Annotated in this window: 68 protein-coding genes, 3 tRNA genes, 1 rRNA gene and 1 riboswitch (1 of these 73 only partly in view); of the genes, 11 read left to right on the top strand and 61 right to left on the bottom strand. The window is 60.5% G+C overall.

Features of this window, described 5'->3' with window-relative positions; genetic code table 11:
• The 7 genes from BLS60_RS18630 to BLS60_RS18600 form a co-directional block, all read right to left on the bottom strand.
• Positions 1 to 1,349, bottom strand: the 5' portion of a protein-coding gene (locus BLS60_RS18630) for a TonB-dependent receptor domain-containing protein (RefSeq protein ID WP_092371019.1). It extends 607 nt beyond the left edge of the window; 1,349 of the gene's 1,956 nt are visible here — the first part of the coding sequence; its start codon is at positions 1,347 to 1,349; its stop codon lies beyond the left edge, outside the window.
• Positions 1,350 to 1,439: 90 nt separating this feature from the next.
• A complete protein-coding gene (locus BLS60_RS18625; RefSeq protein ID WP_092371016.1) occupies positions 1,440 to 2,780 on the bottom strand; it encodes a sensor histidine kinase in 1,341 nt (446 codons plus the stop codon).
• Positions 2,777 to 3,475, bottom strand: a complete 699-nt coding sequence (locus tag BLS60_RS18620; protein WP_092371013.1) for a response regulator transcription factor — start codon at positions 3,473 to 3,475, stop codon at positions 2,777 to 2,779. Before BLS60_RS18620 ends, BLS60_RS18625 begins: the two co-directional genes overlap by 4 nt.
• Before the next feature lie 427 nt (positions 3,476 to 3,902).
• On the bottom strand, positions 3,903 to 5,057 hold the full coding sequence (locus tag BLS60_RS18615) for an ABC transporter ATP-binding protein (protein WP_092371010.1): 1,155 nt from the start codon (positions 5,055 to 5,057) through the stop codon (positions 3,903 to 3,905).
• Between the two features lie 10 nt (positions 5,058 to 5,067).
• Positions 5,068 to 5,727, bottom strand: a complete 660-nt coding sequence (locus BLS60_RS18610) for an ABC transporter permease (protein ID WP_070882651.1) — start codon at positions 5,725 to 5,727, stop codon at positions 5,068 to 5,070.
• 1 nt (position 5,728) lies between these two features.
• The gene (locus BLS60_RS18605; protein ID WP_092371007.1) at positions 5,729 to 6,619 is read right to left on the bottom strand and encodes a glycine betaine ABC transporter substrate-binding protein; all 891 of its coding nucleotides are present in this window, start codon (positions 6,617 to 6,619) and stop codon (positions 5,729 to 5,731) included.
• A gap of 11 nt (positions 6,620 to 6,630) precedes the next feature.
• Positions 6,631 to 7,344 carry an ABC transporter permease gene (locus tag BLS60_RS18600; protein ID WP_092371004.1) on the bottom strand — a complete coding sequence of 238 codons (714 nt, stop codon included), beginning with the start codon at positions 7,342 to 7,344 and terminating at the stop codon, positions 6,631 to 6,633.
• Between the two features lie 305 nt (positions 7,345 to 7,649).
• Between BLS60_RS18600 and BLS60_RS18595 the strand changes: the two genes are divergently transcribed.
• Positions 7,650 to 8,924, top strand: a complete 1,275-nt coding sequence (locus BLS60_RS18595) for a cation:proton antiporter (protein ID WP_070882648.1) — start codon at positions 7,650 to 7,652, stop codon at positions 8,922 to 8,924.
• Between the two features lie 36 nt (positions 8,925 to 8,960).
• On the opposite strand, the gene BLS60_RS18590 is transcribed toward BLS60_RS18595, so the two are convergent.
• From BLS60_RS18590 to nrdR, 11 genes are all read right to left on the bottom strand, one after another.
• Positions 8,961 to 9,605: a retropepsin-like aspartic protease family protein gene (locus tag BLS60_RS18590; protein ID WP_070882647.1), complete on the bottom strand. Its 645-nt coding sequence runs from the start codon at positions 9,603 to 9,605 to the stop codon at positions 8,961 to 8,963.
• 14 nt (positions 9,606 to 9,619) lie between these two features.
• Positions 9,620 to 10,345 carry a type 2 periplasmic-binding domain-containing protein gene (locus tag BLS60_RS18585; protein ID WP_092371001.1) on the bottom strand — a complete coding sequence of 242 codons (726 nt, stop codon included), beginning with the start codon at positions 10,343 to 10,345 and terminating at the stop codon, positions 9,620 to 9,622.
• Between the two features lie 12 nt (positions 10,346 to 10,357).
• Complete coding sequence (locus BLS60_RS18580; RefSeq protein WP_070882645.1) at positions 10,358 to 10,891, bottom strand: phosphatidylglycerophosphatase A family protein; 534 nt, start codon at positions 10,889 to 10,891, stop codon at positions 10,358 to 10,360.
• Positions 10,884 to 11,849, bottom strand: coding sequence for a thiamine-phosphate kinase (thiL, locus tag BLS60_RS18575; RefSeq protein WP_092370998.1), 966 nt, complete (start codon positions 11,847 to 11,849; stop codon positions 10,884 to 10,886). Before thiL ends, BLS60_RS18580 begins: the two co-directional genes overlap by 8 nt.
• A 5-nt stretch (positions 11,850 to 11,854) precedes the next feature.
• Positions 11,855 to 12,337 (bottom strand): transcription antitermination factor NusB, encoded by a 483-nt coding sequence (gene nusB / locus BLS60_RS18570; RefSeq protein WP_070882643.1) that lies wholly within the window; start codon positions 12,335 to 12,337, stop codon positions 11,855 to 11,857.
• A complete protein-coding gene (gene ribH / locus BLS60_RS18565; protein ID WP_070882642.1) occupies positions 12,334 to 12,810 on the bottom strand; it encodes a 6,7-dimethyl-8-ribityllumazine synthase in 477 nt (158 codons plus the stop codon). Before ribH ends, nusB begins: the two co-directional genes overlap by 4 nt.
• Before the next feature lie 101 nt (positions 12,811 to 12,911).
• Entirely contained in the window at positions 12,912 to 14,003 is a 1,092-nt protein-coding gene (gene ribBA / locus BLS60_RS18560; RefSeq protein WP_092370995.1) for a bifunctional 3,4-dihydroxy-2-butanone-4-phosphate synthase/GTP cyclohydrolase II, read from the bottom strand.
• Between the two features lie 13 nt (positions 14,004 to 14,016).
• On the bottom strand, positions 14,017 to 14,679 hold the full coding sequence (locus tag BLS60_RS18555) for a riboflavin synthase (protein WP_070882640.1): 663 nt from the start codon (positions 14,677 to 14,679) through the stop codon (positions 14,017 to 14,019).
• Positions 14,680 to 14,690: 11 nt separating this feature from the next.
• A complete protein-coding gene (locus BLS60_RS18550; RefSeq protein ID WP_070882639.1) occupies positions 14,691 to 15,152 on the bottom strand; it encodes a 6,7-dimethyl-8-ribityllumazine synthase in 462 nt (153 codons plus the stop codon).
• A 90-nt stretch (positions 15,153 to 15,242) separates the two neighbouring features.
• Positions 15,243 to 15,399: riboswitch (FMN riboswitch) on the bottom strand.
• A gap of 79 nt (positions 15,400 to 15,478) precedes the next feature.
• Positions 15,479 to 16,597, bottom strand: a complete 1,119-nt coding sequence (gene ribD / locus BLS60_RS18545; protein WP_092370992.1) for a bifunctional diaminohydroxyphosphoribosylaminopyrimidine deaminase/5-amino-6-(5-phosphoribosylamino)uracil reductase RibD — start codon at positions 16,595 to 16,597, stop codon at positions 15,479 to 15,481.
• 1 nt (position 16,598) lies between these two features.
• Entirely contained in the window at positions 16,599 to 17,063 is a 465-nt protein-coding gene (gene nrdR, locus BLS60_RS18540; RefSeq protein WP_070882637.1) for a transcriptional regulator NrdR, read from the bottom strand.
• A 136-nt stretch (positions 17,064 to 17,199) separates the two neighbouring features.
• On the opposite strand from nrdR, the gene BLS60_RS18535 reads away from it, so the two are divergent.
• The 3 genes from BLS60_RS18535 to trxA are packed head-to-tail and all read left to right on the top strand — an operon-like array spanning position 17,200 to position 19,228.
• On the top strand, positions 17,200 to 17,637 hold the full coding sequence (locus tag BLS60_RS18535) for a YbaY family lipoprotein (RefSeq protein WP_070882636.1): 438 nt from the start codon (positions 17,200 to 17,202) through the stop codon (positions 17,635 to 17,637).
• Positions 17,634 to 18,296 carry a class I SAM-dependent methyltransferase gene (locus BLS60_RS18530; protein WP_092370989.1) on the top strand — a complete coding sequence of 221 codons (663 nt, stop codon included), beginning with the start codon at positions 17,634 to 17,636 and terminating at the stop codon, positions 18,294 to 18,296. The genes BLS60_RS18535 and BLS60_RS18530 overlap by 4 nt, the downstream gene beginning before the upstream one ends.
• Before the next feature lie 59 nt (positions 18,297 to 18,355).
• A complete protein-coding gene (gene trxA / locus BLS60_RS18525) occupies positions 18,356 to 19,228 on the top strand; it encodes a thioredoxin (RefSeq protein ID WP_092370987.1) in 873 nt (290 codons plus the stop codon).
• Between the two features lie 304 nt (positions 19,229 to 19,532).
• Here the strand turns inward: trxA and BLS60_RS18520 are convergent, their stop codons facing one another.
• Positions 19,533 to 19,886, bottom strand: coding sequence for a hypothetical protein (locus BLS60_RS18520; RefSeq protein ID WP_092370984.1), 354 nt, complete (start codon positions 19,884 to 19,886; stop codon positions 19,533 to 19,535).
• Between the two features lie 128 nt (positions 19,887 to 20,014).
• Between BLS60_RS18520 and BLS60_RS18515 the strand changes: the two genes are divergently transcribed.
• From BLS60_RS18515 to BLS60_RS18495, 5 genes are all read left to right on the top strand, one after another.
• Complete coding sequence (locus tag BLS60_RS18515) at positions 20,015 to 20,614, top strand: DUF2796 domain-containing protein (RefSeq protein ID WP_092370981.1); 600 nt, start codon at positions 20,015 to 20,017, stop codon at positions 20,612 to 20,614.
• Between the two features lie 126 nt (positions 20,615 to 20,740).
• Positions 20,741 to 21,448 carry an ABC transporter ATP-binding protein gene (locus BLS60_RS18510; RefSeq protein ID WP_092370978.1) on the top strand — a complete coding sequence of 236 codons (708 nt, stop codon included), beginning with the start codon at positions 20,741 to 20,743 and terminating at the stop codon, positions 21,446 to 21,448.
• A gap of 1 nt (position 21,449) precedes the next feature.
• Positions 21,450 to 22,712, top strand: coding sequence for an ABC transporter permease (locus BLS60_RS18505; RefSeq protein WP_070882630.1), 1,263 nt, complete (start codon positions 21,450 to 21,452; stop codon positions 22,710 to 22,712).
• Positions 22,713 to 22,769: 57 nt separating this feature from the next.
• On the top strand, positions 22,770 to 23,291 hold the full coding sequence (locus tag BLS60_RS18500) for a DUF3299 domain-containing protein (RefSeq protein ID WP_070882629.1): 522 nt from the start codon (positions 22,770 to 22,772) through the stop codon (positions 23,289 to 23,291).
• A gap of 122 nt (positions 23,292 to 23,413) precedes the next feature.
• Positions 23,414 to 24,106, top strand: coding sequence for an OmpW/AlkL family protein (locus BLS60_RS18495; protein ID WP_092370975.1), 693 nt, complete (start codon positions 23,414 to 23,416; stop codon positions 24,104 to 24,106).
• 201 nt (positions 24,107 to 24,307) lie between these two features.
• Here BLS60_RS18495 and BLS60_RS18490 read toward each other — a convergent pair whose 3' ends face one another.
• A complete protein-coding gene (locus tag BLS60_RS18490; RefSeq protein ID WP_092370972.1) occupies positions 24,308 to 25,237 on the bottom strand; it encodes an NAD-dependent epimerase/dehydratase family protein in 930 nt (309 codons plus the stop codon).
• On the bottom strand, positions 25,230 to 26,114 hold the full coding sequence (locus tag BLS60_RS18485) for a sugar nucleotide-binding protein (RefSeq protein WP_070882626.1): 885 nt from the start codon (positions 26,112 to 26,114) through the stop codon (positions 25,230 to 25,232). The genes BLS60_RS18490 and BLS60_RS18485 overlap by 8 nt, the downstream gene beginning before the upstream one ends.
• 262 nt (positions 26,115 to 26,376) lie before the next feature.
• Here BLS60_RS18485 and BLS60_RS18480 point away from each other — a divergent pair, with 262 nt between their 5' ends.
• On the top strand, positions 26,377 to 26,724 hold the full coding sequence (locus BLS60_RS18480) for a VanZ family protein (RefSeq protein ID WP_143024626.1): 348 nt from the start codon (positions 26,377 to 26,379) through the stop codon (positions 26,722 to 26,724).
• 64 nt (positions 26,725 to 26,788) lie between these two features.
• Here BLS60_RS18480 and BLS60_RS18475 read toward each other — a convergent pair whose 3' ends face one another.
• Entirely contained in the window at positions 26,789 to 27,292 is a 504-nt protein-coding gene (locus BLS60_RS18475; protein ID WP_070882624.1) for a single-stranded DNA-binding protein, read from the bottom strand.
• Positions 27,293 to 27,307: 15 nt separating this feature from the next.
• Entirely contained in the window at positions 27,308 to 28,696 is a 1,389-nt protein-coding gene (locus BLS60_RS18470) for an MFS transporter (protein ID WP_092370966.1), read from the bottom strand.
• Positions 28,697 to 28,828: 132 nt separating this feature from the next.
• Here BLS60_RS18470 and uvrA point away from each other — a divergent pair, with 132 nt between their 5' ends.
• Positions 28,829 to 31,663, top strand: coding sequence for an excinuclease ABC subunit UvrA (uvrA, locus tag BLS60_RS18465; protein WP_070882622.1), 2,835 nt, complete (start codon positions 28,829 to 28,831; stop codon positions 31,661 to 31,663).
• Positions 31,664 to 31,721: 58 nt separating this feature from the next.
• Here uvrA and bfr read toward each other — a convergent pair whose 3' ends face one another.
• The 38 genes from bfr to rrf all read right to left on the bottom strand — a co-directional run bounded on the left by bfr (position 31,722) and on the right by rrf (position 53,366).
• Positions 31,722 to 32,186 (bottom strand): bacterioferritin, encoded by a 465-nt coding sequence (gene bfr / locus BLS60_RS18460; protein WP_092370963.1) that lies wholly within the window; start codon positions 32,184 to 32,186, stop codon positions 31,722 to 31,724.
• Between the two features lie 145 nt (positions 32,187 to 32,331).
• Complete coding sequence (gene katG / locus BLS60_RS18455) at positions 32,332 to 34,623, bottom strand: catalase/peroxidase HPI (RefSeq protein ID WP_092370960.1); 2,292 nt, start codon at positions 34,621 to 34,623, stop codon at positions 32,332 to 32,334.
• Between the two features lie 171 nt (positions 34,624 to 34,794).
• The gene (gene rplQ / locus BLS60_RS18450) at positions 34,795 to 35,181 is read right to left on the bottom strand and encodes a 50S ribosomal protein L17 (RefSeq protein WP_042552930.1); all 387 of its coding nucleotides are present in this window, start codon (positions 35,179 to 35,181) and stop codon (positions 34,795 to 34,797) included.
• Between the two features lie 43 nt (positions 35,182 to 35,224).
• Positions 35,225 to 36,226, bottom strand: a complete 1,002-nt coding sequence (locus BLS60_RS18445; RefSeq protein WP_092370957.1) for a DNA-directed RNA polymerase subunit alpha — start codon at positions 36,224 to 36,226, stop codon at positions 35,225 to 35,227.
• Positions 36,227 to 36,248: 22 nt separating this feature from the next.
• A complete protein-coding gene (gene rpsD, locus BLS60_RS18440; protein ID WP_070882618.1) occupies positions 36,249 to 36,869 on the bottom strand; it encodes a 30S ribosomal protein S4 in 621 nt (206 codons plus the stop codon).
• A 17-nt stretch (positions 36,870 to 36,886) separates the two neighbouring features.
• A complete protein-coding gene (gene rpsK / locus BLS60_RS18435; RefSeq protein ID WP_013789773.1) occupies positions 36,887 to 37,276 on the bottom strand; it encodes a 30S ribosomal protein S11 in 390 nt (129 codons plus the stop codon).
• Positions 37,277 to 37,306: 30 nt separating this feature from the next.
• A complete protein-coding gene (rpsM, locus tag BLS60_RS18430) occupies positions 37,307 to 37,663 on the bottom strand; it encodes a 30S ribosomal protein S13 (protein ID WP_010487012.1) in 357 nt (118 codons plus the stop codon).
• 131 nt (positions 37,664 to 37,794) lie between these two features.
• On the bottom strand, positions 37,795 to 37,911 hold the full coding sequence (gene rpmJ / locus BLS60_RS18425; protein WP_002555468.1) for a 50S ribosomal protein L36: 117 nt from the start codon (positions 37,909 to 37,911) through the stop codon (positions 37,795 to 37,797).
• Positions 37,912 to 37,939: 28 nt separating this feature from the next.
• Positions 37,940 to 39,268 carry a preprotein translocase subunit SecY gene (secY, locus tag BLS60_RS18420; RefSeq protein WP_013789771.1) on the bottom strand — a complete coding sequence of 443 codons (1,329 nt, stop codon included), beginning with the start codon at positions 39,266 to 39,268 and terminating at the stop codon, positions 37,940 to 37,942.
• Complete coding sequence (gene rplO / locus BLS60_RS18415) at positions 39,269 to 39,703, bottom strand: 50S ribosomal protein L15 (RefSeq protein ID WP_013789770.1); 435 nt, start codon at positions 39,701 to 39,703, stop codon at positions 39,269 to 39,271. It lies immediately after the preceding gene.
• 3 nt (positions 39,704 to 39,706) lie between these two features.
• Positions 39,707 to 39,886 carry a 50S ribosomal protein L30 gene (rpmD, locus tag BLS60_RS18410; RefSeq protein WP_013789769.1) on the bottom strand — a complete coding sequence of 60 codons (180 nt, stop codon included), beginning with the start codon at positions 39,884 to 39,886 and terminating at the stop codon, positions 39,707 to 39,709.
• A gap of 2 nt (positions 39,887 to 39,888) precedes the next feature.
• Complete coding sequence (gene rpsE, locus BLS60_RS18405; protein WP_013789768.1) at positions 39,889 to 40,389, bottom strand: 30S ribosomal protein S5; 501 nt, start codon at positions 40,387 to 40,389, stop codon at positions 39,889 to 39,891.
• 3 nt (positions 40,390 to 40,392) lie between these two features.
• Positions 40,393 to 40,743 carry a 50S ribosomal protein L18 gene (rplR, locus tag BLS60_RS18400; RefSeq protein WP_070882617.1) on the bottom strand — a complete coding sequence of 117 codons (351 nt, stop codon included), beginning with the start codon at positions 40,741 to 40,743 and terminating at the stop codon, positions 40,393 to 40,395.
• 11 nt (positions 40,744 to 40,754) lie between these two features.
• Positions 40,755 to 41,288: a 50S ribosomal protein L6 gene (gene rplF / locus BLS60_RS18395; RefSeq protein WP_070882616.1), complete on the bottom strand. Its 534-nt coding sequence runs from the start codon at positions 41,286 to 41,288 to the stop codon at positions 40,755 to 40,757.
• A 13-nt stretch (positions 41,289 to 41,301) separates the two neighbouring features.
• Positions 41,302 to 41,694, bottom strand: coding sequence for a 30S ribosomal protein S8 (gene rpsH, locus BLS60_RS18390; protein ID WP_070882615.1), 393 nt, complete (start codon positions 41,692 to 41,694; stop codon positions 41,302 to 41,304).
• Positions 41,695 to 41,878: 184 nt separating this feature from the next.
• Positions 41,879 to 42,184, bottom strand: coding sequence for a 30S ribosomal protein S14 (gene rpsN / locus BLS60_RS18385; RefSeq protein WP_042552936.1), 306 nt, complete (start codon positions 42,182 to 42,184; stop codon positions 41,879 to 41,881).
• Positions 42,185 to 42,196: 12 nt separating this feature from the next.
• A complete protein-coding gene (gene rplE / locus BLS60_RS18380) occupies positions 42,197 to 42,736 on the bottom strand; it encodes a 50S ribosomal protein L5 (protein WP_070882614.1) in 540 nt (179 codons plus the stop codon).
• Positions 42,737 to 42,755: 19 nt separating this feature from the next.
• On the bottom strand, positions 42,756 to 43,070 hold the full coding sequence (rplX, locus tag BLS60_RS18375; RefSeq protein WP_042552938.1) for a 50S ribosomal protein L24: 315 nt from the start codon (positions 43,068 to 43,070) through the stop codon (positions 42,756 to 42,758).
• Positions 43,071 to 43,081: 11 nt separating this feature from the next.
• On the bottom strand, positions 43,082 to 43,450 hold the full coding sequence (gene rplN / locus BLS60_RS18370) for a 50S ribosomal protein L14 (RefSeq protein WP_002555479.1): 369 nt from the start codon (positions 43,448 to 43,450) through the stop codon (positions 43,082 to 43,084).
• 23 nt (positions 43,451 to 43,473) lie between these two features.
• On the bottom strand, positions 43,474 to 43,740 hold the full coding sequence (rpsQ, locus tag BLS60_RS18365; RefSeq protein WP_023534981.1) for a 30S ribosomal protein S17: 267 nt from the start codon (positions 43,738 to 43,740) through the stop codon (positions 43,474 to 43,476).
• Positions 43,741 to 43,742: 2 nt separating this feature from the next.
• Positions 43,743 to 43,934, bottom strand: coding sequence for a 50S ribosomal protein L29 (gene rpmC / locus BLS60_RS18360; RefSeq protein WP_002555481.1), 192 nt, complete (start codon positions 43,932 to 43,934; stop codon positions 43,743 to 43,745).
• The gene (gene rplP / locus BLS60_RS18355; protein ID WP_042552939.1) at positions 43,934 to 44,347 is read right to left on the bottom strand and encodes a 50S ribosomal protein L16; all 414 of its coding nucleotides are present in this window, start codon (positions 44,345 to 44,347) and stop codon (positions 43,934 to 43,936) included. Before rplP ends, rpmC begins: the two co-directional genes overlap by 1 nt.
• A 12-nt stretch (positions 44,348 to 44,359) precedes the next feature.
• Positions 44,360 to 45,046, bottom strand: a complete 687-nt coding sequence (gene rpsC, locus BLS60_RS18350; RefSeq protein ID WP_070882613.1) for a 30S ribosomal protein S3 — start codon at positions 45,044 to 45,046, stop codon at positions 44,360 to 44,362.
• Positions 45,047 to 45,059: 13 nt separating this feature from the next.
• Positions 45,060 to 45,392, bottom strand: coding sequence for a 50S ribosomal protein L22 (rplV, locus tag BLS60_RS18345; protein ID WP_003210077.1), 333 nt, complete (start codon positions 45,390 to 45,392; stop codon positions 45,060 to 45,062).
• 11 nt (positions 45,393 to 45,403) lie between these two features.
• A complete protein-coding gene (gene rpsS / locus BLS60_RS18340; RefSeq protein ID WP_013789761.1) occupies positions 45,404 to 45,679 on the bottom strand; it encodes a 30S ribosomal protein S19 in 276 nt (91 codons plus the stop codon).
• 16 nt (positions 45,680 to 45,695) lie between these two features.
• Positions 45,696 to 46,520, bottom strand: a complete 825-nt coding sequence (gene rplB / locus BLS60_RS18335) for a 50S ribosomal protein L2 (protein WP_070882612.1) — start codon at positions 46,518 to 46,520, stop codon at positions 45,696 to 45,698.
• A 14-nt stretch (positions 46,521 to 46,534) separates the two neighbouring features.
• Complete coding sequence (rplW, locus tag BLS60_RS18330) at positions 46,535 to 46,837, bottom strand: 50S ribosomal protein L23 (RefSeq protein ID WP_070882611.1); 303 nt, start codon at positions 46,835 to 46,837, stop codon at positions 46,535 to 46,537.
• Entirely contained in the window at positions 46,834 to 47,436 is a 603-nt protein-coding gene (gene rplD, locus BLS60_RS18325) for a 50S ribosomal protein L4 (RefSeq protein ID WP_070882610.1), read from the bottom strand. The genes rplW and rplD overlap by 4 nt, the downstream gene beginning before the upstream one ends.
• Positions 47,437 to 47,448: 12 nt before the next feature.
• Entirely contained in the window at positions 47,449 to 48,084 is a 636-nt protein-coding gene (gene rplC / locus BLS60_RS18320; RefSeq protein ID WP_070882609.1) for a 50S ribosomal protein L3, read from the bottom strand.
• Between the two features lie 82 nt (positions 48,085 to 48,166).
• Positions 48,167 to 48,478, bottom strand: coding sequence for a 30S ribosomal protein S10 (gene rpsJ, locus BLS60_RS18315; RefSeq protein ID WP_010486970.1), 312 nt, complete (start codon positions 48,476 to 48,478; stop codon positions 48,167 to 48,169).
• Between the two features lie 182 nt (positions 48,479 to 48,660).
• Positions 48,661 to 49,854, bottom strand: coding sequence for an elongation factor Tu (gene tuf / locus BLS60_RS18310; RefSeq protein WP_070882600.1), 1,194 nt, complete (start codon positions 49,852 to 49,854; stop codon positions 48,661 to 48,663).
• An 84-nt stretch (positions 49,855 to 49,938) separates the two neighbouring features.
• A tRNA-Thr gene (locus BLS60_RS18305) sits at positions 49,939 to 50,014 on the bottom strand.
• 24 nt (positions 50,015 to 50,038) lie between these two features.
• Positions 50,039 to 50,112: transfer RNA gene (locus BLS60_RS18300), tRNA-Gly, on the bottom strand.
• A gap of 25 nt (positions 50,113 to 50,137) precedes the next feature.
• Positions 50,138 to 50,222: transfer RNA gene (locus tag BLS60_RS18295), tRNA-Tyr, on the bottom strand.
• Positions 50,223 to 50,367: 145 nt separating this feature from the next.
• Complete coding sequence (locus BLS60_RS18290; protein ID WP_092370954.1) at positions 50,368 to 51,045, bottom strand: SPOR domain-containing protein; 678 nt, start codon at positions 51,043 to 51,045, stop codon at positions 50,368 to 50,370.
• A gap of 2 nt (positions 51,046 to 51,047) precedes the next feature.
• Positions 51,048 to 51,809: a pantothenate kinase gene (locus BLS60_RS18285; RefSeq protein ID WP_092370951.1), complete on the bottom strand. Its 762-nt coding sequence runs from the start codon at positions 51,807 to 51,809 to the stop codon at positions 51,048 to 51,050.
• Positions 51,793 to 52,755 carry a bifunctional biotin--[acetyl-CoA-carboxylase] ligase/biotin operon repressor BirA gene (gene birA / locus BLS60_RS18280; protein ID WP_092371353.1) on the bottom strand — a complete coding sequence of 321 codons (963 nt, stop codon included), beginning with the start codon at positions 52,753 to 52,755 and terminating at the stop codon, positions 51,793 to 51,795. Before birA ends, BLS60_RS18285 begins: the two co-directional genes overlap by 17 nt.
• Before the next feature lie 495 nt (positions 52,756 to 53,250).
• A 5S ribosomal RNA gene (gene rrf / locus BLS60_RS18275) occupies positions 53,251 to 53,366 on the bottom strand.
• Between the last annotated feature and the right edge of the window lie 157 nt (positions 53,367 to 53,523).

The following is a 53,523-nucleotide window of genomic DNA, read 5'->3' as shown; positions in this document are numbered from 1 at the left end:
GCGCGCTCGGCCTTGGTGTTCGGGTCATTGCGCGAGGAGTCCATCTTGAAGGCATCGCGCACTTGCGGGCCACGCAGGGCACGGGTATGGCCGGCGAGCAGGGTCAGCTCAGGGGTCAGCGCATAGCGCGCGCTGAGGTTGGGGCTGACGCCGTCTTCGCGGAAACGCTGGTCGTCACGATCATCGAGCTTGTAACGGTCGTAGCGTAGGCCGGCACCGATCTGCAGGCGCTCGGTCAGTTGCAGGCTGTCCTGCACATAGAGGCCGAGGATGCTGCCATCTTCGCTGGTCTCTTCACGATTGCCCGCAGGGCCGAGAGTACCGCGGTCGTCGCGATAATCGACGCCGTAGGTCAGCGTGTGACGCCCCAAGTGGCTGGTGTTGCGCAGGTCGAAACCGCTGCTGCGTGTGCCTCCGAAGTACAGGCCGAAACGCCCGTCCTGCTGCAGCTCGACTTCGTTATGGAAGGTGGTCAGCTCGACATCGACGAGGTCGTTGTCCAGCGGCTTGAAGGCGTAGTTGAGCGTCCAGGTCTCCCGCTCGCTGCGCATCGGATACAGGCGGTTGAAGCCGCTGGGAATCCATTGTGGGCGCTGGCTGCGCTCGCCGTCGTCGGTGCGCTGCTCATAGCTCAGACGCAGGGTCTGGGACTCGCTGAGCTTGCCCACCAGCTTGGTGAAGCCGAGCTTCTGCCGCGCGCCGGTACCCAGCACGTCGTCGTTGTTGCCGTCCTCGTAATCGTTCTGATCCTGATAACTGGCCACCGCCAGCGCCGACCAGTTCTCGTTGAAGCGGCCATACAGGCTGGTGCTGCTCTTGTAGCCTTCGCCGTTGCTGAAGTATCCGCCCTTGACCAACGCGCCAAAGGACTCACCCTCGCGCAACAGATCGTCCGGGTCTTTGGTCACGAAACGGATGGAGCCGCCCAGCGCACCCGGGCCTGCGGTGGCGTCGCCGGTACCGGCCTGCACCTCGGCGCGCTTGAGCAGCTCAGGCTCGATACCGATGCGCCCGGTGTGGTGAAAGGTCTGCCCGGCCTGGCTGGCGCCGTCGATGGTGATGTTCAACTGGGTGTCTTCAAAGCCGCGCAGGTAAAGCTTCTGGGCGATGCCCGCACCGCCGCCGACGGTAACCTCGGGGTTGGTTTCGAAGACATCCTGCAGGTCGTTGGCCTGCAAGCGCTGGATCTGCTCAACCTCAACCGTTTCAGCGCGCTCGCTGGCCACCGCCGTCACCGAACTGGGCGCCAGCTCCAGCGACGAATCAGCGTTCTGCGCCTGGGCATGGCCCAGAAAACTGCCAGCGACCATGGCGCCCAGCAGTGACAGACGGTACGGACAACGGTGCATGAATGATCCCTCCCCAAGAAAGATGCAAATATTTCGTATTTGCAAATTCTTATCGAATACAGCGCTGGGGATGTACAACTTTTACAACTGTTACGACTGGCCGTTCGGCTGCTGCGGCAGGCAAATGGTCATCTGCAGACCACCGCTCTCACGATTGCTCGCCCGGATGTTGCCACCGGTGGCGCGAATCTGCCGCTGCGCCAGCGCCAATCCGAGGCCGTAACCGGCACGCTCGCTGCCCGCCCGGAAGAACGGCTGGAAGATCCGCTCTAGCCACTGTTCGTCAACGCCCGGGCCCTGGTCACGAATCTGCAACTGCCAGGCTTGCTTGTCGGCCTGCAGGTCGACCTCGACCACTCCACCTGGCGGCGTGTGGTCGAGGGCATTGCGCACCACGTTCTCGATGGCCTGCCCCAGCGCGCGATGGCTGCTGCCGGCCAGCACCGCCTGCCCCGGCAGATGCGCCAGCAGCTGGCGGTCCGGATACTCGAAGCGCGCGTCGTCGAGAATGCTGTCGAGCAGCTCGGTGAGGTCGAGGGTTTCGTCACGCAATTGCGGGCGCTCGTTCTCCAGCCAACTGAGGGTCAAGGCATCCTCGACCAACTGGCGCATGCCGTTGCAATCGTCACGGATGCGCTCGAGCAGCACGCGGCTGTCAGCGCCCTGCTCGGCCAGGCTGACCGCCATTTCGATGCGGGTCAGCGGCGTACGCAATTCGTGGGACATGTCCGCCAGACGCTGACGCTGGTCGATGATCAATTGCCCGGTGCGCTCGGCCATGGCGTCGAAGGTATCCGCCAGGCTGGCCAGCTCATCGTTGCGCGAACCGAGCAGCGAGCGCACTCGTACGTCGTAGCGGCCGTCGCTGAACTGCCGGGTGGCCTGTTCCAGCCGCCGCAACGGCTGCATCAGATGGCGGTACAGCACCAGGCAGACGATCAGCAGCAACACCAGCGGCACCACCAGTTGCAGCAGCAGTTTGGCGTAGTGCCAGTTCAGGCCGGGGCGCATACGCTGAGGCAGTTGGATGAGAAAGCTGGCACTGCGATCACTGAAGGGAATATCCATGATCGGGTTTTCAGCGAAGTACAGATGGATCTTCCAGCTGACATCACGGCCCAGGCCGAAACCCTCGAGAAACCGTGGCGACAACTCGCCAACCAGCGGGCGCACCTCGGCTTGTACCACGGCAGCCCAAGTCTGCTCCTGCTGCTGCAGCGTGTTGAGCCAGCGCTCCAACGCCTGGTGATCACCACCGCGATACAGCGACTCGGCCTGCTCGCCGTAATGGCGCAGGGTGCGCTGGTGCTCGGCATCGATAAAGCTCATGCGCTCCTCGGTCTGCCAGGCGACCCGGGCGATGATCCAGAACAGCCCGACGCTGCCCACGGCGATGACGATGCACAGTTTCCAGAACAGGCGCCGGTTCATTGGAATACGTAACCCCGGCCATGCAGGGTCTGCAGGCGATCTGTCGCCAGGCCCGCCTCTCCCAGCAACCGGCGTATGCGGCTGATGTGCATGTCCAGGCTACGGTCGTAGCTGCTGTAATCGCGTTCCAGCACCGTGCGATACAGGTAGGGCTTGCTGAGCGCTTCACCACGGTGACTGACCAAATGCCAGAGCACACGAAACTGGATCGGCGTGAGGCCGACCTCGCGCTCGTTGACCGTGACCCGCTGGGAATGACGTTCGAGGCGCAATTCGTCGATCTGCAGTTGCTGCGCATCCGCCGGGCGCACGCTGTCGGTCACCCGGGTACGCCGCAACACGGCGTCGATGCGCAGTTGCAGCTCGGTGATGTTGAAAGGTTTGGGCAGGTAATCATCGGCGCCATGACGCAGGCCACGAATGCGTTCTTCCTCGGCGCCACAGGCGGTCAGCATGATCACTGGCGTCTGCTGGTGCTCACGCAGGCGGCGCAGAACGGAAAAGCCATTGAGATCCGGCAGCAGCACGTCCAATAGCACCAGATCCGGCGCATCGCTGATCGCCATGCCGAGCCCCGCTTCGCCCAAGTTACTTGAGCTAGTGGCATATCCCTGCCCGCGCAGCAGCTCACCAAGCTGTGCGCACAAGGTACGGTCGTCCTCGATGATCAGAATGCGTGCCAGGCTGGCCGACATTGCCGCTCCCAGGGGCCGAGAGCGGCACCCATCAAAGATAATAATTCTCAGATAGATTACGCGAGTTGCGACAGAGTGGTAATGGCATCGTAGGGAGGCCAAGCCATTGCAGCTAAGCCCCTTTGAGGAACGATGGCAGACATACGTTTAGTTTCGCTGAGCAGCCGCAATTGTTTCGCCCCGAGGTCGGAGCTCCTACATAGTTGCGATGCGCAAGAACATGTGGGAGCCGCGCTCCCGCGACGATGGTGTGCATGACGCTATTTTGCAGTATGGCCGCAATCGCTTCGCCCCGAGGTCGGAGCTCCTACAGAGTGCTGATGCTCAAGACCGTGTAGGGGCCGCGCCCACGTGGCGAATGGTGCCGTACCGTGGTTCCCCAGCGACCACGATCACGGGGCCCCAAGGCAGGGCCCTACCACTGTGTTTAGACCGCGACCTGCTCCGCCGGCGAGACGATGCTGCTCTTGCCCCGCGAGCGGCCGGAGCTGAGGTAGTCGGCGATGGATTCCTGGGTAACTTCGCCGAGGAAGTCGTTGTCGGCACTGAGCACCGGCAGCCAGGAGCGGTTGAACTCGTACATGCGCGACAGCAGGATGCGCAGGTGTTCATCGTGGGCCGCAGTGGCATTGAAAGTCTGCAGGAACGGCTGCACCGCCCCGCTCTGCCCGCGCAGGTCGCGACGGCGGATATAGCCCTGGGCCTTTTTCTGCGCATCGGTCACCACCACGTGACGGCGGTCATGCTCTTCCATCAGCTCCAGCGCATCGGCGACAGCAGTGTCCGGCAGCACCGAAGGTGCGTTGTCGGCAGCGTCTTCGGCGCGAATCAGCAGCAGGCGCTTGAGGGTGCTGTCCTGGCCGACGAAGCCGCTGACGAAATCGTCCGCCGGGTGTGCCAGCAATGTATCCGGGTGATCGTACTGGAGCAGAGCGCCGTCCTTGAAGATGGCGATCTTGTCGCCCAGCTTGATGGCTTCGTCGATGTCGTGGCTGACCATGATCACCGTCTTGTTTAGCGCCCGCTGCATTTGGAAGAACTCGTTCTGGATGGCATCGCGGTTGACCGGGTCCACCGCGCCGAACGGCTCGTCCATCAGCAGCACCGGTGCATCCGCGGCCAGGGCGCGGATCACCCCGATACGCTGCTGCTGGCCGCCGGACAGCTCGCGCGGGTAACGCGACAGGTACTGTTTGGGTTCCAGCTGCACCATGCTCATCAGCTCGACCGCGCGTTCGTGGCAGCGTTTCTTGTCCCAGCCGAGCAGCTTGGGCACCACGGTGATGTTCTCTTCGATGGTCATGTTGGGGAACAGACCAATCTGCTGAATCACATAGCCGATGTTGCGGCGCAAGGTCACTTCGTCGATGCCGGTGGTGTCTTCACCGTTGATCAGCACACGCCCGGAGGTCGGTTTGATCAGCCGGTTGATCATCTTCAGGGTGGTGCTCTTGCCGCAGCCGGACGGGCCGAGGAACACGCAAATCTGTCCCTCGTCGACGGTCAGGCTGACTTCGTTAACGGCAACGACATCTTTGCCCTTCTGGTGGAATTTCTTGGTCAGCTTGTCGAGTTCAATCATGTTCGGTTCCTCAGCGAGCGGCTTTCAGGCCACGGGGAGTGAGCGTTTTCTGCAGCCACTGCAAAAACAGGTCGGCAACGATGGCGAGCACGCTCACCAGCACCGCGCCGACGAAAAGGGTGGCCATGTCGCTGCGACTGATGGCCGTGAGAATCAGCACGCCCAGGCCGCCGGCGCCGATGGTGGCGGCGATGGTCATCACGCCGATGTTCATCACCACCGCGGTGCGCACACCCGCCAGAATCACCGGCACGGCGATGGGCAGGTCGACCATGCGCAGGCGCTGCCAGAAGCTCATGCCGATGCCTTTACCCGCCTCGCGGATACCCGGCTCGACGCTGCTCAGCGCCAGGTAGGTGTTGCGCAGGATCGGTAGCAGCGAGTACAGGAACACCGCGGTGACGGCAGGTAGCGGCCCGAGGCCTTGGCCGAACTGCGAATAGAACGGCAGCAGCAGGCCGAACAGGGCAATGGCCGGCAGCGTCAGCACCACGGTAGCGGCGCCCTGCAGCGGCCCGGCGAGCCAGGGGAAGCGGGTCATCAGGATGCCCAGCGGCACGCCGATGATGATCGCCAGGCCCACGGCAACGCCGACCAGGGCAATGTGCTCGCCGGTCAGGCTGACGACCTGCGCCCAGTCGATATGTTGGAAAGCGGTCATGAAATCCATATCAGCGCGCCTCTTCGATCAGTTTTTCCTGACGCAGGAAATCGGCAGCCACCGCGGCGGGGGTTTCGCGGTCGACGTCCACGCGGGCGTTGAGGCGACGCATGGTGGCGTCGTCGAGGCGCTCGGCCAGCGGTTTGAGCAGGTCGGCAAGATCAGGGTGCGCCTTCAGGTAATCGGCGTTGACCACCGGCGCGGCGGTGTAATCAGGGAAATAGCCGCGGTCGTCTTCCAGCAGACGCAGGCCGAAGGATTCCAGCCGACCGTCAGTGGTGTACACCAGGCCGACGAATACCTGGCCGTTGCTCAGGGCCGTGTAGACCAGCCCAGGGTCCATCTGGCGGACTTCGTCGCGGGTAAATTTCAAGCCGTATTCCTTGACCAGGCCGTCGAGGCCATCGGAGCGGTTGGCGAACTCGATATCCAGCGCCAGCAGGCGGCTGTCCTTGGCCGGCTGCTGCAGCACTGCGGCCAGGTCGCTGATGGTCTTGATGTCCGGGAACTCCTCGGCAACCTTTTCCGGCAGCGCCAGGGCGTAGGTGTTGTTGAAGCGGCTTGGCGCCAGCCAGATCGCGCCGGTTTTGGCGTCCAGTTCCTTGACGCGCTGGTAGGCGGCTTCTTTGTCGAGGCGCTCGGTGACCTTGTTGTAGGCCACCAGCGAAGTTCCGGTGTATTCCCAGGTCAAGTCCAGCTGGCCGCTCTTCATGCCGTTCCAGGCAATGGTGCTGCCCAGGTTGCCGACGATGCGCGACTCATAACCATGCGGCCGCAGGTACTGCGCGGTGAGTTCCGAGAGGATCGCCTGCTCGGTGAACACCTTGGCCCCAATACGCAGCTCTGCAGCCTGGCTGGTGGCGGCCAGCAACAGGCCGGCACAAACAACGAAAAACTTCATCATGGATTCCTTCAACGGGCCACCCCACGCTCGAACCAGAAACGGCTGATGGCCGCGACCAGGCCGTCGAGCAGCAGCGCCAGCAGCGCGGTGGCCGCTGCGCCGAGAATCAGCAAGGGTTGGTTTTCCAGAGCAATGGCGGGAAAAATCAGGCTGCCGAGGCTGTTGGCGCCGATCAGAAAGGCCAGCGGTGTGGTGCCCACGTTCAGCGCCAGGGCAACCCGCACGCCGCCGACGATGATCGGCACGGCGTTCGGCAGTTCGACTTGCCAGAGCACCTGGCCAGGGGTCATGCCGATGCCGGTAGCGGCCTCCTTCAGTGAGCCAGGAACGTTGCGCAATCCCTCATAGGTGTTGCGCACGATCGGCAGCAGTGACGCCAGGAACAGCGCCAGAATCGCCGGGCCGTTGCCAATGCCGATAATGGACAGGGCAATCGCCAGCACCGCCAGCGGCGGCACGGTGTTACCGACGTTGAACACCTGCATGAAGCGTTCGGCACTGTGCTCACGGCCGGGTCGGCTGAGCACAATGCCAGCAGGAATCCCCACGGCCAGTGCTGCGAACATCGACACGAACACTAGGTACAGGTGCGCCTGCAGGTAGAACGCCAGGTCTTCGCGGTGCGCTTCGAGCACCGCCGGGGTGATCCAGTGGACCAGCAAGGCCAGTACCGCAACCAGCGCTACAGCGCCCAGCAGCACCTTGCCCAAGCTTTTCAGCATGTTTCGACTCCAATCGACGACGGGTAAAGCCCATCGAGCTGGCCGGACGCGTTGCGCGTCAGCCGTCAAACGCCAGAGGGGGAAACATCTTGCAAGGCGCGCTGCATACCTCTGCAACCGCGTCCTGCAGCCCTCCGACCCATGTGTACTCGACCGTCCATCGGCGCTGCGGTTCAACCTTCTGCCACTGTTCTGCCATGTGCCGACTGGCTGCCAGCCAAACACACCCCGTTACAACACGGTTATTATTGGGCGATAAAGTCGTTCGCCGGGCGGGCGAACCACCCAACTAACAAGGAGAATCCGTGCTCGACCTCGTTGCCGCTTTTATCGTTCTCACCACGCTGCTCACCTACGTCAATTACCGCTTCATCCGCCTGCCGCCGACCATCGGCGTGATGGCCACGGCGCTGGTGTTCTCGCTGGTCGTCCAGGGGTTGAGCCAGCTCGGTTACCCGCTGATCGAACTGGAAGCGCAGGAGATCATCCGCCGTATCGACTTCTCCGACATCCTGATGACCTGGTTTTTGCCAGCGCTGCTGTTCGCCGGGGCGCTGCACGTGGATTTGAGCGACCTGCGTAACTACAAGTGGCCCATCGGCCTGCTGGCAACGGTTGGCGTACTGATCGCCACCAGCGTGATCGGAGGCCTTGCCTACTCGATCTTCGAGCTGTTTGGCTGGCACGTCGACTTCATCTACTGCCTGCTATTCGGTGCGCTGATCTCGCCGACCGATCCAATCGCGGTGATGGGTATTCTCAAGACGTCGGGTGCGCCCAAGCCGCTGGCCACCACCATCGTCGGCGAATCGCTGTTCAACGACGGCACCGCGGTGGTGGTTTTCACCATCCTGCTTGGCATCCTGCAACTGGGCAGCACGCCGACGCTGGGCACGGTGACCTGGCTGTTCATCCACGAGGCAGTGGGCGGTTTGATGCTGGGCGCGGCGCTGGGCTATGGCGTGCTGCTGATGCTGCGTAGCATCGACCAGTACCAGGTCGAAGTGATGCTCACCCTCGCCCTGGTGTTCGGTGGTGCGGCGCTGGCGTCGCGCCTGCATGTGTCCGGGCCGATCGCGATGGTGGTGGCCGGACTGATCATCGGCAACCTGGGCCGCAAACACGCCATGTCGGACGAATCGCGGCGCTACGTGGACGGTTTCTGGGAACTGATCGACGAGATCCTCAACGCCCTGCTGTTCGCCCTGATCGGCCTGGAATTGCTGCTCTTGCCGTTCTCCTGGCTGCACATCATCGCGGCATTCGTACTCGGCGCCGCCGTGCTGGTGGCGCGCCTGCTCACGGTGGCACCGGCCATTTTCGTGATGCGCCGTAGCGCCGGCGGTCGCCGGCAGGTGTCTCACGGGGCGATCCGCATCCTCACCTGGGGCGGGCTGCGCGGCGGCGTATCCGTCGCCCTGGCGCTGTCGCTGCCGCTGGGCGAGGAACGTGATCTGCTGCTGAGCCTGACCTACATCGTCGTGCTCACCTCGATCCTGCTACAGGGGTTGTCCATCGGGCCACTGGTCAGCCGGCTGTATCGCGATATGCCAAAAGAGCCTGCCGGCGATCATCACTGACGAGCAGGCTGGCGATGAGCCTATCGCCAGCCCCTCTCAGAGGCGGGACTCGAGCACCAGTAGATTGTGCTCGACCTTCCAGCCCACGCGATTGAGAAAGCTCATGCCCAGCAGCGCCTCGGTGGGCGAGGCGCCTTCCAGCACCACCGCCTCGACGCCGAGCACCTGCAGCGCGCCGACGCTCACCTTGTCGAGGGTGATACGCCAGCCACGTGCGGTGCCACTGGCCGTACTGACCTGGATGGGCTGGCCGCGGGTGCGGTAATCAATACCCAGGCGGCGTGCCTGGTTTTCATTGAGCGCCACCGACGTAGCGCCCGTGTCGATCAGAAACTGTTGAGACCGGCCATTGATCGCGCCCTCGGCCCAGTAATGGCCGCCATTGCTGCGGGCGATGCTGAGGGTCTGTTTCTGCGGCTCGGCGAAACCGCTGGCATTGTATTCACGGCTGAGGCTGTAGCTGCGCTCTACGCCATCTACCCGCAGTACCGCGCTGCGGCTGTCGGCACTGACCACCTGCACGCCACCCGGCCCCGCCTGGCCAACCCGCACCAGCTTGCGCTGGCCGTCCACGGATATGACCGCAGCGCCCGGAAACAGGCCGACCACCTGGACTTGCGGTGCAGCAAGGGCCAGTTGCGCCGCCAGCAGGCCGGCCATGCCGCAGATCAATCGACGCATCCTGCCGCTCCTGCTCATTCAAAAGGGTAGTGCTGGCCCCAGCGCTCGAAGACCGGACGCAGCGCGTCCTGTGCTACCAGTTCGGCCATACGCTGATCGTAGAGTTTGGCCAGCGCACGGCCACGCGAGGTATCGGCGAAACCGATGTACAGCGGCAGACGAATCAGGTCGGCAACCCGGTATTTGGAGGGATCGGAAGCAGCATCCAGCACCTCCAGAACCTCTGGCTGGGCATCGATGTAATAGTCGACATGGTTATGGTCGAGCATCGGCAGGATGCCACCACGACGCAGCAACTCGTTGTAGTGGTTGAGCCCGGGGATGTAGCGCTGGTACTCATAGCCGCGCATCCACACCAGGCGCGACTCTGCCAGCGCCTTCTGATCAGGCACGGGCTTGGAAGCCAGGCTGAGGGCGCTGATCAGATCCGAATCATAATGCCAGGTGGGGTACACCACCCCTTCGCTGACCTCGTTCTGGTAAGACGCCACCCATGCATCCGCCTCGCCTCGCTGCACCAGACCAATGGAGCGGGTGTAGGGCACGATCTGCATGTCCAGCTTGACCCCGGCAGGCTCGAAAATCAGGCGCAGCACGTCCCAGGACAACCCGGTGCCATCGGCATTGATGCGATCGACCCAAACATCACTGGCCATGCGGATATTGGTGGGCAGCTCATCGCCTGCCTGCACGCAAGCGGTAAAGGACAACAGCAGTGCCAGCCAGAAACCTCGACTCATCGCGCCTCCCGATCAGCCAAAGCCCAGGCTGGCTGCCAAACCGTTGCTCCAACCCCATACCAAACCCTGCATGGCCAGCCAGGCGAACACGCCAGCCAGCACATCATCGAGCATGATGCCGAAACCGCCATGTACGTGCCGGTCGATCCAGCGGATGGGCCAGGGTTTGAGAATGTCGAAGAAGCGGAACATCAAAAAGCCCACCAGCAACCAGCCCCAGCCTTCAGGCACCAGCCACAGGGTGATCCACATGCCGACCATTTCGTCCCAGACGATGCCTTCATGGTCGTGTACACGCAGGTCCTCGGCGACCTTGCCGCACAGCCAGGTGCCGAACAGCATGGCGATGCCCAGCATCAGCCAGTAGCCCCAGTCCGGCAACATCTGCCACAGCGGAATGAAGGGCACCGCCACGATCGAACCCCAGGTACCAGGCGCCTTGGGCAGGGTCCCGGAGCCGAAGCCAAAGGCCAGGAAGTGCCAGGGGTTACGCCACACGGATGGCGGTACGAACTCGGCGGGAACTTGCTTGGGATGATCAGTCACATTGCGATCCGAAATGTTGGTAGCCACTCAGCGGCGGCTTGATTGTTCGGCCCTCGGCATCCTGCAGGTGTACGCCTTGCCCGGCTTCGACCCGACCGATCACGTATACAGGCTGCCCCGAGGCGCGGAGCGCGTCCAGTTTCTCGGTAGGCAGGGTAAAGGCAAGCACATAATCATCGCCACCACCAAGCGCCAGCTGGCGTGCGGTTTGTTCGCCTACACAGGCACGCAGGGCAGCGGACAACGGTAGACGCCCCTCCTCGACGATCAGCGCCACGCCGGAAGCGCTGGCGATATGCGCGCAGTCGGCGAGCAGGCCATCGGAGATGTCCAGGGCGGCGGTCGCGAGCCCTCGCAACGCCTGACCGAGCGCCAGCTGCGGCGACGGCGACCAGTAGTGAGCCAACAGTTCGGCGGCGCCGTCCTGCGCGGCGCGCTCGCCAAGCACGAAGGGCAAAGCACCCGCCGCATTGCCCAGCGGACCGCCAACACACAACAGATCACCCGCGCGCGCGCCAGATCGGGTCAGTGCCTGGCCGCTGGGCACACGACCAAATACTGTGAGCGTCATGCTCAACGGCCCGCGTGTGGTATCGCCCCCGATAAGACGTACGCCACAGTGGCGCGCCATGCTGTCCAGCCCGGCCGTAAAATCGGCCAGCCAGTCAGTGCACACATCAGGAAGAGTCAGCGCCAGGGTGAAAGCCAGGGGCGTTGCGCCCATGGCGGCCAGATCACTGACCGAGACGGCCAGAGCACGCTGGCCGAGTAGCCGCCCATTGGCATCTGCGGGAAAGTGCACGCCCGCCACCAGGGTGTCGGTGGACACCGCCAGCTGTTCGCCGACGGGCACGTCCAGCAAAGCGCAGTCGTCACCGATTCCCAGCACCACTCCTTCGGCCGCCTGCGCACAGGCGGCAGCGGCGAAGTAGTGGCGGATCAGCTCGAACTCGCCCAAGAGGCTCAGCGCTTGCTGTTGAAGTCGCGGACTTCGTCGGCGCGCAGCTTCGGCGCCAGTTTATCCAGCACGCCGTTGACGAACTTATGGCCGTCGGTGGCGCCGAATACCTTGGCCAGCTCGATGCCTTCGTTGATCACCACGCGATATGGCACATCGATGCGGTTACGCAGCTCGTAGGTGGACAGGCGCAGGATGGACAGCTCGACCGGGTCGATCTCTTCCAACGGGCGATCGAGCAGCGGCTCGAAGGCGCTGTCGATTTCGGTCTTCTGCCGCGGCACACCGTGCAGGATTTCGTGGAAGTAGGCGCCGTCGACCGCAGTGAAGTCGTTGTCGACCCGAAACTGCGCTTCGATCTCGTTCAGCGCCTGCCCGGCGATGTGCCAGGAGTACAGCGCCTGCATGGCGAGCGTGCGCGCCTGACGGCGAGCCAGTACCTTGGCGCTCGGGCCTTTTTTGACTGGCTTGTTGTCGTTCTGGCTCACTTGGCCTCCAACTGCGCCAGCAGGCTGACCATTTCAAGAGCGGACAGCGCTGCTTCAGCGCCCTTGTTGCCGGCCTTGGTGCCGGAGCGCTCAATGGCCTGCTCGATGGAATCGACGGTCAATACGCCGAATGCGACCGGTACGCCGAACTCCATGGAAACCTGGGACAGGCCCTTGGTGCACTCGCCCGCTACGTATTCGAAGTGCGGGGTGCCACCACGGATCACCGCGCCGAGCGCGATGATCGCATCGTACTCGCCGCGCTGAGCGACTTTCTGAGCGACCAGCGGGATTTCAAAGGCGCCCGGTGCGCGGATGATGGTGATGTCGTCTTCGCTGACGCCATGGCGCACCAGGGCGTCAACGGCGCCGCTGACCAGGCTTTCGACCACGAAGCTGTTGAAGCGGCCGACCACCAGGGCGAAGCGGCCCTCGGCAGCGATGAAATTACCTTCGATGGTCTTGAGTGTCATAGCGAATTCTCGAGCTTGTCTTAAAGAGCCAGGGCATGCCGCGGCAAGCCCTGAAAATAAAGGCGATGAGGCAAAAATAGCTCATCGCGGCAGTCACCCCGTTATTTCGGGGGCAGGTATTCTACAACTTCCAGATCGAAACCGGATATCGCGTTGAACTTCATAGGTGCACTCATCAGGCGCATCTTGCGCACACCGAGGTCACGCAATATCTGCGAACCGGCGCCGACCGTGCTGTAGGTGCTCGGCGCCTTGCTGGTGGCGGTACCGTCCGCCTCGCGAATATGCGCCAGCACTTCGTCGCCGCCCAGCGAATGGCCGAGCAACAGCACCACGCCGCCACCGGCATTGGCGACTTCGGTCATCGCCGCGCGCAGGCTCCAGCGGCCGGGCTGGCGAACCATCAGCAGGTCGCGCATCGGATCCATGTTGTGCACTCGCACCAGGGTCGGCTCTTCGGCGCAGATGGTGCCCAGGGTCAGTGCCATGTGCACATCGCCTTCCACCGAGTCACGGTAGGTAACCAGGTTGAAATGGCCGACTTCGCTATCCAGCGGCTGCTCGGTGATGCGCTGCACAGTGCGCTCGTGGAGCATGCGGTAGTGGATCAGGTCGGCGATGGTGCCGATCTTGATGCCGTGCTGCTCGGCGAACACTTCCAGCTCCGGGCGACGGGCCATGGTGCCGTCGTCGTTCATGATCTCGCAGATCACCCCGCTCGGTTCAAAGCCGCCCATGCGTGCCAGGTCGCAGGCCGCTTCGGTATGGCCGGCACGCGCCAGCACGCCGCCGGGCTGGGCCATCAGCGGGAAGATATGGCCGGGGCTGACAATGTCTTCAGCCACCGCGTGCTTGGCCGCAGCGGCCTGCACGGTGCGGGCACGGTCAGCGGCGGAAATGCCGGTGGTCACGCCCTCGGCGGCTTCGATGGACACGGTGAACTTGGTGCCAAAACCCGACCCATTGCGCGGTGCCATCAGCGGCAGCTTGAGCGTTTCGCAGCGCTCGCGGGTCATCGGCATGCAGATCAGGCCGCGGGCGAAACGCGCCATGAAGTTGATGTTCTCGGCGGTCACGCATTCCGAGGCGATGATCAGGTCGCCTTCGTTCTCGCGGTCTTCGTCATCCATGAGGATGACCATCTTGCCAGCGCGAATGTCTTCGACCAGCTCTTCGATACTGTTGAGTGCCATGGTGGCGGTGTCCTTAATGCTTCAGGTAGCCGTGTTCGGCGAGAAACCCTTCGGTGAGCCCGGCGCTGGTCGGCTCGGCGGCCTTGTCACCGAGCAACAGACGCTCCAGGTAACGGGCCAGCAGGTCGACCTCGAGGTTGACCCGACGACCAGGACGGTAGTCGGCCATGATGGTTTCGGCCAGGGTGTGCGGCACGATGGTCAACTCGAACTCGGCACCGTCCACGGCATTCACCGTCAGGCTGGTGCCGTCGACTGTGATCGAGCCCTTGTGGGCGATGTACTTGGCCAGCTCACGCGGCGCACGCACCTTGAACTGAATGGCGCGGGCGTTTTCCTCGCGGGAGACGATCTCGCCGACGCCATCGACATGGCCGCTGACCAGGTGGCCGCCCAGGCGGGTGGTCGGCGTCAGGGCCTTTTCCAGGTTGACCCGGCTGCCGCTCTTGAGGTCGATGAAGGCGGTGCGTGCCAGGGTCTCGCGGCTGACATCGGCCCAGAAGCCGTCGCCCGGCAGCTCGACCGCAGTCAGGCACACGCCGTTGACGGCGATGCTGTCACCCAGCACCACGTCACTCAAATCGAGCTTGGCGGTCTTCACGTAGACACGCACGTCGCCGCCCTTGGGGGTGATGGCGGCGATGCTGCCGATGGATGCGATGATTCCAGTGAACATGGAAAATCCCCTCAGACAGGCAGTTCTGCGAGCTTGCGCAGGGTGTCGGCACAGGTGCGCGCCGCTTCGGCGCCCTTGACCAGGAAGTGCTCGCGGAAGAACGTCTGGTGCTCTTCGCCGGCATGGAAATGATGAGGCGTCAGCACGGCCGAGAATACCGGCACGTCGGTCTCCAGTTGCACCTGCATAAGGCCCTCGATGACCGCCTGGGCAACGAACTCGTGACGGTAGATGCCACCATCGACCACCAGGCCGGCAGCCACGATACCGGCATAACGGCCACTTCTGGCCAGACGCTTGGCATGCAGGGGAATTTCGAAGGCGCCACCGACCTCGAAGCAATCGATCTCGCTGGCAGCGTAGCCTTGGCGCTGCATCTCTTCGAGGAATGCATTGCGGGATTGATCGACGATTTCGCGGTGCCAGCAGGCCTGCACGAAAGCAACCCGGCGCACGTTAGAGGTAATGGACATGTTCAACTCCTGTTTGGTTAAAACAGGGCAGCTTGGATCGATAGGGACATAACGGACGTACGGCAGCCGCAAGGGCGCCTTGTCAGACATTCCCGCTCTCTCTTCATCCGGACTATACCGTCGGCTCCGGAATCACACCGGATCTGCTAGACCCCGGTTGGCTGGTGCCGTACCGGGCGCTCGCGGGCTAGACGCGTTGCGCATCATTACCGCCGGTGGGGAATCACACCCCGCCCTGAGAACGTTGTGGCCACGCTGTGCGGCCGACAGGCGTTTTACCACAGTTGCCGCAGAGGTGCACGGCAGGAGTGCCCGAGCGGCGTGCGTCAGGCGGTGGAATCAGGCACGGCGATGATTCGCCAGTCGTCGCCCACTGCGCGCATGTCGACGATCCTCAGCGGCTTGGCCTCGGCCATGCGCGCCAGCGGCAGATCGAGCAGCGGCCGGGCGCTGGAGCCGAGAAACTTCGGCGCAACGAACAGCTGATATTCATCGACCAGCCCGAGCCGAGCGAATGCTCCGGCGAGTTTCGGCCCTGCCTCGACCAACACCTCGTTGGCGCCCCGGCCCGCCAAGTCCAACAGCAGCTTACGCAAGTCGACATGGCCGTTGCTGCCGGGCATTGCCAGCAATTCGTGGCCGTCATCGACATAGCGATTGCGCGACGTCGCCGCCGCACAGGTGGCCACCAGCGCCGGGCCGGCCTGGAAGAACGGCGCGCTCAGCGGCACCCGCAAGCGGCCGTCGATCAGCACGCGCAACGGCGGACGGGCCTGCGCCAGGGCGGTGAGTTCGGCGCCAAGGCCCAGCTCGTCGGGGCGCACCGTCAATCTGGCCGCATCGGCCAGCACGGTGTCGGCGCCGCTTAGTACCACACTGGAGCGCGCACGCAGGCGCTGAACCGCAGCGCGAGCTGCCGGCCCGGTGATCCATTGGCTTTCACCACTGGCCATCGCCGTACGCCCGTCCAGGCTCATCGCCAGTTTGACCCGCACCAGCGGCAGGCCGTGCTCCATGCGTTTAACGAAGCCGGCATTGAGCGCCCGCGCTTCAGCTTCCAGTACACCGCTCTGCACCGAGATGCCGGCATTCATCAAGCGCAGCAACCCGCGCCCGGCGACCTGCGGATTGGGGTCCTGCATGGCCGCGACTACCCGGGCGACACCGGCCGCGACCAACGCATCGGCGCACGGCGGTGTGCGTCCGTGATGACTGCACGGCTCAAGGGTCACGTACGCCGTGGCGCCGCGCGCCTTGTCGCCGGCCTGGCGCAGCGCATGAACCTCGGCATGGGGCTCGCCGGCCTTGGCATGCCAGCCTTCGCCGACGACGTTGCCGTCACGCACGATCACGCAGCCGACACGCGGATTGGGATGGGTGGAATACAGCCCCTTGCGCGCCAGTTCGAGGGCGCGGGCCATGAATGCCTGGTCGCTGTCGCTCATCTCAATCCTGATTGGGCTCGCGGGAAAGACGGTCGATTTCCTCGCGGAATTCGTTGAGGTCCTGGAAGCGCCGGTACACCGAGGCGAAGCGGATGTAGGCCACCTCGTCGAGTTTCTGCAGCTCGGTCATCACCAGCTCGCCCAACACCAGCGACTTGATTTCGCGCTCGCCGGTGGCGCGCAGGCGGTGCTTGATATGCGCGATGGCCGCCTCCAGCCGTTCGATGCTTACCGGGCGCTTCTCCAGCGCACGCAGCATGCCGGCGCGCAGCTTCTCTTCGTCGAAAGGCTGGCGGCTACCGTCCTGCTTGATCAGGCGCGGCATCACCAGTTCGGCGGTCTCGAAGGTGGTGAAGCGCTCGCCACAGGCCAGGCATTCACGGCGACGACGCACCTGCTCGCCCTCGGCGACCAGACGCGAATCGATGACTTTGGTGTCGTTGGCAGAGCAAAAGGGGCAGTGCATGGTCGAAACAGCCAGGCGAGAAAGCCCGCATGGTAGCGCATCCGCCCGACCCGGTGCCAAGCGCCGCAGGGCCACTTTCCTTTGCATTCGCCAGTGGCTATGGGGAGAATCCAGCCATTGCCCCGAGGATCGTCCCATGCCATTGCGCCCACTCGCTCTACTCAGCCTCGTCACCCTGCTGGCTGCCTGCGCCGGCGAGGCGCCAGCGCCTGTCGCGCCACCTGCCGCACCGGTGCCTAAACAACAGCCGGCCGCCACGCCTGCCCACCTGCGCGACCTTACCGGCACCCTGCTCGACGTTCCTGCGGGCGCCGATGTCGAACTGGCCCTGCTGACCATCAATGAACGCGGCCTGCCCAACAAACTGCTGGGCAATATCCAGCTACGCGGCACCGGTGCGCCGCTGCCGTTTCGCCTGCAATTCAACCCGGAAAATTTCGACCAAGGCATCCGCGTGGAGCTGCGTGGTCGTGTTCATCAGTCCGGCAAGCTGGTGCTGCACATGCCTAGCCAGCTGATCCGCGAGCCGCAGAGCCAGGCACTCGGCGAAGTCCGGGTCACGCCTGCGCTGTGACGCCACCGCAGCACCTGCAAGCTGCCCTGAGCGACTTGCTCGGTGATGCGCGGCTGAGCGCGACGACGCTACCGGGCACGGACCTGCGCTTGTGGCTGATCGATCCCGAGAACATGGATCGCTGCTTCAGCCCGGAGGAGACCCGGCGCATCCTTGAAGAGCCACCTTATTGGTGCTTCTGCTGGGCCAGCGGCCTGGTACTGGTCGATTGGTTGGCGCAGCACCCCGAATGGGTGCGCGGCAAGCACGTGCTGGATGTTGGCAGCGGCTCCGGCGTAGCTGCGATTGCCGCGGCACGTGCCGGCGCCGCCCAGGTGGTGGCCTGCGACCTCGACCCGCTGGCGCTGGCAGCTTGTCGGGCCAACGCCGAACTAAACGACGTGCAGCTGGACTACTCGGCCGACCTGTTCGCCGAACGCCGTGACTACGACCTGGCGATCGTTGCCGACGTGCTCTACGACCGCGCCAACCTGCCGCTCCTCGACCGCGTGCTGGAACATGCCCAACAGGTGCTGGTCGCCGACTCCCGTGTGCGTGATTTCAGCCATCCCGCGTACCGCCGCATCGCCGGCTTGCAGGGCTGCACCTGGCCCGACTTGGCCGAGCCGGAAACCTTTCGCCACGTCAGCCTCTATCATGCGGATCGCGGGACCTTGTAGCCGGCTACCCGCGCCCGCATTTATAGTCATACCCATTTTCGCGCGGACAGAGACCGACCATGAGCGACACCCCGTACATCTTCGATATCAATGGCGCCGTCCAGTTTGAACAACTGGTGGTCGAGAAATCCTTCACCCAGCCAGTGCTGGTGGACTTCTGGGCCGAGTGGTGCGCGCCCTGCAAAGCGCTGATGCCGTTGCTGGAGCAGATCACCGAGGGCTATCAGGGCGAGCTGCTGCTGGCCAAGGTCAATTGTGATATCGAGCAGGAAATCGTCGCACGCTTCGGCATCCGCAGCCTGCCGACCGTGGTGCTGTTCAAGGATGGCCAACCGGTGGACGGCTTTCAGGGCGCCCAGCCCGAGTCGGCGATTCGCGCCATGCTGCAGCCTCACGTTGCCGAACCTGCAGCGCCCGAGGCCGACCTGCTCGAGGTGGCCCAGCAGGCCTTTGCCGATGGCCGCATCGGCGAAGCGGAAGCGCTACTCAAGCAACTGCTCGGTGAGGACAACGAGAATGGCGCTGCGCTGATTCTGTATGCCCGCTGCATGGCCGAACGCGGCGAGCTGGGCGAAGCGCAACTGGTGCTCGACGCGGTCAAGGGCGATGAACACAAGCAGGCCATCGCCGGTGCGCGCGCGCAATTGACCTTCCTGCGCGAAGCCGCGGGCCTGCCGGACGCCGCCACGCTGAAAAGCCGCCTGGCACAAAATGCAGAGGATGATGAAGCTGCTTACCAGCTGGCCATTCAGCAACTGGCCCGCCAGCAGTACGAACCGGCGCTGGATGCGCTGCTCAAGCTGTTCGTGCGCAACCGCAACTACGCCGACGGGCTGCCACACAAGACGCTGCTGCAAGTCTTCGACCTACTCGGCAATGATCATCCGCTGGTGACCACTTACCGTCGCCGCGTCTATCAGGCGTTGTATTGAGCGACGCCGTCACCTGGCATCGAGCGCAGCGATAACCGGCCTATCACGCAGTTTGAGCGGAAGGTATCCGGGGTTCCCGGGTATCGCTGGGCCCAATACGAGCTGCGGGCCATACCGATCAGATAACGGTTTTGCTGCAGCAGAACTGCCTTCGCAAATGCAGCAAGCCGAGCGCTCGAAAGGTGTACAGCTTGGTGCGATGCGATGGCAGCCTATAGCCTGGGTTGAGCGCAGCGATACCCAGGTCATTCCCAGCGCTCAACGACTCCCAGCCATGCAGACTGCTTAACGCCAGAGGCTCAACTCAGGGCTGCTCTACCCAGCAATAAACCGGTGCATCCGGGCCAGTCTCCATGCGCACCTGATCGCAGTGCCGCAGGCGCACCAACAAACGCTTGCCCGCCAACTCACCGCCCGCCAGCGCCGCCAGCTGCGCCATTAACTGCGGGCCTTCGACACGCCCGGCGCGCCGCAACAGTTCGAGCACCGTCTGCCATTGCTTATCCTCATCGGGCTGGACCGCTGCCGGGGTAACCGTAGCCGCCGGCGTCTGCGGCACGGCAAGTATTGCGCCAGTCAGCTGCGCCCACTCTTGCGGGTCCAGCTCCACCGTCAGATCCACCGGCCAGTCGCCGATCCGCCCGCGAATACGCACCATCTCCACCTCCACGCTATCGATGGGCAATGCTCCCACGCCAGCGACTACAAACCAAGGTGCCCCTACCATGCCGGATAAAATTGTTATAACGTATCAACACCTTCTGTCCACCATCTGGAGCCGCTCCCATGCGTCGCTTACTGCTTGCCCTGCCCTTCGCTCTACTGCCCCTGGCCGTTGCTCACGCACATGACCACGATCACGACCATGAACACGGCAGCCTGGGCAAGCACGAACACGGTGTCGCCACGCTGAACGTCGCGCTGGAAGGCAATACGCTGGAAATCGAGCTGGAGAGCCCGGCCATGAACATCGTCGGTTTCGAGCATGCCGCCACCAGCGATGCCGACAAGAAAACCGTCGCCGCCGCTCGCGCCAAGCTGGAAAAACCGCTCGCGTTGTTCAGTCTGCCCGCTGCGGCCGGCTGCAGCCTGACGGAGCACGAACTCAGCAGTCCGTTGTTCGGCGACGCCGAGGATAAGCACGACCACGACCACGACCACGACCACGACGAACATGCTGACGGACATGATCATGACCACGAGCATAGCGATATCGATGCTGACTACAGCTTCACCTGCAAGCAACCAGATGCGTTGAAGACCGTCGACCTGACGGCCTTTTACAAGCAGTTCCCGGCAACCCAGAAGATCAACGTGCAGTTGATTGGCCCCAACGGCCAGAAGGGTGTCGAGTCGACACCTGCCAATGCTCGCCTGACGTTCTGATCGGACTGCGGGTGCCTCTCCAGAGGCATCCGCACGCCCTCGTTACTCCATTGCCCTGTTGACCAGCATTTTGTGCCCATGACTGGCACACTTGCGCCCGTCAGTCCCCAATCCCAGCAGCCCCTCATGACCTCAGCATTGATCGAACTCACCGACCTCGGCTTCGCCTGGCCCGGCCAGGATGAGCTTCTGGACATCCCCCATTTTCATCTGCAACGCGGCGAGACGCTGTTTCTCAAAGGGCCCAGTGGTAGCGGCAAGACCACGCTGCTCGGCCTGCTCGGCGGCGTGCAGAAACCCGGCCGCGGCACTATCCGACTGCTTGGCGAAGACCTCGCAGCGCTCTCGGCCGCGCGCCGTGATCGCTTTCGCGTTGACCACACCGGCTATATCTTTCAGCAATTCAACCTGCTGCCGTTTCTCAGCGTGCGCGCCAACGTCGAGCTGCCGTGCCGGTTCTCCAGCTTGCGCGCGCAACGTGCAGCGCAGCGCTATGGCAGCGTCGATCAGGCGGCGGCCAAACTGCTGGAGCACTTGGGTTTGCGCCCTGAATTGCTGGAACGCCGCGCCGATTCGCTGTCCATCGGCCAACAACAGCGCGTCGCCGCCGCCCGGGCCTTGATCGGTCAGCCAGAACTGGTGATCGCCGACGAACCCACCTCCGCGCTAGACGCCGATGCGCGCCAGGCGTTTCTCGAGCTGCTGTTTGGCGAATGCCGTGACGTCGGCGCCAGCCTGCTGTTCGTCAGCCACGACCAGAGCCTCGCCACCCTATTCGACCGCAGCCTCTCACTGGCCGACCTCAACCGCGCCAGCAAACCCCAGGAGGTCTGAAGTGTTCCTGTTACGACTCGCTCTGGCCAGCCTGGCCAACCGCCGTTTCACCGCGCTGCTCACCGTGTTCGCCATCGCCCTGTCGGTGTGCCTGCTGCTTGCCGTGGAACGGGTGCGCACCGAGGCACGCGCCAGTTTCGCCAATACCATCAGCGGTACCGACCTGATCGTCGGCGCCCGCTCCGGCAGCGTGAACCTGCTGCTGTATTCGGTGTTCCGTATCGGCAACGCCACCAATAACATCCGCTGGGACAGCTTCGAGAAGCTCGCCGCGCACCGCCAGGTCGCCTGGGCCATTCCGATTTCCCTGGGTGACTCGCACCGTGGCTACCGAGTAATGGGCACCGATGCTGGCTACTTCGACCACTACCACTACGGGCGCGGGCAATCCCTGCAGCTGGCTCAGGGCAAGAAATTCAACGACTTGTTCGAGGTGGTACTTGGCGCTGAAGTCGCTCAGGCGCTGAATTACAAGCTGGGCGACAAGCTGGTGCTGTCTCACGGCGTGGCGACCATCAGCCTGCAGCAGCACGATGACAAGCCGTTCGTGGTCAGCGGCATCCTCGCCCGCACCGGCACGCCGGTGGACCGCACGTTGCACATCTCGCTGGAGGGCATGGAAGCACTGCACGTCGACTGGCAGAACGGTGTACCCGCCCGCGGTGCCGGCAAGATCAGCGCCGACCAGGCTCGCGAGATGGATCTTCAGCCCAAAGCCATCACCGCAGTAATGCTCGGTTTGAAGAGCAAGATCGCCACCTTCGCGGTACAGCGCGAGGTCAATGAATACCGCGGCGAACCGCTGCTGGCGATACTTCCCGGCGTCGCCTTGCAGGAATTGTGGGGGCTGATGGGTACGGCGGAAAAAGCGCTGTTCGTGGTGTCATTGTTCGTGGTGCTGACCGGGCTGATCGGCATGCTCACAGCGATTCTCACCAGCCTCAACGAACGGCGCCGGGAAATGGCCATTCTCCGCTCGGTGGGTGCACGGCCGTGGCATGTCGCCAGCCTGCTGATCCTCGAAGCCTTTGCCCTGGCCGTGGCCGGCGTCGCTGCCGGTGTGGCGCTGCTGTATGGCGGCATCGCCAGCGCACAAAGCTATGTGCAGGCCAACTATGGCCTGTATCTGCCGCTGAGTGCGCCAACACCCTATGAGTGGACGCTACTCGGCGCTATTCTGGCGGCCGCCCTGCTGATGGGCTGTGTGCCTGCGTGGCGCGCTTATCGGCAGTCGCTGGCCGACGGCTTGTCGATCCGCCTCTGAACCAACGGAGCCGGGCGACGGCTGCCCGGCTCCGTTTACTCACCTAGAGGTAGCCTCATGTTCCGCGCTTTGCTCATCGCCTTTTCCATGGCCCTGGCGGCACCGTCGTGGGCAGCCGAGCTGCGCACCCTGCATTGGCAGGAGCTAATCCCCAAGGACGCGCCTCCACAGGCCGCGCAGATGACGCCGATGCATGACATGTCGCAACTGGGCGATGCACTTTCCGAAGGCGGCGCCGTCTCGCTGCAGCAGTTCCCATCGGCCCCAGTGGTCAAGGAAATGGACGGCCAGCAGGTGAAAATCCCCGGCTATATCGTGCCGCTGGACGTAACCGAAGAGGGTCGCGTGACCGAGTTCCTGCTGGTGCCGTACTTCGGCGCGTGCATTCACGTGCCGCCACCGCCGTCCAACCAGATCGTGCATGTGACTGCCGAACTGGGCGTGCTGCTCGACGCGCTGTACCAGCCGTTCTGGATCGAAGGGCCGATCAAGGTCGAACACAGCAGCAGCGAACTGGCCGAGGTGGGCTACCAAATGGCTGCGGACAAGATCTACCCTTATGAACTGCCCGACAGCTGAGCGCCGTGGCAAAAGGTCGCACGCCATAACCGGCAAGCATTGAGCTGAGTCAAGGGGCACATTTGCCAGCGCCCTACCCTGACGCCATCCGAGAGAAATCGAATGACCGTTAGGAGCTCACCATGCACAAGTCGCTGTTCTCTGCCTCGCTGATCGCCCTGGCGCTGGCTGCCCCGCTGGCGCAGGCACACCAGGCTGGAGATGTTCTCGTTCGCGCCGGCGCCATCACGGTCAATCCCAAGGCCGACAGTTCTACGGTCAAGGTAGACCGCGGCGGCCTGGCCGGCACCGACCTGGGTGGCAAGGCAACCATGAGCAGCGACACCCAGCTGGGTCTCAACTTCGCCTATATGCTCACCGACCATGTCGGCATCGAACTGCTCGCGGCCACGCCGTTCGAGCACGACGTGAAGATCAAAGGCACTGCCCTGGGCTCCGCCAACGGTAAGCTCGGCACCCTCAAGCACCTGCCGCCGACCCTCAGCGTGGTGTATTACCCACTGGACTCCAAATCAGCCTTCCAGCCCTACGTCGGCGGCGGCATCAACTACACCTGGATCTACGATGAGCACGTCGGCAGCCGCGCCAGCAGTGCAGGCTTCGATAACTTCCGCGCCAGCAACTCCTGGGGCCTGGCCTGGCAGATCGGCGCCGATTACATGCTCACCGACAACCTGTTGATCAACGCACAGGCACGCTATATCGACATCGATACCAACGCATACGTCGACCACCCAGGACTCGGCGTGCGCGCCAAGGTCGACGTGGATGTCGATCCATTCGTTTATATGGTTGGCCTGGGTTACAAGTTCTAAGGGGCGGCTTAGTGGCGAAAGCAGCCGCTAGCTATGTAGGGTGGATGACGCTCTTTTCATCCACCATTGCGATCGCAGAACGGTGGACGGATGAAGCGTCGTCCACCCTACAACAGGCCGCCTCTGCCTTATGGCGGCCAATCCGAGTAGAAACGCAAAAAGCCGGCAACGCCGGCTTTTTGCTGTCTGGCATTTAACGACTCAGCTGTTGAGCAATGCCGCCAATCCGTCGCGTAACGAGGTCTGTACCGGCAGCCGGTAGTGTTCGATTAACCGGCGATTGTCGGCGCGGGAATGGCGTATATCGCCTGGGCGCCCATCGAGATGGGTAACGGCTGGCAGGCCGCCGAGCAGCTCGCCGATCTGCGCCAGCAGCTGCTTCAGGCTCACCGCCTCGTTCCAGCCCACATTCACCGCGCCCGGCGCCACCTGCTGGGCATCCAGCGCCTGCAGCAACAGCTCCACCAGGTCGGCGACAAAGAAGAAATCGCGGGTCTGCTCGCCATCGCCAAATACGCTGATCGGCAAACCCTTCTGGGCACGCTGGGTGAAGATACTGATCACCCCGGAATACGGCGAGGACGGGTCCTGACGTGGCCCGAAGATGTTGAAGAAACGAAAAATCGCCGGTTCCAGCCCATGCTGGCGCCCATAGAACTGCAGATAGTGTTCGCTGGCCAGCTTATCTGCCGCGTAGGGCGTCAACGGCGACTTGGCAGTGTTTTCATCGATTGCCTGGCCCTCACCGTTATTGCCATACACCGCTGCGCTGGAGGCGAATACCACGCGACGCACCGCGTGCTCGCGCATGGCCTCGCAGAGATTGAGTGTACCGATGAAGTTGCTCTGGTGGGTGCTGACCGGATCATCCACCGAAGCCTGCACTGACGCCACGGCAGCCAGATGCACCACTGCGGCGCAGCCCGCGACAGCGCGGCTGATCAGGCCGGCGTCGGCGACATCGCCTTCGATGAAGGTCAGCCTGGGATTGTCCATTGGCAAATTGGCGAGTTTGCCCATCGACAGGTTGTCCAGCACACGCACGCTGTTGCCGCGCGCCAAGAGGGCATCGACCAGATTGGAGCCGATGAAGCCGGCACCGCCGGTTACCAGAATAGGTTGCTCAGACATGGCGATAATAGTGCTCCAGCAGGCTTGGCAAACCGGCGCGCCAGGCACGTGGTTTGACACCGAAGGTATGAAGGATTTTTTTACAGGACAACACGCCATGCTGCGGCTCTTCAGCGGCGTCTGCGCGGACGGCATGGGCCTGGCCGCATATTTCCTCGAGGAGGTTCTGACGCAGGTGCCGCGCCTCGCTCAGAATAGCCTGGCCGAGCGCCAATGAGGTAGTCGCCTCATGCCCACCGTAGTGATAGGTGCCCCACAACGGTGCCGCGCAATCGAGCTGCTTGAGAACGGCCAGGATCACCCGGGCGGCATCATCGACAGGCGTCGGATTACCACGCCGGTCATCAGCCAGATACAACGTCTCGCCACGCTCGGCACGCACCAGAAACCGCGCCAGTAAGCCGTCCGGGCTGTCGTCCAGCAGCCAGCCGAAACGCAGCAGTACATGCCGAGGGCACAGGGCACGAACGCTCTGCTCCATGCGTTCGAGCACTTGGCCGCGCAGGCCGAGCGGCTGCAGCTCATCCTTTTCGTTGTAGGCGGTCGCCCGAGCACCGTCGAATACGCGATAGCTCGACGGCTGCAGCAGACGGATATCGTGGTGCTGGCACAGTTCGGCCAGACGCTCCACGCCCCGCTCCTGGAAAGCGAAGCGCTCAGCGCTGACTTGCCCGGCCTGGAACCAATCGAAATAGTAGGCAAGGTTGATCACCGCGTCGGGGCGGGTATCGTCGATCAACTGGGTCAGGCTGGCGGCGTCCCAGCCTTGGGCCGGCGGACGAGGGGCGAGAAAGCCAATGTCCTCTTCAGCGCCAAGGCCGATAAGGGCTCGACCCAGCGTACTGCCACCACCTAGCAACAACAGGCGCATGCGCATAACGAAACGAAAGGCTCCACATTAAGGTTCAAGCGCGCACCGTATCATGGCGCGCCAGCTGCTAGCGTGTCGGCAGATCCCACAGGGTTCGGCCCAATGGCCTGCATTTTGCTGTTTTTACCCGGTGGCGTCACCAACCGTGCACAACCTTGACGCTCGCGAACCGCACCAGGGCACCTGATCAATCACAGGCATCCTGGGCACCCACAAGGCATACGACGGTCACAGTGGCAGACCAATCGACAGACACAGGATGGGAAATTTGCGAAAACTGATGTTCCTGACCTGCTGTGCGGTGCTCGCCTATGGCCTGTTCCGCCCCGAACCGCCGCCCGACCTGTTCGAATCGTCGGACAAATTCCTCCACCTGCTGGCCTTCGCCGGCCTGTCGTTGATCAGCCGCTTCGCCTTCCCCAGCGTGCCCGGCTGGCTGCTATGGAGCCTGTTGTACAGTCAGGCGCCGCTGCTGGAATGGCTGCAGCACACCCTTCAGCCAACCCGCGAGTTCAGCCAGCTGGATATACTCGCCAACCTGTGCGGCGTCAGTATCGCGCTGGTGCTGTGGACATTGCAGGGCCTGGTACGCAAACGCTTCTTCAGCCCGGCCTGAGCCTGTCCGGCAAGCAGAATGTAAAAGGCCCCGCATTGCGGGGCCTCTACTTCAGGTCGGACGATCAGAACGGGATGTCATCGTCGAAGCTGTCATAGTCCTGAGCCGGTTGCGGCTTTTGCTGCTGCTGTTGTTGCGGAGCGGACTGGCGCGGTGCCTGCTGCTCGCGCTGCGGTGCCGGGCGCGACTGACGCGGAGCGGAATCGCCACCGCCAGCATTGTCTGGGCGGCCGCCGAGCAGCTGCATGGTGCCCTGCATGTCGACGATGATTTCGGTGGTGTAACGCTTCACACCATCCTTTTCCCATTCGCGGGTCTGCAGTTTGCCCTCGATATAGACCTGAGAACCCTTGCGCAGGTATTCGCCAGCGATTTCGGCGACTTTGCCGAACATCGAAACACGGTGCCATTCAGTCTTTTCGACTTTCTGACCGGTCTGTTTGTCGGTCCACTGCTCACTGGTAGCCAGGCTCAGGTTGGTCACGGCATTGCCGCTGGGCAGATAGCGCGTTTCCGGATCCTGTCCGCAGGTACCGACCAGAATGACTTTGTTAACCCCACGGGCCATAACGCTCTCCTACTTTCAGCACGTCACCGGCGCCGCTTCGATCAAGCGCTGCAGCGACGTGCGATCCAATTGTTGGGTGTCTACTTTCACATAGATAGCGGCTTCTTCAACCACTACCACAGCATCTGCCACACCGGGCACTGCCTGAATTCGCTCGGCCAACCCTGCTTCCTGCAACGCTGCAGCGGATAGCGGCAAACGCAGGCTGGTCACATAGGGCGGCTCGCGCATAGTAACAGCAAAGGCCAGCCAACATACCGTCAGCAACGCACAGCCGCCGAACACGCCGGCCAGCCCATGGTGCTGATACAGCCAGCCGCCCATGATTCCGCCCAGAGCCGAGCCGAGGAACTGGCTGGTCGAATAAACGCCCATCGCCGTTCCTTTGCCACCCGCCGGCGCCACCTTGCTGACCAGCGACGGCAGCGAAGCCTCGAGCAGGTTGAAGGCGGTGAAAAACACCATGATACCGAACACCAGATTGGTGAGGCCGTGGCCGAATACCCAGAAGTACAGCTCACAACCAAGCAGCACGAGTACCGCACCTATCAGTACACGGCGCATCTGACGCTTCTTCTCACCGTAGATGATGAACGGCACCATGGCGAAAAACCCGGCCAGCAGCGCGGTGAGATAAACCCACCAGTGCTGCTCCTTGGGCAGCCCGCCCTGCTCCACCAGCGCCAGCGGCAAGGCGATGAAACTGGCCATCAGAATAGCGTGCAGAGCGAAGATGGCGAAGTCCAGGCGCAGCAGATCAGGATGCCTCAGTGTCGGCCATAGCGCCTGCCTGGCCACGCCGGACTCGCGATGCTGCAACGGCCCGGCGCTGGATGGCACCACACCGGCAACGATGAGCACGCCCAGCAACGCCATCGCTCCCGTCGCCAGGAACAGCCCGGACAGCCCGAACGCTCGGGTCAGCAGCGGCCCGACCACCATGGCGATGGCGAAGGACAGTCCGATGCTCATGCCGATCATGGCCATGGCCTTGGTGCGATGCTGTTCGCGGGTGAGGTCGGAAAGCAGCGCCATCACCGCTGCAGAAATCGCCCCGGCGCCTTGCAGCACACGGCCGGCGATAATGCCCCAGATAGAGTCCGCATTTGCCGCCAGCAGGCTGCCGGCGGCGAATATCACCAGACCAAAGTAAATCACTGGCCGCCGGCCGATACGATCGGACAAGACGCCGAAAGGAATTTGCAGCAAAGCCTGGGTCAGGCCATAGGCACCAATCGCCAGGCCTATCAGCGCAGGGGTTGAACCGGCGAGTTCCTGCCCATAGGTAGCCAATACAGGCAACACCATGAACATCCCCAGCATGCGAAATGCGAACACCAGCGCCAGCCCACCGGCTGCCCGAGTCTCCGCGCCACTCATGCGTTCGCTGTGCGAATCGCGCATCGTCGATAACCTGTTGAAACAAGCCGGCGATTCTACCAGTCGAAACCCTACTGGCACAGCAGCGGCGCTTTGCCGCACGGCTGTTGCCCCCCGTATACTCGGCGGTTTATCCGCCCGCCACGCGAGGCTGTTTTGGACAAGATTCTGATCCGGGGTGCACGCACCCACAATCTCAAGAACATCGACCTGACCCTGCCGCGCGACAAGCTGATCGTGATCACTGGCCTGTCCGGCTCGGGCAAGTCGTCCCTGGCGTTCGACACCCTGTATGCGGAAGGTCAGCGCCGCTACGTCGAATCGCTGTCGGCCTATGCGCGGCAATTCCTGTCGATGATGGAAAAGCCCGACGTCGACACCATCGAAGGACTGTCGCCGGCCATCTCCATCGAGCAGAAGTCGACCTCGCACAATCCGCGTTCGACGGTCGGCACCATCACCGAGATTTACGACTACCTGCGCCTGCTCTACGCACGCGCCGGCCAACCGCGTTGCCCGGATCACGACCTGCCGCTGGAGGCGCAGACCGTCAGCCAGATGGTCGATCAGGTGCTGGCCATGCCCGAGGGCGCCAAGCTGATGCTGCTGGCGCCGATCATCCGCGAGCGCAAAGGCGAGCACCTGGCGGTGTTCGACGAGTTGCGTGCGCAGGGCTTTGTAAGGGTGCGGGTCAACGGCAAGCTCTATGAACTCGATGAACTGCCGAAACTCGACAAGCAGAAGAAGCACAGCATCGATGCCGTGGTGGATCGCTTCAAAGCCCGTGGCGATTTGCAGCAGCGCCTGGCCGAATCGTTCGAAACCGCACTCAAGCTGGCTGACGGCCTGGCCTTGATCGCACCCATGGAAGGCGAGGAAGGCGAGGAAGTGATCTTCTCGGCGCGCTTTGCCTGCCCGGTCTGCGGCCACTCGATCAGCGAGCTGGAGCCCAAGCTGTTCTCTTTCAACAACCCGGCCGGCGCGTGCCCGACCTGTGACGGCCTGGGCGTGAAGCAGTTCTTCGACACCAAACGCCTGGTCAACGCCGAACTGACCCTGGCCGAAGGCGCGATTCGCGGCTGGGACAGGCGCAACGTCTATTACTTCCAGATGCTTGGCTCACTGGCTTCACACTACCGGTTCAGCCTGGACAAGCCCTTCGGCGAACTGGACAGCGAGCACCAGAAAGTCATTCTTGCCGGCAGCGGCTCGCATAACGTCGATTTCAAGTACCTCAATGACCGCGGCGATATCGTCAAACGCTCGCACCCGTTCGAGGGCATCGTGCCCAACCTCGAGCGACGCTACCGTGAAACCGAATCGACCAGCGTGCGCGAAGAGCTCGCCAAATTCCTCAGCACCCAGCCCTGCCCGGACTGCCGCGGTACGCGTCTGCGCCGCGAGGCTCGGCACGTGTGGGTTGGCGAGAAGACGCTACCAGCCGTCACCGGCATGCCGATTGGCTCCGCCAGCGAGTATTTCGGCGACCTGACGCTGGAAGGCCGGCGCGGTGAAATCGCCAGCAAGATCCTCAAGGAAATCTGCGAGCGCCTGCAGTTCCTGGTCAACGTCGGCCTCGACTACCTGACTCTGGATCGCAGCGCCGACACCCTGTCTGGCGGCGAGGCCCAGCGCATCCGCTTGGCCAGTCAGATCGGCGCCGGCCTGGTGGGCGTGATGTACATCCTCGACGAACCCTCCATCGGCCTCCACCAGCGTGACAACGAACGCTTGCTCGGCACCCTGCGCCACCTGCGCGACATCGGCAACACGGTGATCGTGGTCGAACACGATGAAGACGCCATCCGCATGGCCGACTACGTGGTCGACATCGGCCCAGGCGCCGGTGTGCATGGTGGCCAGATCGTCGCCGAGGGCACCGCCGAGGAAGTCATGGCTCACCCCGACTCGGTGACCGGCAAATACCTATCCGGCCGCGTGAAGATCGCCGTGCCTGCCAAGCGTACGCCGCGCGACAAAAAGCTCTCGCTGAAGATCAAGGGCGCCCGCGGCAACAACCTGCAGAACGTCAATCTGGACATTCCCATCGGCTTGCTGACCTGCGTGACCGGCGTCTCTGGCTCGGGCAAGTCGACGCTGATCAACAACACCCTGTTCCCGCTCAGCGCTACGGCGCTGAACGGCGCCACCACGTTGGAGGCGGCAGCGCACGACAGCATCGACGGCCTGCAGCATCTCGATAAAGTGGTGGATATCGACCAAAGCCCGATCGGCCGTACGCCGCGCTCCAATCCGGCAACCTACACCGGGTTGTTCACGCCGATTCGCGAGCTGTTCGCTGGTGTGCCGGAATCCCGCTCACGCGGTTACGGCCCGGGCCGCTTCTCGTTCAACGTCAAGGGCGGCCGCTGCGAAGCCTGCCAGGGCGACGGCCTGATCAAGGTGGAGATGCACTTCCTGCCCGACATCTACGTGCCGTGCGACGTGTGCAAGAGCAAGCGCTACAACCGCGAAACGCTGGAGATCAAATACAAGGGCAAGAGCATTCACGAAGTGCTGGAGATGACCATCGAGGACGCTCGCGCGTTCTTCGATGCCGTGCCAGCGCTGGCGCGCAAGCTACAAACGCTGATGGACGTCGGCCTTTCCTACATAAAGCTCGGACAGTCGGCGACCACGCTGTCCGGTGGCGAGGCGCAGCGGGTCAAGCTGTCGCGTGAGCTCAGCAAGCGCGATACCGGCAAGACCCTGTATATCCTCGATGAGCCGACCACTGGCCTGCACTTCGCGGATATCCAGCAGTTGCTCGACGTGCTGCATCGCCTGCGCGATCACGGCAACACTGTGGTGGTGATCGAGCACAATCTGGACGTGATCAAGACCGCCGACTGGCTGGTTGACCTGGGCCCGGAAGGCGGCTCCAAAGGCGGCCAGATCATCGCCGTGGGCACCCCGGAAGAAGTCGCCGAGATGCCGCAATCGCATACCGGGCACTTCCTCAAGCCGCTGCTGGAACGTGATCGGGCCTGAGTACCGGCTCGCTAACGAAAAAAGCCCCGCATGTGCGGGGCTTTTTCTTGGCTGCGATTTACATCTGGCTCTGCAGGTACTTCTCCAGGCCCAGCTTGGCAATTAGCTGTAGCTGGATCTCCAGCCAGTAGGCATGGTCTTCCTCGGTATCCTTGAGTTGCAGCAGCAGGATATCGCGGCTCTGGTAATCCTGGTGGCGCTCGCACAGTTCGATGCCTTTGCTGAGCGCGGCACGCACCTGGTACTCCAGGGCGAGATCCAGCTTCAAGGCATCCGGTACGGTCTGACCGAACGTAAAGGCGTCGGGCACCATGTCCGGCACACCTTCCAGGAAGATGATGCGCTTGAGCAATGCGTCCGCGTGCTGCGTCTCTTCCTCCATCTCGTGGTTGATGCGCTCGTACAGTTTGGTGAAACCCCAGTCCTCGTAAAGCCGCGAGTGAATGAAGTACTGATCGCGCGCCGCCAGCTCACCCTTGAGCAGCACTTTCAGATAATCGATAACTTCGATGTGGCCTTTCATGACTAGAAACCTTTGCTGCACCCGATGGAATGGACGAATGCTCCGCTCCACACCCGCTACGGTCAAGTAAAAAGCACAACGCCCCCATTCAGGGGGCGCTGCGTGTATCGAGTCGAAAGACCGGGCGCGAGGGCCCGGCTAGCCGTCAGGCCAGATCGAAACGGTCGAGGTTCATCACCTTGGTCCAGGCCGCCACGAAGTCCTCTATGAAGCGTGCATCGGCACTGGCATAGACCTCCGCCTGGGCGCGCAGGATGGCGTTGGAGCCGAATACCAGGTCGACCCGCGTGCCCGTCCATTTGACCTCACCGCTATTGCGGTCACGGCCTTCATAGAGGTTGCTGTCGCCAGGCACCGCCTTCCACGTCGTGCCCATGTCCAGAAGGTTGACGAAGAAGTCGTTGCTCAGCGCACCCGGCCGGTCGGTGAACACCCCGTGGTCAGCACCACCCACGTTGATATTGATGGCACGCAGGCCACCGATCAGCACGGTCAACTCAGGCGCGGTCAGGGTCAGCAGCTGCGCCTTGTCGATCAGCAACGCCTCGGCCGGTACGCTATAGCGGCCCTTGAGGTAGTTGCGGAAACCGTCAGCGATCGGCTCGAGCACCGCGAAGGAGTCGACATCGGTCTGCTCCTGTGACGCATCGGCCCGCCCTGCCGAGAACGGTACACTTACCGCGTGACCCGCCTTGCTGGCGGCCTGTTCGATACCGGCACTGCCGGCCAACACGATCAGATCAGCCAGGCTCACCTGCTTGCCGCCAGTGGCAGTGCGGTTGAACTCGCCACGGATGCCTTCGAGTGTCGCCAGAACCCGAGCCAACTGCTCGGGCTGGTTGGCCGCCCAGTCCTTTTGTGGCGCCAGGCGCAGACGGGCGCCATTGGCGCCGCCGCGCTTGTCGGAGCCCCGGAAGGTGGATGCCGAAGCCCAGGCCGTGCCGACCATTTCGGACACCGACAGCCCGGAGGCCAACACGCGAGCCTTGAGCGCAGCGACATCCGCCTCATCGATCAACGGGTGGTGGACTGCCGGCACGGGGTCTTGCCAGAGCAGGTCTTCCTTTGGTACTTCCGGCCCCAGATAGCGCGATTTCGGACCGAGATCGCGGTGGGTCAGCTTGAACCAGGCGCGGGCGAATGCTTCGGCGAATGCCTGGGGATTTTCCAGGAAGCGCCGGGAGATCTTCTCGTACGCGGGGTCGACGCGTAGCGACAGGTCGGTGGTCAGCATGGTCGGCAGACGCTTCTTCGATGGGTCATGCGCATCGGGAATGATCGCCTCGGCGCCCTTGGCCACCCACTGGTGAGCGCCTGCGGGGCTTTTGGTCAGCTCCCACTCGAATCCGAACAGGTTCTCGAAGAAGTTGTTGCTCCACTGCGCAGGCGTGGTCGTCCAGGTGACTTCCAGGCCGCTGGTGATGGCATCGCCGGCCTTGCCGCTGCCGAACGAGCTGCCCCAGCCCAACCCCTGCTCCTCGAGGCCGGCTGCCTCGGGTTCGGCGCCAACGTGATCCGCCGGCCCGGCACCATGGGTCTTGCCAAAGGTGTGGCCGCCGGCGATCAGCGCCACGGTCTCTTCATCGTTCATGGCCATCCGCGCGAACGTCTCGCGAATATCATGGGCTGCCGCGAGCGGATCAGGGTTGCCCTCTGGACCTTCCGGGTTCACGTAGATCAGGCCCATCTGCACGGCAGCTAACGGATTTTCCAGGTTGCGGCCCTGGCTGTCGGTACGGTCCTGCTCCTGGCCATGCATGTCTTCGTCGGCCACCAAAACGCCCTGATCGTCATTACGACCGGCAGCGCCCTTGCCGTAGCGGTTATCACCGCCCAACCATGTTTTCTCGGTACCCCAGTAAACGTCCTGATCCGGTTCCCAAGTGTCCTCACGCCCGCCTGCGAAACCGAAGGTTCGGAAGCCCATGGTTTCCAGGGCAACGTTGCCGGTGAGCACCAGGAGGTCGGCCCAGGAAATCTTCTGGCCATACTTCTGCTTGATCGGCCATAGCAGGCGGCGGGACTTGTCGATATTGACGTTGTCCGGCCAGCTGTTGAGCGGAGCAAAACGCTGCTGGCCACGCCCGGCGCCGCCGCGCCCATCACCGGTACGGTAGGTACCGGCGGCGTGCCACGACATACGGATGAATTGCGGTCCATAGTGGCCGAAGTCAGCTGGCCACCAATCTTGCGAGTCGGTCATCAACGCACGCAGATCTTTCTTCAACGCCTCGTAATCCAGCGACTGAAAGGCCTCGGCATAATTGAAAGTCTCGCCCAGCGGATTGGACTTGGAGGAATGCTGATGCAGCAGGTCGACACGTAGCTGGTTAGGCCACCAGTCACGGTTACCGGTGCCGCCGCCCGCGGTGTGCTTCCGCGTGGTTTCGGAAGTGCCTCCCGAAAACGGGCACTTACCTTCGGTCTTGTCACTCATCGTCTATCTCCTTACCAAGCTGATCGTTCCCGGCTGAGCGGGATTGGCGTTGAGTATTGACGAGCACAAGCGAAGCGACAAATGAATAACAACTTACAAGGCGATAGTTTTTCACTAAACAGCAGGCATAAAAAAACCGGGCCTAAGCCCGGTTCTCTTTGCAACGATGCCTTACTCGGCAGCTTCCACTGCGCCGCCGACCGGACGGTCAACCAGCTCAACATAAGCCATCGGGGCATTATCGCCAGCGCGGAAACCGCACTTGAGGATACGCAGGTAACCGCCCTGACGGGTGGCATAGCGCTTGCCCAGATCGTTGAACAGCTTGCCAACGATGGCTTTCGAACGGGTACGGTCGAAAGCCAGACGGCGGTTAGCAACGCTGTCTTCTTTGGCCAGGGTAATCAGCGGCTCGGCAACGCGACGCAGTTCCTTGGCTTTCGGCAGAGTAGTTTTGATCAGCTCATGCTCGAACAGCGATACCGCCATGTTTTGAAACATGGCCTTGCGGTGAGCGCTGGTGCGGCTGAGGTGACGGCCACTTTTACGATGACGCATGGTTCAATTCCTTACCAAACTTCACGTTCGGTGATGATGACGATCAGGCAGTCGCCTTATCGTCTTTCTTCAGACTTGCCGGCGGCCAGTTGTCGAGGCGCATACCGAGGGACAGACCGCGGGAAGCCAGAACATCCTTGATTTCAGTCAGGGATTTCTTGCCCAGGTTCGGCGTTTTCAACAGCTCTACTTCGGTGCGCTGAATCAGGTCACCGATGTAGTAGATGTTTTCTGCCTTGAGGCAGTTGGCCGAACGAACGGTCAGTTCCAGGTCATCAACCGGACGAAGCAGGATCGGATCGATCTCGTCTTCCTGTTCGATAACAACGGGCTCGCTGTCGCCTTTGAGGTCGACGAATGCAGCCAACTGCTGTTGCAGGATGGTTGCAGCACGACGGATAGCCTCTTCAGGATCCAGGGTACCGTTGGTTTCGAGGTCGATAACCAACTTGTCCAGGTTAGTACGCTGCTCGACGCGAGCGTTTTCCACCACGTACGACACGCGACGCACCGGGCTGAAGGTAGAGTCGAGCTGCAAGCGACCAATGCTGCGGCTCTCGTCTTCATCACTCTGGCGCGAATCAGCTGGCTCATAGCCGCGACCACGAGCTACTACGAGCTTCATGTTCAGCGCGCCATTGGAGGCCAGGTTGGCGATAACGTGGTCGCCGTTGACGATTTCAACATCATGATCCAGCTGAATATCGGCAGCGGTTACGACGCCAGAGCCCTTCTTCGCCAGAGTCAGTGTAACTTCGTCTCGACCGTGCAGCTTGATTGCCAGACCTTTAAGGTTGAGCAGGATTTCAATTACGTCTTCCTGAACACCTTCGATGGCGCTGTACTCATGGAGTACACCGTCAATCTCGGCCTCGACTACTGCACAGCCAGGCATGGAGGACAACAGGATGCGGCGCAGCGCGTTGCCCAGGGTATGGCCGAAACCACGCTCGAGAGGCTCGAGAGTGATCTTGGCGCGGGTCGGACTGACCACCTGCACATCGATATGGCGGGGGGTCAGGAACTCATTTACCGAAATCTGCATGGATGCACCTATTTTCTAGCCCTTACTTGGAGTAGAGCTCGACAATCAGGCTTTCGTTGATGTCAGCGGAGAGATCACCACGAGCCGGGACGCTTTTGAACACGCCAGACTTTTTCTCGGTGTCTACATCTACCCACTCAACACGGCCACGCTGAGCACACAGCTCAAGAGCCTGAACGATGCGCAGCTGATTCTTCGACTTCTCGCGTACTGCAACCACGTCACCAGCTTTAACCTGGTAGGACGGTACGTTTACAGTTTTGCCGTTTACGCTGATCGCTTTGTGCGAAACCAGCTGACGGGATTCAGCGCGGGTAGCGCCGTAGCCCATACGGTAAACAACGTTATCCAGACGGCATTCGAGCAGTTGCAGCAGGTTCTCACCAGTAGCGCCTTTCTTGCCGGCAGCTTCTTTGTAATAACCGCTGAATTGACGTTCGAGTACGCCGTAGATACGACGAACTTTTTGCTTCTCACGCAGCTGGGTGCCGTAGTCGGACTGACGGCCACGGCGCTGGCCGTGAATACCTGGGGCTGCTTCGAGGTTGCACTTCGATTCCAGGGCGCGAACGCCGCTTTTCAGGAAAAGATCTGTGCCTTCACGACGAGACAGTTTGCACTTGGGACCAATGTAACGAGCCATTTCTCACTGTCTCCTGATTACACGCGACGCTTCTTCGAAGGACGGCACCCGTTATGCGGGATGGGCGTCACATCGGTGATGCTGGCGATCTTGTAACCGCAACCGTTAAGAGCACGGACTGCGGACTCACGACCCGGACCTGGGCCCTTGACGTTGACGTCGAGGTTCTTCAGGCCGTATTCCAGCGCAGCTTGACCAGCACGCTCAGCAGCCACCTGGGCAGCGAACGGGGTGGACTTGCGAGAACCGCGGAAACCCGAACCACCGGAGGTAGCCCAAGACAGGGCGTTACCTTGACGGTCGGTGATGGTCACGATGGTGTTGTTGAAAGAAGCGTGGATGTGGGCGATGCCATCAACCACCGTCTTTTTGACTTTCTTACGAGTACGAGCAGCAGGTTTTGCCATGACTAAATTCCTGTCGATTCGCGAACGCGATTACTTGCGGATCGGCTTACGCGGACCCTTACGGGTGCGGGCGTTGGTCTTGGTACGCTGACCGCGAACCGGGAGACCGCGACGATGACGCAGGCCGCGGTAGCAGCCCAGATCCATCAAGCGCTTGATTTTCATGTTCACTTCACGGCGCAGATCACCTTCGGTGTTTACCTTGGCGACTTCACCACGCAGCTGCTCGATCTGCTCGTCAGAGAGATCCTTGATCTTCGCTGCCGGATTTACACCGGTAGCTGCACAGATTTTCTGTGCGGTGGTGCGACCAACACCAAAGATGTAGGTCAACGAGATAACAGTGTGCTTGTTATCCGGAATGTTAACGCCTGCAATACGGGCCATTCAGTGGAACTCCAATTGACAGCTACCTACGCCCCGGAAGCCAAGAAATGGGGCGCGAGATATTATCGCTGTAGAAACAAATAATCAACCCGGCAGCGCACTAGCTGCCGGGCTTATAGCTTCGATCACATTCAGCCTTGGCGCTGTTTGTGACGCGGTTCCGCGCTGCAAATCACTCGCACTACACCTTCACGGCGAATAATTTTGCAGTTACGGCACAGCTTTTTCACCGATGCACGAACTTTCATCACCAACTCCTCGAACCTTATGGACACTTCAGCGGAGCATGCCGCTGCCGTAGCCCTTCAGGTTGGCTTTCTTCATCAGGGATTCGTACTGGTGCGAAACGAGGTGCGATTGTACTTGCGACATGAAGTCCATCACAACCACTACCACGATCAGCAACGAGGTCCCGCCAAGGTAGAACGGTACGTTGGCCGCCACCACCAGGAACTGGGGCAACAAGCATACGGCCGTCATGTACAGAGCACCGAACATGGTCAAGCGAGTCAGAACGCCATCGATATAGCGCGCGGACTGCTCACCGGGACGGATACCCGGAATAAAGGCACCGGACTTCTTCAGGTTTTCCGCTACGTCTTTCGGGTTGAACATCAGCGCTGTGTAGAAGAAGCAGAAGAAAATAATCCCTGCACTAAACAGCAAAATGTTCAACGGCTGACCAGGAGCGATAGCCTGCGAAATATCCTGCAGCCAGCCCATACCTTCGGACTGACCAAACCAGGCACCCAGCGAGGCCGGGAATAACAGAAGGCTGCTGGCGAAAATGGCCGGGATTACGCCCGCCATGTTCACCTTCAACGGCAGGTGGCTGGTCTGCGCAGCAAAGACCTTGCGGCCCTGCTGACGCTTGGCGTAGTGCACCGCAATGCGACGCTGACCACGCTCAATGAACACCACAAAACCGATAATCGCTACTGCCAGCAAACCGATGGCGATGAGAGCGAAGATATTGATATCGCCCTGCCGAGCAGACTCGAAAGACTGCCCGATCGCCGACGGCAGACCGGCTACGATGCCCGCAAAAATCAGCATCGAAATACCGTTGCCAACACCGCGCTCGGTGATCTGCTCGCCTAACCACATCATGAACATCGCACCCGCCACGAAAGTGGTGACTGCAACGAAGTGGAAGCCGAAATCGACCGAGAACGCTACGCCCTGACTCGCCAGGCCAACGGACATGCCGATAGCTTGAACGAACGCCAGAACCAAGGTGCCGTAGCGGGTGTATTGACTGATCTTGCGACGACCAGCCTCACCTTCCTTCTTCAACTGCTCCAGCTGCGGGCTGACGGCGGTCATCAACTGCATGATGATCGATGCCGAAATGTACGGCATGATCCCCAGTGCAAAGATGCTCATCCGCTCCAGCGCGCCGCCGGAAAACATGTTGAACAAGCTAAGAATGGTCCCCTCATTCTGTCGGAACAGATCAGCTAGCCGATCCGGGTTAATGCCTGGAACTGGGATGTGCGCACCGATTCGATAGACGATGATCGCCATGAACAGAAAGCGCAGACGAGCCCAGAGCTCGGACAACCCGCCACCAGCCAGCGCAGAGAGAGCACCTTGCTTAGCCATTTATTCCTCGAACTTACCGCCAGCTGCTTCGATAGCCGCGCGCGCACCTTTGGTGGCGGCGATACCTTTAAGGGTGACCGCGCGAGTAATCTCACCGGACAGCATGACTTTCACACGCTGTACGTTTTGATTAATCAGGTTGGCATCCTTCAGCGCCTGCAGAGTAACTACGTCGCCTTCGATCTTGTTCAGCTCGGAAGTACGCACTTCTGCGCGATCCATAGCTTTCAAAGACACGAAACCGAACTTAGGAAGACGACGGTGCAGAGGCTGCTGGCCGCCTTCGAAACCCGGAGCAATAGTGCCACCGGAGCGGGAGGTTTGACCTTTGTGGCCGCGGCCACCGGTCTTGCCCAAACCACTACCGATACCACGGCCCGGACGATGCTTCTCACGACGGGAACCCGGCGCTGGACTCAGATCATTCAGGTACATGGATCAACCCTCCACACGGAGAAGGTAATAAGCCTTGTTGATCATGCCGCGGTTTTCCGGAGTATCCAGAACTTCGACGGTATGATTGATGCGACGCAGGCCGAGACCCTTGACGCAGGCTTTATGATTGGCCAGACGGCCATTGGTGCTCTTGATCAGAGTCACTTTGACAGTGTTAGCCATGGTTAGAGAATCTCCTCGACACTCTTGCCACGCTTGGCTGCAACCGAATCCGGAGACTGCATAGCCTTCAGACCTTTGAAAGTGGCATGAACCACGTTCACAGGGTTGGTAGAGCCGTAGCACTTGGCCAGAACGTTCTGAACACCAGCGACTTCCAGGACGGCACGCATGGCGCCACCAGCGATGATGCCGGTACCTTCGGAAGCAGGCTGCATGTACACCTTCGAAGCGCCGTGGGCGGACTTCATAGCGTACTGCAGAGTGGTGCCGTTCAGATCAACTTGGATCATGTTGCGACGAGCAGCTTCCATAGCCTTCTGGATAGCAGCCGGCACTTCACGAGACTTGCCGCGGCCGAAACCTACACGGCCCTTACCATCACCCACCACGGTCAACGCGGTGAAAGTGAAGATACGGCCGCCTTTGACGGTCTTGGCAACGCGGTTCACTTGAACCAGCTTCTCGATATAGCCTTCGTCGCGCTTTTGGTCGTTATTTGCCATAACTTAGAACTCCAGCCCGCCTTCACGAGCAGCATCAGCCAGCGCCTTGACGCGGCCGTGGTACTTGAAGCCAGAACGGTCGAATGCAACCTGAGTCACACCAGCGGCTTTCGCACGCTCGGCAACCAGCTCACCAACTTTCTTGGCCGCGTCGACGTTGCCAGTGGCGTTGTCACGCAGTGCTTTGTCCAAGGTAGAGGCGCTGGCCAGAACCTTGCTGCCGTCGGCCGAGATGACCTGGGCATAGATGTGCTGCGAAGAGCGATACACGCAGAGACGCACGGCTTCGAGCTCGTGCATTTTCAGGCGTGCTTTGCGAGCGCGACGCAGACGAGTAACTTTTTTGTCGGTCATTTCCTAGCCCCTTACTTCTTCTTGGCTTCTTTACGGCGGACGACTTCGTCAGCGTAACGAACACCTTTGCCCTTGTAAGGTTCAGGACGGCGGAAGTCACGAATCTCCGCGGCAACCTGACCAACCAGCTGCTTGTCGACACCCTTGATAAGGATCTCGGTCTGGTTCGGGGTTTCGGCCACAACGCCTTCCGGCAGCTGATAGTCGATAGGGTGAGAGAAGCCCAACGCCAGATTGAGTACCTGGCCCTTGGCCTGTGCCTTGTAACCAACACCGATCAGCTGGAGCTTGCGCTCGAAGCCTTGGCTTACGCCGATGACCATGTTGTTAACCAGTGCACGGGTAGTACCAGCCATCGCACGAGTCTGCTGGTCGCCATTGCGAGCAGCGAAACGCAGCTCACCGGATTCCTGCAGAACTTCAACGGACGAGTGAACGTTCAGTTCCAGAGCGCCCTTGGCACCCTTCACCGAAAGCTGCTGACCGGCGAGTTTGATCTCTACACCAGCAGGCAGCTTGACGGGGTTCTTAGCAACGCGAGACATGCTTATCCCCCCCTTAGAACACAGTGCAAAGCACTTCGCCGCCGACACCGGCAGCGCGCGCAGCGCGGTCCGTCATCACACCTTTGTTGGTGGAGACGATGGAAACACCGAGACCGCCGCGAACTTTCGGCAGATCATCGACGGATTTGTACTGGCGAAGGCCTGGACGGCTGACGCGCTTGACTTCTTCGATGACCGGACGGCCTTCGAAGTACTTCAGCTCGATGGACAGCTGCGGCTTTGCTTCGCCGCTAATCTGATAATCCGCAACATAGCCTTCGTCTTTGAGAACTTTGGCTACAGCCACCTTCAGGGTAGAAGAAGGCATGCTTACGACGGACTTTTCAGCCATCTGGGCATTACGGATACGAGTTAGCATGTCCGCTAACGGGTCCTGCATACTCATGGGCTAGACGCTCCTGATACAAAAAGAATTAGCCTCTCGGCTAAGAATCACCAGAACTCACGGAAATCCGGGCTCAGGCGAGCCGGGCATTCTAGAGACTGATCAAAAATGAATCAAGCCCCAAAAGGGGCTTGATTCATATTGCTTGTCTGCCGAAGCGAACTCCGGCAGTTGCCGCAGCGGTTTACCAGCTGGCTTTAACCAGACCTGGTACGTCGCCACGCATGGCTGCTTCACGCAGCTTGATGCGCGACAGACCGAACTTGCGGAAGACACCGTGCGGGCGGCCGGTAATACGGCAGCGGTTGCGCAGGCGCGAGGCGCTGGCATCACGGGGTTGCTTCTGCAGGGCGACCTGGGCTTCCCAGCGCGCTTCCGGAGAGGTTTCCGGATTGACGATGGTAGCTTTCAGCTCAGCACGCTTCTTGGCGTACTTGGCAACCGTGCGCTGACGCTTCAGCTCGCGGTTTTTCATGCTCGTCTTGGCCATGTCCTACTCCAATCAGTTACGGAACGGGAATTTGAAAGCACGCAGCAGCGCGCGACCTTCGTCATCCGAACGGGCAGTAGTAGTCAGAGTAATGTCCAGACCACGCAGCGCATCGATCTTGTCGTAATCGATTTCCGGGAAGATGATCTGCTCTTTCACGCCCATGCTGTAGTTACCACGACCATCAAAGGACTTGGCATTCAGGCCGCGGAAGTCACGCACGCGCGGCAGGGAGATGGACAACAGACGATCCAGGAACTCGTACATACGCTCGCGACGCAGAGTGACCTTGACGCCGATCGGCCAACCTTCACGAACCTTGAAACCAGCGATCGATTTGCGGGCATAAGTCACGACGACTTTTTGACCGGTGATCTTCTCGAGGTCGGCAACTGCGTTTTCGATGATTTTCTTGTCACCGATCGCTTCGCCCAGGCCCATGTTCAGGGTGATCTTGGTGATGCGCGGAACTTCCATCACGTTACCCAGCTTCAGTTCATCCTTCAGCTTGGGGGCGATTTCCTTCCGGTAAATCTCTTTTAGTCGTGCCATGGTGTTTTACCTATGATTCTCAAGCGCCAACCGGCTTCTGGGTGGACTTGAAGACACGAATTTTCTTGCCGTCTTCGACTTTGAAACCAACGCGGTCAGCCTTGTTGGTTTCGCCGTTGAAAATGGCAACGTTGGAAGCGTGCAGTGGCGCTTCTTTCTCGACGATACCGCCTTGAACGCCCGACATCGGGTTCGGCTTGGTATGACGCTTCACCAGGTTGATACCACCAACGACCAGACGGTCGTCAGCGAGAACCTTGAGCACCTTACCGCGCTTACCTTTGTCTTTACCGGCGATCACGATGATCTCGTCGTCACGACGAATCTTTTGCATGTCGGATCTCCTTAAAGCACTTCAGGGGCGAGCGAGACGATCTTCATGAACTTCTCAGTACGAAGTTCACGGGTCACTGGCCCGAAGATACGGGTACCGATCGGCTCTTGCTTGTTGTTCAGCAGAACAGCAGCGTTGCCGTCGAAGCGGATGATCGAACCGTCGGCACGGCGAACGCCGTGACGGGTACGAACGACCACTGCGGTCATGACCTGACCTTTCTTCACTTTGCCGCGCGGAATTGCTTCCTTGACGGTGACCTTGATGATGTCGCCGATGCCAGCGTAGCGGCGATGCGAGCCACCCAGCACCTTGATGCACATGACGCGGCGTGCACCACTGTTGTCGGCCACATCGAGCATGGATTGAGTCTGAATCATATAATTTCTCCGACCCTTAGCCCTTAGACTTCCACTGCGCGTTCGAGAACTTCAACCAGTGCCCAAGACTTGGTCTTGGCCAGCGGACGCGTTTCGGTAATCGAAACTTTGTCGCCGATCTTGCACTGATTGGTTTCGTCGTGCGCGTGCAGCTTGGTCGAACGCTTGACATATTTACCGTAGATCGGGTGCTTAACGCGACGCTCGATCAGTACGGTGATGGTCTTGTCCATCTTGTCGCTGACAACACGGCCGGTCAGCGTACGGACTGTTTTTTCGGCTTCAGCCATGATCACTTACCTGCCTGCTGGTTGAGCACAGTTTTCACACGAGCGATGTCGCGCTTAACTTGCGAGAGCAGGTGAGACTGCCCCAACTGGCCAGTTGCTTTCTGCATACGCAGATTGAACTGGTCGCGCAGCAGGCCGAGCAGTTGCTCGTTCAGCTGCTGTGCTGATTTTTCACGAAGTTCATTCGCTTTCATCACATCACCGTCCGCTTAACAAAAGTGGTGGCGAGCGGCAGCTTTGCAGCAGCCAGGGCGAAAGCCTCACGCGCCAACTCTTCGGAAACGCCTTCGATCTCATACAGGACTTTGCCTGGCTGGATCTGGGCTACCCAATACTCAACGCTACCCTTCCCTTTACCCATCCGCACTTCGAGAGGCTTCTTGGTAACAGGCTTGTCCGGGAACACGCGAATCCAGATTTTCCCGCCACGTTTTACGTGACGAGTCAGAGCACGACGAGCGGACTCGATCTGGCGGGCGGTGAGACGACCGCGGGCGACAGACTTCAGCGCGAATTCGCCGAAGCTGACTTTGCTACCGCGCTGAGCCAGACCACGATTGTGGCCGGTCATCTGCTTGCGGAACTTCGTACGCTTTGGTTGCAACATTTGGCGTACCCCTTACTTAGCAGCTTTTTTACGAGGCGCAGGTGCTTGCGGTTTCAGTTCTTCTTTGAGGCCACCGATGACCTCACCTTTGAAGATCCAAACCTTGACACCGATCACACCATAAGTGGTGTGCGCTTCGTACGTGGCATAGTCGATATCGGCACGCAGGGTGTGCAACGGCACACGACCTTCGCGATACCATTCGGTACGTGCGATTTCAGCACCACCGAGACGACCGCTCACTTGGATTTTGATGCCCTTGGCACCAATACGCATGGCGTTCTGTACAGCGCGCTTCATAGCGCGACGGAACATCACACGACGCTCCAGCTGCTGAGCTACGCTCTGCGCAACCAGCATACCGTCGAGCTCCGGCTTGCGGATCTCTTCGATATTGATGTGCACAGGCACACCCATTTGCTTGGTCAGGTCCTGACGCAGCTTCTCAACATCTTCACCTTTCTTCCCGATAACGATACCTGGACGAGCGGTGTGGATGGTGATGCGTGCGGTTTGGGCCGGGCGAGCAATGTCGACACGGCTTACGGACGCGCTTTTTAGTTTGTCGAGGAGATACTCACGCACCTTCAGATCAGCGAACAGATAGTCCGCATAAGTCCGGCCGTCTGCGTACCAGACGGAGGTGTGTTCCTTGACGATTCCCAGGCGAATGCCAGTGGGATGTACTTTCTGACCCATCTGATCGACTCCGTTACTTGTCGGCAACCTTGACAGTGATATGGCAAGACCGCTTGACGATGCGATCAGCGCGGCCTTTGGCACGCGGCATGATGCGCTTAAGCGAACGCCCCTCGTTGACGAAAACGGTGCTGACCTTCAGGTCATCAACGTCTGCGCCTTCGTTGTGCTCGGCGTTGGCTACAGCCGACTCCAGCACTTTCTTGATGATTTCCGCGGCTTTCTTACTGCTAAAAGCCAACAGGTTGAGCGCTTCGCCCACCTTCTTCCCGCGGATCTGGTCGGCGACCAAGCGGGCTTTCTGGGCGGAGATGCGAGCGCCCGACAACTTAGCGGCTACTTCCATTTCCTAACCCCTTAACGCTTGGCTTTCTTGTCAGCCACGTGCCCACGATAGGTACGGGTGCCGGCAAATTCGCCCAGTTTGTGGCCGACCATGTCTTCGTTCACCAGAACGGGGACGTGTTGACGACCGTTATGCACGGCGATGGTCAGACCGACCATCTGCGGCAGAATCATCGAACGGCGCGACCAGGTTTTCACCGGCTTGCGATCGTTCTTTTCTGCTGCCACTTCGACCTTCTTCAGTAGGTGAAGATCGATAAAAGGACCTTTTTTCAGAGAACGTGGCACTGTCGTATCCCTCTAGTTACTTGCGACGACGGACGATCATGTTGTCGGTGCGTTTGTTACCACGAGTCTTCGCGCCCTTAGTCGGGAAGCCCCATGGAGACACCGGATGACGACCACCAGAGGTACGACCTTCACCACCACCGTGTGGGTGGTCGACCGGGTTCATGGCAACACCACGAACGGTCGGGCGAACGCCACGCCAGCGTTTGGCACCAGCTTTACCCAGCGAACGCAGGCTGTGCTCGGAGTTCGAGACTTCACCCAGGGTCGCGCGGCATTCGGCCAGCACTTTACGCATTTCACCGCTGCGCAGACGCAGGGTGACGTAGACGCCTTCACGAGCGATCAGCTGAGCCGAGGCACCAGCGGAACGAGCGATTTGAGCACCCTTGCCCGGCTTCAGCTCGATACCGTGAACGGTCGAACCTACCGGAATGTTACGCAGCGGCAGGCTGTTGCCGGCCTTGATCGGCGCCATCGAACCTGCGACCAGCTGATCGCCGGCGCTCACACCTTTCGGCGCAATAATGTAACGACGCTCACCATCTGCATACATCAGCAGAGCGATGTGCGCAGTACGGTTAGGGTCATATTCCACACGCTCGACAGTGGCAGGAATGCCATCTTTGTCGTTGCGACGGAAATCGACCAGACGATAATGCTGCTTGTGACCACCACCGATATGACGGGTAGTGATACGGCCGTTGTTGTTACGACCGCCAGTCTTCGACTTCTTCTCGAGCAGTGGAGCATGAGGAGCGCCTTTGTGCAGCTCCTTATTGACCACCTTGACCACAAAACGGCGGCCCGCGGAAGTCGGTTTGCATTTAACGATTGCCATGATGCACCCCTTCCTTACTCAGCACTGCTGGTGGCGAAATCGAGATCCTGGCCTGGCTGAAGGGAGATGATCGCCTTCTTCCAGTCGTTACGCTTGCCCAGACCGCGAGCGGTGCGCTTGCTCTTACCGAGTACATTCACGGTATTAACAGCAGCAACATTCACGTTGAACAGGCTTTCGACGGCCTTCTTGATTTCCAGCTTGGTTGCGTCAGTTGCAACCTTGAAAACGAACTGGCTTTTCTTGTCAGCCAGAACCGTGGCCTTCTCGGAGACGTGCGGGCCAAGCAGCACTTTAAATACGCGTTCCTGGTTCATCCCAGCAGCTCCTCGAATTTCTTCACGGCAGAAACGGTGACCAGCACCTTTTCATACGCGATCAGACTGACCGGATCGGAACCCTGTACGTCACGAACATCGACGTGCGGCAGGTTGCGAGCAGCCAGGTACAGATTTTGATCGACAGCGTCAGACACGATCAGAACGTCGGTCAGACCCATGTCATTCAGCTTGCCCAGCAGTTCTTTGGTTTTCGGAGCTTCGACAGCGAAGTCTTCAACCACTACCAGACGGTCAGTACGGACCAGCTCAGCAAGAATCGAACGGATCGCAGCGCGATACATCTTCTTGTTCAGCTTCTGATCATGATTTTGCGGACGAGCTGCGAAAGTCACACCACCGCCACGCCAGATCGGACCACGAGTGGTACCAGCACGTGCGCGGCCAGTACCCTTCTGACGCCACGGGCGCTTACCGCCACCGGATACGTCGGAACGAGTCTTCTGCTGCTTGCTGCCTTGACGGCCGCCGGCCATGTAGGCCACAACTGCTTGGTGAACCAGGGTCTCGTTGTAGTCACCACCGAAAGTCGCATCGGACACTTCGATAGCTTGAGCGCCATTTACATTTAATTGCATGTCAGCTTCCCCTTAACCGCGAGCCTTGGCCGCTGGACGCACAACCAAGTTGCCGCCAGTAGCGCCAGGAACAGCGCCCTTGACCAGCAGCAGGTTGCGTTCAGCATCGACGCGCACTACTTCCAGGGACTGCACAGTCACGCGCTCAGCACCCATGTGACCGGACATTTTCTTGCCCTTGAAGACACGACCCGGCGTCTGGCACTGGCCAATCGAACCCGGAACGCGGTGGGACACGGAGTTACCGTGCGTGTTGTCTTGGCCGCGGAAGTTCCAACGCTTGATGGTACCGGCAAAGCCTTTACCTTTGGACTGACCGGTCACGTCGACCAGTTGACCAGCTTGGAAGATTTCAGCGTTGATCAGATCGCCAGCCTGGTAGTCGCCTTCTTCAAGACGGAATTCCAGAACAGTACGACCTGCCGCGACGTTCGCCTTAGCGAAGTGACCGGCCTGAGCCTTGCTGACACGAGAAACGCGGCGCTCGCCGACAGTGACTTGCACTGCGCGATAGCCATCGGACTCTTCAGTTTTAAACTGGGTGACGCGATTCGGCTCGATCTCAATGACCGTAACCGGAATGGAGACACCTTCTTCGGTGAAAATACGGGTCATACCCGCCTTTCGACCGACTACACCAATAGTCATGTTGTAACCTCATGAGTGTACGGGGCTTTCACCCGCTATGGCCGCCCATTTCAGAGCGTTACACGACTAAAACCAACCGGTTTTAGCCGAGGCTGATCTGCACTTCCACGCCAGCCGCAAGATCAAGCTTCATAAGAGCATCAACGGTTTTATCCGTTGGCTGGACGATGTCCAGTACGCGCTTATGAGTGCGGATTTCGAACTGATCGCGCGCGTCTTTGTTGACGTGTGGCGAAGTCAGAACAGTAAACCGCTCTTTGCGAGTTGGCAGAGGAATCGGACCACGCACCTGAGCACCAGTACGTTTCGCGGTTTCCACGATTTCCTGGGTTGATTGATCGATCAGGCGATGGTCAAAAGCCTTCAACCGTATACGGATTTGTTGGTTTTGCATTTTGACCTCAGATTCCAAGCTGCGAGTCCCAGTTAACAAGCGCATTACGCCCGTTAAAAGGAGGCGTGATTCTATAGACGACCCCAGACAGTGTCAACCCGGTCAGAAAATAACCAACAAAGATAGCGCCCATAAAAAAGCCCCCGCTTTCGCGGGGGCTTTTCTTAAATCAGACCAGACGATTACTCGACGATCTTGGCAACCACGCCAGCACCAACGGTACGACCACCTTCGCGAATTGCGAAGCGCAGGCCGTCTTCCATGGCGATCGGCTTGATCAGGGTGACAACCATTTTGATGTTGTCGCCCGGCATTACCATTTCAACGCCTTCCGGCAGTTCGCACGAACCGGTTACGTCGGTAGTACGGAAGTAGAACTGTGGACGGTAGCCTTTGAAGAACGGGGTGTGACGACCACCTTCTTCTTTGGACAGAACGTACACTTCAGCTTCGAACTTGGTGTGCGGCTTGATGGTGCCTGGCTTGGCCAGAACCTGACCACGCTCTACGTCGTCACGCTTGGTGCCGCGCAGCAGTACACCGCAGTTCTCGCCAGCACGACCTTCGTCGAGCAGTTTGCGGAACATCTCGACACCGGTACAGGTGGTCTTGGTGGTATCACGCAGACCAACGATCTCGATTTCTTCCTGGATCTTGACGATACCGCGCTCTACACGACCGGTCACAACAGTACCGCGGCCGGAGATCGAGAATACGTCTTCGATCGGCATCAGGAACGGACGGTCGATCGCACGAACTGGCTCTGGGATGTAGCTGTCCAGAGTCTCTACCAGGGTTTTCACCGCAGTAGTACCCATGCCGTTGTCGTCCTGGCCGTTCAGGGCCATCAGAGCAGAACCGATGATGATCGGCGTGTCGTCGCCTGGGAAATCGTAAGTGCTGAGCAGGTCACGCACCTCCATTTCCACCAGCTCCAGCAGCTCGGCGTCGTCAACCATGTCAGCCTTGTTCAGGAAGACAACGATGAACGGAACACCTACCTGACGAGACAGCAGGATGTGCTCGCGAGTCTGAGGCATCGGGCCGTCAGCAGCCGAGCAAACCAGGATAGCACCGTCCATCTGCGCAGCACCGGTGATCATGTTCTTCACATAGTCAGCGTGACCTGGGCAGTCAACGTGCGCGTAGTGACGTACGGCAGAGTCGTACTCAACGTGCGCAGTATTGATGGTGATACCACGAGCCTTCTCTTCCGGCGCGCTATCGATCTTGTCGAAGTCGACCTTGGCCGAACCGAATACTTCGGAGCAAACACGGGTCAGAGCAGCGGTCAGAGTGGTTTTACCGTGGTCAACGTGACCGATGGTGCCAACGTTGACGTGCGGTTTGTTACGTTCAAATTTTTCTTTAGCCATTTTGACCGTCTCCGAACGAAGAATTCAGCGAGTGATACCGCCATTAAAACAAAGGCAGATACTTGCATATCTGCCTTTATTAAATGGAGCTCATGAGCGGATTCGAACCGCTGACCTCACCCTTACCAAGGGTGTGCTCTACCAACTGAGCTACATGAGCCAAACGCATTGCACGAACAAAAGCTGGAGCGGGCAGCGGGAATCGAACCCGCATCATCAGCTTGGAAGGCTGAGGTTCTACCACTGAACTATGCCCGCGGAGCATTCAGCTCACGCTTAAATCTGGTGGAGGGAGAAGGATTCGAACCTTCGAAGTCGATGACGTCAGATTTACAGTCTGATCCCTTTGGCCGCTCGGGAATCCCTCCATAAGGAGGCGGCATTCTCAATATCTGCCACCCTACTGTCAAGCACTTTCTCATTTAAAAACCTGAGCTTAGCAACACTGACAGCAACTTCGCATACACACCGGTTAGGCGTCCACCCTGCGAAGCGGGCGCCATTCTATGCATTCTATCCGGGGCTTGCAACCCCTTCGCACGGCATTAATTGATGTTGTAAACCTTTGAAGTCCAAAGACAAACGCTCCAGCAACGAATCATCGACCAAACGCCGACTTTGCGGCGCTATCCGCACCCAATGACTGCGGTTAGCTCGCGCCAAGTCACGCAGCAACGGCTCGTAGCCAGCCCTGCGCAACCGGGATATCACGCTATCCGCCGAATCGCGACGCGGAAAGATTCCCAGAGAAATACCGTTAGCCAAATCGCCCTGGCTGATGATGTAGCTGTCGATCTTGCGAGCTTGAAGCTCGCGAAGCTGCCTCAGCGACGCCTGGCGCGACGCAAGCGGAGGCAGGTAGACCCAGTAATCCACCGCACCCGCCGCCTCGACAACCTGTGTTTGCGAACTGATATCCAGGCTAAGCAAGCGCTGCTCGACCTGCTCTGCCTCGGCAATCTCCTCAAAGCTGCCCAGGAACAAACATACCGCCTCCTCAGGTTGAGGCTCCTTCATCACTGAAGCACGGCGCTGCTGCGGCTCGGACTCGCTGAGCAGTTGAATGTCGCGCCGACTTTCTTGGTAGAGCGATAGCGGCGCAATTTCCCTGACATGCATCGGCGCTTGTTGCTGGTGCCAGACGTAGTAGAAGGCGTTGAGCACAATCAACAGCATAAAGATCCAGCGCATACCTATTCCTCCGTCAGCGGACAGGCGATCGCCAGGCCAACAAAAACCAGATCAGGAACGATGCGAGCAGCAGGCACCCACTCTGCCGCCAGCGCGGCATCACCACCAGTAAGGAACACCAGCACGTCGTCACCACACTGCTGTCGAGCCAAATCCAGCTGGGTACTAACAAAGCCACGCAGCATCAGTAGACAGCCGCGCTCCACTGCCTCAGCGGTAGAGCGACCCGGCACCAGACTTTGTTGCGCCTGCTCGGCGACCGCATCGTCATAGCGTATACGCCGGGTATGCGTACGCAGCTGGCTGCGCATCAGCGGCATACCCGGGCAAATGAAACCACCGAGATGGGCGCCGGCAGCATCAATAAAGTCGGAGGTGATGGCAGTGCCCAGATCGAGCACCAGACAAGCACGACCTACCAGGCTGTAAGCACCGACAACTGCAAGCCAGCGATCAAGTCCTAATCGCTGATAATCATCGTAGCCATTGCTAACCCCAGCCAATGCGCGGGCAGGTGCCGCAATCATGCAGTCGATGGCAAAACGCGTTTTCAACGCGTCCGTTAAAAGCTTTGTCTCATCTTCACTACGTACACTGACGAGACGGCAGGTAAACAGTTCGCCAGGGAAACGCGCAGCCAGATCCTCAATAAGCTGCTCATTGCTGCTGGCCACACCACCAGCAATGGCTTGTTGCACCACCGCATGGCGCGGCATAAGACGCCACTTGATAAAACTATTGCCGCAATCAAGCTCGAGAATCATCACGCAACCTCAGACTGAGCTCACCGCCGCTGAACACATGCTCAACACCATCAACATCAAGACGCAGCGCGCCCGTGTCTTCCACACCCAATACCCGACCTTCGACCGACTGAACGCCCGCTGCAAGGGACACTGCACGCCCTTGCCACAAATGATTGGCTTCCCACTCACTACGGAGGGCCGCGAAACCATTGCGCCCATGTAAATCCAGATAGCGTTGCAGCTGTTGATTGAGCCGATCGACAAAGCGATTGCGGTCGACCTGCTCGCCCAACACCTGCCGAATAGATGTCCAGGGCTGGTCGATAACGTCGCCAGGTACATTGCGCATATTGATGTTGACTCCGACACCAATGACCACATGGCAGACGTCTGCCGGGTCGCCAGACAACTCCAGCAGTATCCCGGCAACCTTACGGCCGTTAACCAGGAGATCATTGGGCCATTTCAGGCCGACGTCGTTAACACCGGCATCTCGAATCGCATGCAGTAACGCAAGGCCGACGACCAGGCTCAGGCCTTCGATTTGACGCATGCCGCCCGTGATGCGCAGCACCAAGCTGTAATAGAGATTTTCACCGAAAGGACTGACCCAGCTGCGGCCACGCCGCCCGCGCCCTGCAGTCTGCTGCTCGGCAATAATAAGAAAAGGTGGCTTAGCTCCGGTCGCGAGCTGACGCAGGGATTCCGCATTAGTGGAATCCACCTGCTGCAGCAGTGTCACAGGCCATGCCCCAGCACCAGCCAGTAACTCGCTCGATAGCAGAGACAGTGGCGCCTCGAGGCGATAACCACGCCCCCGCACTTTGTGGATGGAGAGATCGAACTCAGCCTCCAGCGCTTGCAGCCGCTTCCAGATTGCCGCGCGGCTTACACCAATCGCCGCCCCCAGCTCTTCGCCCGAGTGGAACTGGCCATCTTGTAAAAGTCGCAATAAAGGCTTCATGCAGAACCCGCTGTGCAATAAGGAGCGCATGATAACGATGCGATACATCGCTGCCTACAGAACTCAAAGACGCAAGTGTCAGTGAAAGCGATGAACGCAAGGCGTACCATCATGCCAACGCCATCACCGGCGCTGTTTAACTGCTTCTATAACTCGCAGAGTCCGCGCCCCAGAGAACTCAAATCCTTGCCCCGGGTTACGCCTCCGGCTAACTCAGGCTATAAAACCTCCACGCTCGCGTAGGGTGGAAGACGCTCCACCCTTCTACTACAAGATCGCCACTGCCCCCACCTGCGCGTGCTGCGTAGCCTGGGTCGAGCGAAGCGACATCCGGGAAACCATCGAAGCCTACGCACCGCACTGAACAGCGCATTTACGAGGCTATTGCGTGCGCCCACGGCCCCGCCTTTCTTTTCCCTGGCTGCTGACCTGCTTTTTCGCCGCCACAAAGACGAAACCCCAGACCTCTGTCGAGATCTGGGGTTTCTAGTAGAAGCTTGACGATGACCTACTCTCACATGGGGAAACCCCACACTACCATCGGCGATGCATCGTTTCACTACTGAGTTCGGGATGGGATCAGGTGGTTCCAACGCTCTATGGTCGTCAAGCAATCCGGTTGGGGAGTCGGTTTTTAGGTCGCTTCCCCGAATTGGGTATGTGATATCAGTTGGTGTTGCGTGTTCTTTTTACAAATTTTCGGCATTACTGTCGACTTCTACCGTCTAACAGCCAAATTGTTTGGGTGTTATATGGTCAAGCCTCACG

The sequence above is a fragment of the Phytopseudomonas seleniipraecipitans genome, assembly GCF_900102335.1.
Classification (GTDB): domain Bacteria; phylum Pseudomonadota; class Gammaproteobacteria; order Pseudomonadales; family Pseudomonadaceae; genus Aquipseudomonas; species Aquipseudomonas seleniipraecipitans.
Note: the sequence above shows the minus strand (reverse complement) of the source record. Positions and strands in the feature narration are given on the sequence as shown.

Excerpts from the sequence above, each read along its gene's own strand:
- BLS60_RS18625 (WP_092371016.1), bottom strand. The coding sequence starts at position 2,780 with ATGAACCGGCGCCTGTTCTGGAAACTGTGCATCGTCATCGCCGTGGGC.
- BLS60_RS18620 (WP_092371013.1), bottom strand. The coding sequence starts at position 3,475 with ATGTCGGCCAGCCTGGCACGCATTCTGATCATCGAGGACGACCGTACC.
- BLS60_RS18615 (WP_092371010.1), bottom strand. The coding sequence starts at position 5,057 with ATGATTGAACTCGACAAGCTGACCAAGAAATTCCACCAGAAGGGCAAA.
- BLS60_RS18610 (WP_070882651.1), bottom strand. The coding sequence starts at position 5,727 with ATGGATTTCATGACCGCTTTCCAACATATCGACTGGGCGCAGGTCGTC.
- BLS60_RS18605 (WP_092371007.1), bottom strand. The coding sequence starts at position 6,619 with ATGAAGTTTTTCGTTGTTTGTGCCGGCCTGTTGCTGGCCGCCACCAGC.
- BLS60_RS18600 (WP_092371004.1), bottom strand. The coding sequence starts at position 7,344 with ATGCTGAAAAGCTTGGGCAAGGTGCTGCTGGGCGCTGTAGCGCTGGTT.
- BLS60_RS18590 (WP_070882647.1), bottom strand. The coding sequence starts at position 9,605 with ATGCGTCGATTGATCTGCGGCATGGCCGGCCTGCTGGCGGCGCAACTG.
- BLS60_RS18585 (WP_092371001.1), bottom strand. The coding sequence starts at position 10,345 with ATGAGTCGAGGTTTCTGGCTGGCACTGCTGTTGTCCTTTACCGCTTGC.
- ribH (WP_070882642.1), bottom strand. The coding sequence starts at position 12,810 with ATGACACTCAAGACCATCGAAGGTAATTTCATCGCTGCCGAGGGCCGC.
- ribBA (WP_092370995.1), bottom strand. The coding sequence starts at position 14,003 with ATGGCACTCAACAGTATCGAAGAGCTGGTCGAAGACATTCGCGCTGGC.
- BLS60_RS18555 (WP_070882640.1), bottom strand. The coding sequence starts at position 14,679 with ATGTTCACTGGAATCATCGCATCCATCGGCAGCATCGCCGCCATCACC.
- BLS60_RS18550 (WP_070882639.1), bottom strand. The coding sequence starts at position 15,152 with ATGTCCATTACCTCTAACGTGCGCCGGGTTGCTTTCGTGCAGGCCTGC.
- ribD (WP_092370992.1), bottom strand. The coding sequence starts at position 16,597 with ATGAGCGACAGCGACCAGGCATTCATGGCCCGCGCCCTCGAACTGGCG.
- nrdR (WP_070882637.1), bottom strand. The coding sequence starts at position 17,063 with ATGCACTGCCCCTTTTGCTCTGCCAACGACACCAAAGTCATCGATTCG.
- BLS60_RS18535 (WP_070882636.1), top strand. The coding sequence starts at position 17,200 with ATGCCATTGCGCCCACTCGCTCTACTCAGCCTCGTCACCCTGCTGGCT.
- trxA (WP_092370987.1), top strand. The coding sequence starts at position 18,356 with ATGAGCGACACCCCGTACATCTTCGATATCAATGGCGCCGTCCAGTTT.
- BLS60_RS18520 (WP_092370984.1), bottom strand. The coding sequence starts at position 19,886 with ATGGTGCGTATTCGCGGGCGGATCGGCGACTGGCCGGTGGATCTGACG.
- BLS60_RS18515 (WP_092370981.1), top strand. The coding sequence starts at position 20,015 with ATGCGTCGCTTACTGCTTGCCCTGCCCTTCGCTCTACTGCCCCTGGCC.
- BLS60_RS18510 (WP_092370978.1), top strand. The coding sequence starts at position 20,741 with ATGACCTCAGCATTGATCGAACTCACCGACCTCGGCTTCGCCTGGCCC.
- BLS60_RS18500 (WP_070882629.1), top strand. The coding sequence starts at position 22,770 with ATGTTCCGCGCTTTGCTCATCGCCTTTTCCATGGCCCTGGCGGCACCG.
- BLS60_RS18495 (WP_092370975.1), top strand. The coding sequence starts at position 23,414 with ATGCACAAGTCGCTGTTCTCTGCCTCGCTGATCGCCCTGGCGCTGGCT.
- BLS60_RS18490 (WP_092370972.1), bottom strand. The coding sequence starts at position 25,237 with ATGTCTGAGCAACCTATTCTGGTAACCGGCGGTGCCGGCTTCATCGGC.
- BLS60_RS18485 (WP_070882626.1), bottom strand. The coding sequence starts at position 26,114 with ATGCGCATGCGCCTGTTGTTGCTAGGTGGTGGCAGTACGCTGGGTCGA.
- BLS60_RS18475 (WP_070882624.1), bottom strand. The coding sequence starts at position 27,292 with ATGGCCCGTGGGGTTAACAAAGTCATTCTGGTCGGTACCTGCGGACAG.
- BLS60_RS18470 (WP_092370966.1), bottom strand. The coding sequence starts at position 28,696 with ATGCGCGATTCGCACAGCGAACGCATGAGTGGCGCGGAGACTCGGGCA.
- bfr (WP_092370963.1), bottom strand. The coding sequence starts at position 32,186 with ATGAAAGGCCACATCGAAGTTATCGATTATCTGAAAGTGCTGCTCAAG.
- katG (WP_092370960.1), bottom strand. The coding sequence starts at position 34,623 with ATGAGTGACAAGACCGAAGGTAAGTGCCCGTTTTCGGGAGGCACTTCC.
- rplQ (WP_042552930.1), bottom strand. The coding sequence starts at position 35,181 with ATGCGTCATCGTAAAAGTGGCCGTCACCTCAGCCGCACCAGCGCTCAC.
- BLS60_RS18445 (WP_092370957.1), bottom strand. The coding sequence starts at position 36,226 with ATGCAGATTTCGGTAAATGAGTTCCTGACCCCCCGCCATATCGATGTG.
- rpsD (WP_070882618.1), bottom strand. The coding sequence starts at position 36,869 with ATGGCTCGTTACATTGGTCCCAAGTGCAAACTGTCTCGTCGTGAAGGC.
- rpsK (WP_013789773.1), bottom strand. The coding sequence starts at position 37,276 with ATGGCAAAACCTGCTGCTCGTACTCGTAAGAAAGTCAAAAAGACGGTG.
- rpsM (WP_010487012.1), bottom strand. The coding sequence starts at position 37,663 with ATGGCCCGTATTGCAGGCGTTAACATTCCGGATAACAAGCACACTGTT.
- rpmJ (WP_002555468.1), bottom strand. The coding sequence starts at position 37,911 with ATGAAAGTTCGTGCATCGGTGAAAAAGCTGTGCCGTAACTGCAAAATT.
- secY (WP_013789771.1), bottom strand. The coding sequence starts at position 39,268 with ATGGCTAAGCAAGGTGCTCTCTCTGCGCTGGCTGGTGGCGGGTTGTCC.
- rplO (WP_013789770.1), bottom strand. The coding sequence starts at position 39,703 with ATGTACCTGAATGATCTGAGTCCAGCGCCGGGTTCCCGTCGTGAGAAG.
- rpmD (WP_013789769.1), bottom strand. The coding sequence starts at position 39,886 with ATGGCTAACACTGTCAAAGTGACTCTGATCAAGAGCACCAATGGCCGT.
- rpsE (WP_013789768.1), bottom strand. The coding sequence starts at position 40,389 with ATGGCAAATAACGACCAAAAGCGCGACGAAGGCTATATCGAGAAGCTG.
- rplR (WP_070882617.1), bottom strand. The coding sequence starts at position 40,743 with ATGACCGACAAAAAAGTTACTCGTCTGCGTCGCGCTCGCAAAGCACGC.
- rplF (WP_070882616.1), bottom strand. The coding sequence starts at position 41,288 with ATGTCTCGCGTTGCTAAGAACCCCGTCAAGCTGCCTGCTGGTGTAGAG.
- rpsH (WP_070882615.1), bottom strand. The coding sequence starts at position 41,694 with ATGAGTATGCAGGACCCGTTAGCGGACATGCTAACTCGTATCCGTAAT.
- rpsN (WP_042552936.1), bottom strand. The coding sequence starts at position 42,184 with ATGGCCAAGACGAGCATGAAAAACCGCGAGCTGAAGCGTCAGCGCACG.
- rplE (WP_070882614.1), bottom strand. The coding sequence starts at position 42,736 with ATGGCACGACTAAAAGAGATTTACCGGAAGGAAATCGCCCCCAAGCTG.
- rplX (WP_042552938.1), bottom strand. The coding sequence starts at position 43,070 with ATGCAAAAGATTCGTCGTGACGACGAGATCATCGTGATCGCCGGTAAA.
- rplN (WP_002555479.1), bottom strand. The coding sequence starts at position 43,450 with ATGATTCAGACTCAATCCATGCTCGATGTGGCCGACAACAGTGGTGCA.
- rpsQ (WP_023534981.1), bottom strand. The coding sequence starts at position 43,740 with ATGGCTGAAGCCGAAAAAACAGTCCGTACGCTGACCGGCCGTGTTGTC.
- rpmC (WP_002555481.1), bottom strand. The coding sequence starts at position 43,934 with ATGAAAGCGAATGAACTTCGTGAAAAATCAGCACAGCAGCTGAACGAG.
- rplP (WP_042552939.1), bottom strand. The coding sequence starts at position 44,347 with ATGTTGCAACCAAAGCGTACGAAGTTCCGCAAGCAGATGACCGGCCAC.
- rpsC (WP_070882613.1), bottom strand. The coding sequence starts at position 45,046 with ATGGGTCAGAAAGTACATCCCACTGGCATTCGCCTGGGAATCGTCAAG.
- rplV (WP_003210077.1), bottom strand. The coding sequence starts at position 45,392 with ATGGAAGTAGCCGCTAAGTTGTCGGGCGCTCGCATCTCCGCCCAGAAA.
- rplB (WP_070882612.1), bottom strand. The coding sequence starts at position 46,520 with ATGGCAATCGTTAAATGCAAACCGACTTCCGCGGGCCGCCGTTTTGTG.
- rplW (WP_070882611.1), bottom strand. The coding sequence starts at position 46,837 with ATGAACCAGGAACGCGTATTTAAAGTGCTGCTTGGCCCGCACGTCTCC.
- rplD (WP_070882610.1), bottom strand. The coding sequence starts at position 47,436 with ATGCAATTAAATGTAAATGGCGCTCAAGCTATCGAAGTGTCCGATGCG.
- rplC (WP_070882609.1), bottom strand. The coding sequence starts at position 48,084 with ATGACTATTGGTGTAGTCGGTCGAAAGGCGGGTATGACCCGTATTTTC.
- rpsJ (WP_010486970.1), bottom strand. The coding sequence starts at position 48,478 with ATGCAAAACCAACAAATCCGTATACGGTTGAAGGCTTTTGACCATCGC.
- tuf (WP_070882600.1), bottom strand. The coding sequence starts at position 49,854 with ATGGCTAAAGAAAAATTTGAACGTAACAAACCGCACGTCAACGTTGGC.
- BLS60_RS18290 (WP_092370954.1), bottom strand. The coding sequence starts at position 51,045 with ATGCGCTGGATCTTTATGCTGTTGATTGTGCTCAACGCCTTCTACTAC.
- BLS60_RS18285 (WP_092370951.1), bottom strand. The coding sequence starts at position 51,809 with ATGATTCTCGAGCTTGATTGCGGCAATAGTTTTATCAAGTGGCGTCTT.
- birA (WP_092371353.1), bottom strand. The coding sequence starts at position 52,755 with ATGAAGCCTTTATTGCGACTTTTACAAGATGGCCAGTTCCACTCGGGC.